Raw genomic sequence first — 55793 nt, forward strand, 5'->3', positions numbered from 1 at the left:
CCCAGCAGAACCAGGTCAACTACATCCGCAACTCGGTGAAGGCGACCGTCGACGCGTACACCGGCGCGGTCAAGCTCTACCAGTGGGACACCAAGGACCCGGTCCTGAAGACCTGGATGAAGGCGTTCCCGGACACGGTGGAGTCGAGGAAGTCGATCTCGCCGGAGCTGATGGCCCATCTGCGGTATCCGCAGGACCTGTTCAAGGTCCAGCGCGAGCTGCTCACCCGCTACCACGTGAAGGACGCCCAGACGTTCCTGAGCGGCAGCGAGGTGTGGCAGGTGCCGGACGACCCGACCAACAAGTCGGGCAGCGCGGTGCCTCCGTACTACCTGAGCATGAAGCTGCCGGGGGACTCGTCGCAGGCGTTCTCGCTGACGACGACGATGACGCCGAACGGCCGTGACAACCTGAGCGCGTTCGTGTCGGTCAACGCCGAGGCGGGGACAGCTGGTTACGGCAAGATCAGCATTCTGAAACTGCCGACCGGCAGAACGGTCGACGGACCCAAGCGGGTGCAGAGCCAGTTCAACTCCGAGCCGTCCATCGCCGAGTCGATCAGGCTCCTCAGAGGCGGCGACTCGGAGGTCGAGTACGGCAACCTGCTGACCGTTCCGCTGGACGGCGGACTGCTCTACGTGGAACCGGTCTACGTCCGCGGTGGCGACCTCAAGTACCCGCTGCTGCGCAAGGTGTTGGTGACCTACGGAGGCAACACCGCCTTCGAGGACACGCTGGGCCAGGCGCTCAACAAGGTCTTCGAGGCGGAGAGTTCGACCGAGCCGCCGGACGAGGGCACCACGAAACCGCCCACGTCGAGCAACCCGACGGTCCAGGCCGCGCTCGCCGACGCGCAGAAGGCCTTCGACCAGGGGCAGGAAGCCCTCAAGAAGGGTGACTGGAAGGCGTACGGCGAGGCCCAGAACGACCTCGAGGACGCGCTGAAGCGGGCCGAGGAGGCGCAGGCCAAGGCGGACAAGGCCGCCGGCGGTTCCGGCGCGGACAAGACGGACGGCAAGGGCACCGACAAGAGCGGCGGTTCCGGCGGCGGTCCCAGTCCGAGCAGCAGCCCCAGCAGCAGTCCGAGCAGCGAGAAGAGCCCCGGAAGCAGCTGATCAGGACCCACCCCGCGCCGTGGTACGGTTGAGGAACAACAGCGCGGGGTGGAGCAGCTCGGTAGCTCGCTGGGCTCATAACCCAGAGGTCGCAGGTTCAAATCCTGTCCCCGCTACTGAAGTCGAAGGCCCGGATCCAGTTCATGGATCCGGGCCTTCGACGTGTGACGCCACGCCGGGGAGCGCCGGTGACCTGGTCACTCGCATGAAGTGCCGCGACATGCGAGGGGAGTTGAGCGTTCTGTGTTTGACTTGTCTCTCTGTGGGCATGTCGACAAAACGCTGAAGTGACCTTACGGGCTGCGGTATACCAGGTGTATCCGGGTTGCAGGTGGTGCGACGATGGACGTTATGGGGGACAAGGCAACTCTGTTGGATACAGGGCGGTTTGCGCAGTCTGCCGACTTTGAGCGGCCTGTGGATCTCACGCAGCCTTCCGACCGGGACGAGACCGGCGAGGCTGCCGAGGAGGCGCGCCGGTGGTCGGCCGCGGAGGCCGGCGACGTCGAGGCGATGAGCGTCCTCGGGGCCATGCTGCTGCGCCGCGGCGATCTCGACGCGGCCGAACCGCAGTTGCGCGCGGCCACCGCCGCGGGCGACCGTGCCGCAGCCAACAATCTGGGTGTCCTCCTCTACCAGCGCGGATATGCCGACGAGGCCGCCGGATGGTGGCGGATCGCCGCCGTGGCCGGCAGCGCCGCCGCGGCGCACGCGCTCGGCCGGCACCACCGCGAGCGCGGTGACGAGCCCGCCGCCGAGTACTGGCTGCGCCAGTCCGCCGAACAGGGCCACGCCCTGGGCGCGTACGCCCTCGCCGATCTGCTGGAGCATCGTAGCGACGTGGGTGCCGAGCAGTGGATGCGGGCCGCCGCGGAGCGCGGGCACCGCGAGGCCGCGTACCGGCTGGCGCGCGCGCTCGACCGCAAAGCCCTGGACTCGGGCGAGGCCGTGGGCGACAACGGTGTCATCGGGGCCGCGGGACAGGCCGCCGAGCAGTGGTACCGGCAGGCCGCCGCGCGCGGGCACCGCAGGGCCGCACTGCATCTCGGGGCGATCCTGGAGAAGCGCGGCGACCTCAAGGAGGCCGGGCGCTGGTATCTGACGTCCGCCAAGGACGGGGAGGCGCGCGCCGCATGCGCCCTCGGATTCCTGCTGCGCGACGCCGGGGACCCCGACAGCGCCGCCGTCTGGTGGCTGCGGGCCGCGCAGGACGGGGACGGGAACGCCGCCAACGCGCTGGGCGCGCTGCACGCCGAGCGGGGTGAGACCCAGACCGCCGAGCGGTGGTACCGGGCCGCGATGGACGCGGGCGACGTGAACGGCGCGTACAACCTCGGGCTGCTCTGCGCCGAGCAGGGGCGGACCGCGCAGGCCGAGCAGTGGTACCGCAGGGCCGCGTACGCCGGTCACCGCGAGGCCGCCAACGCCCTGGCGATCCTGCTGCTCCAGGGTGGCGACGGGGCCGGGGCCGAGCCGTGGTTCTCCAAGGCCGCGGAGGCCGGGAGCGTGGACGCCGCGTTCAACCTCGGCATCCTGCACGCGGGACGCGCCACGGAGGGCGACGACGCCGCGGCGCTGCGGTGGTACGAGCGTGCCGCCGCCGCCGGACACACGGAGGCGGCGCTCCAGGTGGGCATCGCGCGGCTGAGAGAGGGCGACGAGCCGGCTGCCGAGAGGCATCTGCGGTGCGCCGCGGGAGGGGGCAGCGCCGAGGCCGCCTACCGGCTCGCCGCCGTGCTCGACGCCCGGCGGCCCCCGGCGCCCGCGCACGAACTCGGGGAGCCCGCGCAGGAGAAGAGCGAATGCGAGGAGTGGTACGAGCGCGCCGCGTCCCAGGGGCACCGGCGTGCGCAGGTGCGGGTCGGGATGCTGGCCGCCGCGCGGGGCGATGTGGTGGAGGCGGCGCGCTGGTACCGCGAGGCCGCCGAGGCCGGATCGCGCAACGGCGCCTTCAACCTCGGGCTGCTGCTCGCCCGCGAGGGGAGCGAGCCGGAAGCGGCGCTGTGGTGGACTCGCGCGGCCGACGCGGGCCACGGGCGGGCTGCGCTCCGGCTGGCGCTCGTGTACGCGCGGCGCGGGGAGCTCGCCGAGGGGCAGCGCTGGGCCGACCGGGCCGTGTCGCTGGGGCCGGCGGAGGTCTCCGAGCGGGCGGCGCGGCTGCGGGACGCCTTGCGGGAGGAACTGTCCGCGTGAGAGGCGGCCGGGTGTCCGGGCCGACCGGGCACCCCGGCCGGGCCCCGTCGCCCGGGGAACCGCCCCGGGCGCGGGGGCGCCGGGGGCCGGAGGACGGCCTTCGGACCCCCTGGTCAATGGATTTGCGCGGGCCACGCTCTTGACGTACTGTTCAGTTCATCGACGCGGGGTGGAGCAGCTCGGTAGCTCGCTGGGCTCATAACCCAGAGGTCGCAGGTTCAAATCCTGTCCCCGCTACTGAAGGCCGAGGGCCGGAATCCGAAAGGGTTCCGGCCCTCGGTGCGTTTGCGGGCCTGCGCGGAAACGCGACAGCGAACAGCGAACGGGAAGCAGCCGCCACCACGCGGGAACGAAAAGCCCCGGCGCGCGTGGCGTGCCGGGGTTCGTGTGCGTGCGTGGGCGTCCGCGTGCCTCTACGCCGCCATGGCCGCGCAGTCGGGGCAGACGCCGCGGTAGGTCACCTCGACGTTCGAGACGGTGAAGCCGAAGCGCTCCGAGTCGGGGAGGTCGCCGAGCGGGTTGCCGATCGGATGGACGTCGCGGATCGCCCCGCACCGGGCGCACACCAGGTGGTGGTGCGGACGGTGCGCGTTCGGGTCGTAGCGCTTGGCGCGCTTGTCCGTGGCGACTTCCAGCACCTCACCGAGCGAGACCAGCTCGCCCAGCGTGTTGTAGACGGTCGCCCGGGAGATCTCGGGCAGCTTGGCCACGGCGCGGGCGTGCACCTCGTCGGCCGTCAGGTGGACGTGGTCGCCGTCGAGGACCTCGGCCACGACACGTCGCTGCGCGGTCATACGCCATCCACGTCCGCGCAGGCGTTCCAACAGGTCACTCATACCGGTCAGCCTAACAGCAGGTGAACCAGATCCCGAATGAGTGTGGTTTTAGATCTTCACCTGACTTGGACAGGGTCCAGCTCCGGGGTGAGTCCGGTGTGCCGGGTGTGGACGGCGGGCCCGAACCTCCGGGATTCGCCCGGGAGTTCGGGCCCGCCTGGGTGTCGGACGGGATCTGTCGGTCCGTTCGGGCGCGCCGACGTGCTCGCGCCGGACCCGGCGGTCCGCTCAGGCCGGTACCTGCTGCCGGACGGGTGCCCAGCAGCGGATGATGTCGCGGACCGAGACGATGCCCACCGGACCGTTGCCGTCGAGCACGACCAGGTGCCGGAAGCCGCCGTGCGACATCGCGGCCGCGGCCTCCTCCAGGGTCCAGGTGGGCGCCGCGAAGACGACGTCGGTGGTGGTGTGGCTGCCGGCTGTCTCCGAGTCCGGGTTCTGGCCGTGGGCGAGGGAGTTGAGGATGTCGCGCTCGGTGAGGATGCCGAGGCCGGACGAGTCCTCGTCGAGGACCACGGCCGCGCCGACGTGGCGTGCGGACATCAGACGGGCCGACTGGCGGAGGGTGTGTGCCGGGCCGATGGTGAGGACCACCGTGCTCATGGCGTCGCGGACGAGCATGGGCTGGAGCCACCTCCTCGGTGAGCCGCGGGCTCCCCGGCTCCTCGACGGAGCGCAAAGAGAAGCGGTTCACAAGTTCACAAGTGGGGGAGCTCTCAGAGTCGCAGTTAAAGAGAGGGTCAACAAGGGGGCGCGTGCCGCGAGTTCGGGGGCGCCCGGGGTTGCTCAGCGGTCCCGGGGTCAGGCAGGGCCGCGCAGGCGCCCCAGCGGTATCGCCGGTCCCCGGGACGCCGTACGGCGAGGCGGGACCGTCAGGGCGGCGGACCGGACCGCTCGACGAGCGATTCCTCGGGCGTGCCCGCGGCAGGCCGCCCGGCGGCGGCCGTGCGAGCCACCGTCATGTCACGGCCGCCTCCGGCCACTCGGTGGCGCCGGTAGGGAACACCCGGCCGGGCGAGGTGCGCCATCACGTCGCGCCGGACTTGTGCGACACCCTTCAGCCCTCGATGAGGGCTCGCTCCTCATCGGTGAGCCGGCCGAAGCAGGCTTCCTCCGTGGCCATGACCGTCATCCGGTCGAGCGACGGCGCTGCGACATGCCGGGCGTAGAGGTGCCAGCCCTTCTTCGCGTACGAAGCCATGAAGGAGGTGCCGTTGTCCCCGACCGGTTCCTCCTGCGGCGGCGTGCTCTCTTTCCAGCCCCGCGCCACGAGACCGGACAGCACGACTTTCAGTTGCCGCCGCGCGTCAGCCGGTGCGTCAGCCGGTGTGTTTGCCGGATCGGCGGCGTCCGGGGAGTGGTAGGAGACCACGCAGGGAGTCAGCCGGGTGGCGAGAGCGGCGGCTTTGCGTCCCTTACCGGTGTCGGCGCGGGTCTGTGGCCGCTGGGGAACGCCGAGCCCCGCCACCACCTTGCCGCCCGTCAGTCCCGCTGCCGCGACGGCCGCTCGCAGGTCCGTCCGAACGGCCTTCTGGCCGAAGGGCACCGATGCCGAGGAAGAGGAAGAAGAGGAAGAAGAGGAAGAAGCGGCAGAGGCAGTAGCCGCGACCGGGTCTGCGGGTTCGGTGCCCGCGCCGCATCCGGTGGCGAGAATCGCTCCCACGGCGACGGCGGCGGTCCGCCCGGCGTTGATCGTGTCGGTACGCATGCGCTCTTCCTCGGCACGCCGACCGCCGGGCACCATTCGGTCGGCCCGGTCGGCCCGGTCGGTCAGATCTTGACGCCGAATCCTCGCACGACGGTTTCTCGACTCAGCAGCCGCGCCGGATCCGAGATCCTCGCGGGAGGCGGTGAACCGGGCCTTTCCCGAGCGGCCCGGCCACCGATGACGGCCCCACGACGGCCCAGGGAGCCTGAAGCCAGGGGAAACGCGTTGGTCAGGACGCCGGTCGCCTCAGTAGCGCTGGTTCAAATACCCCAGCATCTCGTCGTGGAGGAGGCCGTTCGACGCGGACGCGTTGCCGCTGTGCGGGCCGGGGCGTCCGTCGAGGCCGGTGAAGGCGCCGCCGGCCTCGGTCACGATGATCGCGTTCGCCGCCATGTCCCAGAGCGACAGCTCGGGTTCGGCGCAGATGTCGACCGAGCCCTCGGCGACCATCATGTACGGCCAGAAGTCGCCGTAACCGCGGGTGCGCCAGACCGCCTTCGTGAGATCGAGGAAACCGTCCAGACGGCCCTGGTCCTCCCAGCCGGACAGCGAGGAGTACGCGAAGGACGCGTCGGCCATCCGCGAGACCTCGGACACCCGCAGACGGGACGCGGAGGACAGGCTGCGGCCGGTGAACGCGCCGTGCCCCTTCGCCGCCCACCAGCGACGGCCGAGCGCGGGGGCGGAGACGACGCCGACGACCGGCTGGTAGCCGCCCTCGCCCGCCTCCATCAGGGAGATCAGCGTGGCCCACACGGGCACACCGCGGACGTAGTTCTTGGTGCCGTCGATCGGGTCGATGACCCAGCGGCGGGGGCCCGTGCCCTCGATGCCGTACTCCTCGCCGAGGACCGCGTCGCGCGGCCTGGCCCGCTGGAGATGGCCGCGGATGAGTTCCTCGGCGGCCTTGTCCGCCTCGCTCACCGGTGTCATGTCCGGCTTGGTCTCGACCTTCAGGTCGAGCGCCTTGAAGCGGTCCATCGTCGCGGCGTCGGCGGCGTCCGCCAGGACATGGGCGAGGCGCAGGTCATCGCGGTAGTCGGGCATGGGTGAACCGTATCTGCCCGCGTCGTGACGGGGCTACACAGGACCGGCAGGTGATCCGCGGGCCCGGCCGCGCCGGCGCCCGGTGGGGGAGCGGCCCCGGGGGCTCGTGCCCGGTCCGGGCGCGCACGGCTTCGGTTGCGCGCCCCGCGGGGCCGCCGCGACCCCTTGACAGTGCTTCCGCACGCGTCAAACCTGGCTCCAGAGCCGCTCGCCCCGAGGAGGCGATGATGCCCGCAGCGCGCGAATCGCTCTTGGACGCCGCCTATACGGCACTCGCGCGCCGGCCGTGGTCCGCGGTGCGGATGGTCGATGTGGCCGCGGTGGCCGGAGTGTCACGCCAGACGCTCTACAACGAGTTCGGGAGCAAGGAAGGCCTGGCGCGCGCCCTCGTACGGCGGGAGGCCGACGCCTATCTCGCGGGTGTCGACCGGGCCCTGGCCGCTCACACGGACGCGCGGGACCGGCTGGCCGCGACCGCCGAGTGGACCACCTCGACGGCCCGCAGCAACGCGCTGGTGCGGGCGATGCTCACCGGAAGCTGGAGCGAGCGGCTGCCCTCGCCCGCGCTGTCCGCCGTGCCCTCGTCGTCTCCGGTGCCCGCGCAGCGGCGGGCCGACGGACCGCTGCCCTCGCCCGCCGACTTCGTGGTACTGGTCCGCGACCGCGCGGTCGCGGCGCTCACCCTGTCCCGGGCGGACACCCCCGAGGTCACCCGGACCTGCGAACTGGTCACCCGGCTCGCGCTGTCGTGCGTCGTCGCGCCGCCCGCCCGGGGCGGTGCCGCGGAACTGGTCAGGACCGCGCTGGCGTCCTCCCACCGGCTCGGAGTCTGAGGGCGGGCGCCTCGAGCCCGACTGCCGCCAGGGGGCGCGCACTCACGGCATGCGCGCTCATGGAGTACGCGCTCACGGCACGCGCGCTCAGGGGGTGTGTGCTCAGTGCGCCGACCCCGAGAGCTGGAGCCCGATGACACCGGCGATGACCAGGCTGATCGAGACGATCTTGAGGACCGAGACCAGGTCGTCGAGGAAGATCATGCCGTAGATGGCGGTGCCCGCCGCGCCGATGCCGGTCCACACCGCGTAGGCCGGACCGACGTCGAGCTTCTTCAGGGAGAGGGTCAGCAGCCCGAAGCTGCCGAGGGCGAAGACGCAGAAGGCCACGGTGGGCCAGAGTCTGGTGAAACCGTGGGAAAGCTTCAGGCAGACGGCGAAGCCGGTTTCGAGCAGTCCCGCCACAACGACCAGCAGCCACGCCATGTCTTGTCCTCCCGCATCGCACGTCGACTGCCGGCCCGGACCGGGTCGGTGCGATTATGCATTCACCGACCCGGAGAAGCCCTTACCGACCAGGGGCACGCGCAAACACGGGGACGTCAGTCGCCCTCGCGGCGTTCGCGTGTGGCCAGCAGCCGGCGCAGCGAGTACAGCCGCTGCGGGTCCGCGTGGCCGTCGGCCACCCACTGGTCGAGCGCGCAGTCCGGTTCGTCGTGGCTGCACGCCCGGGGGCAGCCCTCGGTGCCCGGTTCGAGATCGGGGAAGGCGTGGATGACCCGGGACGGGTCGACGTGGTTCAGGCCGAACGAACGGACGCCCGGGGTGTCGACGACCCAGCCTCCGGCGCTGCCCGCCAGCGGCAGGGCCAGTGCCGAGGTGGTGGTGTGCCGGCCGCGGCCCGTGACCGCGTTGACGTGTCCGGTCGTCCGGCGCTGCTCGGGCGGCACCAGCGCGTTCACCAGGGTCGTCTTGCCGACGCCCGAGTGACCGACGAACGCCGTGATCCTGCCGTCCAGCTGCTCGCGCACCCGGTCGGCGGCGGCCTCGCTGCGCAGCTCCTCGCGGCTGGTCACCACGTACGGGATGTCCAGCGCTCCGTACAGCTCCAGGAACTTGTCCGGCGGGGCCAGGTCCGACTTCGTGAGCACGAGGAGCGGGGTCAGGCCGCCGTCGAAGGCCGCCACCAGACAGCGGTCGATCAGGCGGGGGCGCGGCTCGGGGTCCGCGAGGGCGGTGACGATGGCGAGCTGGTCGGCGTTGGCGACGACCACGCGCTCGTACGGATCGTCGTCGTCGGCCGTGCGGCGCAGCACCGAGCCGCGCGGCTCGATGCGGACGATGCGGGCGAGGGTGTCCTTCTCGCCGGACAGGTCGCCGACGATGGCCACCCGGTCGCCGACGACGGCGGCCTTGCGGCCCAGTTCGCGCGCCTTCATGGCCATCACGGCGCGGCCCTCGACCAGACAGGTCAGCCGGCCGCGGTCGACCGTGAGGACCATGCCCTCGACGGCCTCCTCGTGCTTGGGACGGATGTTCGTACGGGGACGGTTGCCCTTGCGGTTCGGGCGCTGACGGATGTCGTCCTCGTCGGTGTTCTTGCCGTATCGGCGCATGATCCAGGTCCGCCCGTCAGTTCCCGAGCATCCCGGTCCACAGGTCGGGGAAGTCGGGCAGGGTCTTCGCCGTCGTCGCCACGTTCTCGATCTGGACGCCCTCCACCGCCAGCCCGATGATCGCGCCGGCCGTCGCCATGCGGTGGTCGTCGTACGTGTGGAAGATGCCGCCGTGCAGTCGGCGCGGTCGGATGTGCAGGCCGTCCGCGGTCTCGGTGACGTCGCCGCCGAGTTCGTTGATCTCCTTGGTGAGCGCGGCCAGCCGGTCCGTCTCGTGCAGCCGCAGATGGGCCACGCCCCGCAGCGTGGAGGGGGAGTCGGCGAGCGCCGCGACCGCGGCGATGCCCGGGGTGAGCTCACCGACCTCGCCCAGGTCCACGTCGATGCCGTGGACGGCACCCGAACCGGTGAACCGGAGCCCCGCCTCGGTCAGTTCGCAGGAACCACCCATCTCGGTGAAGATCTCCCGCAGCCGGTCACCGGGCTGGGTGGTGTGGGCCGGCCAGTCGGGGACGACGACCGTGCCGCCGGTCACCAGGGCCGCCGCCAGGAACGGCTGGGCGTTCGACAGGTCCGGCTCGATGATCAGGTCGCGGCCGAGCAGCGCGCCCGGCGTCACCCGCCACACGTTCGGCTCGCCGCCCGACTCCGGGGTGTCCACCTGGGCGCCGACCGCGCGCAGCATGTCCACGGTCATCCGGATGTGCGGCATGGACGGGAGGGTCGAGCCGGTGTGCCGGACCTCGACGCCCTGGTTGAAGCGCGGGGCGGAGAGCAGCAGGGCGGACACGAACTGGGAGGACGACGACGCGTCGATCTCCACCGGGCCGCCGTCCAGGGCGCCGCCGCCGTGCACCGTCAGCGGAAGTGCGCCGCGGCTGTCGTCGTCGATCCGGGCGCCGAGCAGGCGCAGCGCGTCGATCACGCCGTGCAGCGGACGTTCGTACGACCGCGGGTCGCCGTCGAAGCGGATGGGACCGTCCGCGAGCGCGGCGACGGGGGGAAGGAAGCGCATGACGGTGCCGGCGTTGCCGACGTCGACCGTGGCCGGGCCGCGCAGGCCCGAGGGGATGACCCGCCAGGCCTCGCCGGAGGCGTCCGGGCCCGCCGCGACCGTCGAGCTGGAGGCGACGGTCTCCTCGATGCCCACGCCCATCGCGCGCAGCGCGCCGGCCATCAGCAGGGTGTCGCGGGAACGCAGCGGGCGGCGCAGCCAGCCCGGCTCGGAGGCCAGCGCGGCCAGGACGAGAGCGCGGTTGGTGACCGACTTGGACCCCGGCACGTGAACCGTCGCGTCGACGGCTCCGCTTGCGTGCGGGGCTGGCCAGAGGGCGGTGTGGGCGGGGTTCACGGTCATGCGCCCCACTTTAGTGGCAGGGCGCTGGGCAACCGCCGGTCCGTCACCGCCGGTGACGCCCGCCCGGGGGAGCCGGACAGGGGTGTCCCGGGAGCGCGGCGGACGGCCGCGGCGCGGCTCGGCGCCCTGTGAGCGGTGGTCCGCCGCTCACAGCCCCAGCAGCCAGCGCCCGCCGCCCATCAGCGAGCACAGCGACACGGTGTGGAAGAGGAACAGCCACAGCCCGGCCGGTACGTGCGTCAGCCGTGACAGCTGGTCCGCGTCGGAGTCGCCCGCGCCGCCCCGGGTCCGCTTCGCCTGGAGTTCGAAGGCCGGGCGGACGCCGCCGAGGAGCAGGAACCACACCACGGCGTACGCGAACGCGGCCTGTACCTGGGGTCCGGCGAGCCAGGACACCAGCAGGAAGGTGCCGCCGGTGAGGATCACGGTGAGCGCGCCGTACGCGTTGCGGATCATCACCAGCATGGCTATGAGCAGGGCCGTGGCCACCCACAGCAGCAGGGTGATGTGGCCCGCGCCGAGCAGCGCGGCGCCGCCGAGGCCGAGCAGCGGGGGAGCGGTGTACCCGGCCGCCGCCGTGAGGATCATGCCGAGGCCGGTCGGCTTGCCGCGGCTGACGGTCAGGCCGCTGGTGTCGGAGTGCAGCCGGATGCCGCTGAGGCTGCGCCCGGTCAGCAGGGCGACCAGACCGTGGCCGCCCTCGTGCGCGATGGTGATGGCGTTGCGGGAGACACGCCAGACGCCGTGCGGGACGATCGCCGCGAGGGCCGCGGCCATGGTGGCGATCACCACCCACAGGTCGGGGTCCGGCTGGGTGCCGAAAACCTCGTCCCACAGGGAGCTGAGCGAGGCCAGCGAGGTGGATGCGGTGCTGTCCATTGTCGGCGGTGGCTCCCTTTCGTGGCGCGGAATCTGGCAGTGTTGCACGTATGTGCGGACGGTATGCAGCCAGTCGTGGACCCGAGGATCTCGCAGCAACCTTTGAGGTCGAGAGATGGGACGCGGAGGAGACTCTGGCGCCCGACTACAACGTGGCTCCGACGAAGGAGGTCTACGTCGTCCTCGACCGCCCTGTGAAGGACGCGGACAGCCCGGACCCGGTTCGCCAGCTGCGCAGGCTCAAGTGGGGACTCGTCCCGTCCTGGGCCAAGACGCCCGAGGGCGCCGCCCGGATGATCAACGCGCGCGCGGAGACGGTGCACGAGAAGCCCTCGTACCGCCGTGCCTTCGCCGCCCGGCGCTGTGTCATCCCCGCCGACGGCTACTACGAGTGGGTCACCGGCGACGCCGAGCGCGAGCTGGAGGTCAAGGGCAGGAAGAAGCGGCCGCGCAAGCAGCCGTACTTCGTGACGCCGGCGGACGGTTCGGTCTTCGCGATGGCGGGACTGTACGAGTTCTGGCGCGACCGGACGCTGCCGGACGAGCATCCGCTGGCCTGGTGGGCGACCTGCTCGGTCATCACGACCGAGGCGGAGACGGCACCGCTCGCGGTGGCTCCCGCTGAGGGCCCGCGGGCGCTGGCCGACATCCACCCGCGGATGCCCCTGATGCTCACCCCCGACCGCTGGGACAGCTGGCTCGACCCGTCCCGCACGGACCCGGACGAACTGCGTGACCTGCTCGCGCCGCCGCCCACCGGGCTGATGCGCGCGTACCCCGTCTCCACCGCGGTCAGCAACGTCCGCAACAACGGGGCGGAGCTGCTGACGGAGCTGGAGGGGCCCGAGGAGGGCACACTCTTCTGACGTGACGAGGATCAGCTCTGATGTGACGAGGATCAGCTCTGACGTGACGAGGATCAGCGACGTGAGCGAGACCGTCGGGACGGACGCCGGCGCGGCCCGGATCACCTGGCACCGGGCGGCCGGGGCGCGGCTCGTCCTCGCCGTGAGCCACGGCGCGGGCGGCGGCATCGAGGCCCGGGACCTGCGGGCGCTCGCCGAGGTGCTGCCCGCCCACGGGGTGAGCGTCGCGCTCGTCGAGCAGCCCTGGCGGGTGGCCGGGAAGAAGGTGGCGCCCGCGCCGAGGACGCTGGACGTGGGATGGCGGGGGGTGTGGCCGGCGCTGGCACGGCAGGGCCTGCCCGTGGTGTCCGGAGGCCGCAGCGCGGGCGCCCGGGTGGCGTGCAGGACCGCGGTGGAGCTGGGCGCCGCGGGAGTGCTCGCCCTGAGTTTTCCCCTGCACCCGCCGGGCAGGCCCGAGAAGTCCCGCGAGGAGGAACTGTTCGCGGCGGCCCTCGGCGGTGCGCCCCTGCTGGTCGTCCAGGGCGCCCATGACCCGTTCGGGCGCCCGGAGGAATTCCCCGAGGGATACGGGCCGGACGTCGTCGTGCCCTACGGCGACCACGGTTTCGCCGTCCCGAAGCGGGCCCCGCTCGCCCAGGAGGAGGCGCTGAAGATCATCACGGACGGTGTCGTCGGGTGGGCCGCGTCACTCGGGTGACGGCCGGGAATGCAGAGTGACGGTCTTCTGTTGTGCGGATCAGACAGCACGCAGCGTGCTGCACCGTTCGTACGAGAGGAAGTCCGCCGCATGGGTTCGACCTTCTGCCCGAGCCGCAGCAGCCGCGCTGACCTGGACTGGACGGTGCTGCACGCGGGCAAGAACGCCCCGATTCGGGCGGCGGGCGGGCATGATGTTCGTCTATCCTCCGATTCCAGTGGGACCGGTCTCGGTCTCGCTACGTCGCTGGAGGAGGTGGGTCCGGTCACTGGGACCGACGCAGGGACCGAAAACGGCCAGGCGGAGCAGCCCGAGGGCCAGGGCACGAGCGACGCGCCGGCGGAGACCTCCGCCGAGCGCACCGCGCGCTTCGAGCGGGACGCGCTCGAATTCCTCGACCAGATGTACTCGGCCGCCCTGCGGATGACACGCAATCCGGCCGATGCCGAGGACCTGGTGCAGGAGACGTACGCCAAGGCGTACGCGTCCTTCCACCAGTTCCGTGAGGGCACGAACCTCAAGGCGTGGCTGTACCGCATTCTCACCAACACCTTCATCAACTCGTACCGCAAGAAGCAGCGCGAACCCCAGCGCAGTGCGGCCGAGGAGATCGAGGACTGGCAGCTGGCGCGCGCCGAGTCGCACATGTCGACCGGCCTTCGTTCCGCCGAGTCGCAGGCGCTGGACCACCTGCCCGACTCCGACGTCAAGGAAGCGCTGCAGGCGATCCCCGAGGAATTCCGCATCGCCGTCTATCTCGCGGACGTAGAGGGCTTTGCGTACAAGGAGATCGCGGACATCATGGGGACACCCATCGGTACGGTGATGTCCCGGCTGCACCGGGGTCGTCGCCAACTGCGCGGCATGCTGGAGGACTACGCCCGTGACCGCGGGCTGGTCCCCGCCGGCGCCGGAGAGTCGAACGAAGCGAAAGGCTCGGGCTCATGAGCTGCGGAGAGCCGCACGAGACGGATTGCAGTGAGGTACTCGATCACCTGTACGAGTTCCTCGATCGTGAGATGCCGGACGCGGACTGCACCAAGTTCGAGGTCCACTTCGAAGAGTGCTCCCCGTGCCTGGAGAAGTACGGCCTCGAGCAGGCCGTCAAGAAGCTGGTCAAGCGGTGCTGCGGCCATGACGACGTGCCGACCGATCTGCGGGCCAAGGTCATGGGCCGCATCGATCTGATCCGCTCAGGACAGACCGTGCCCGAGCACGACGTGACCGCGACGGCCCAGGAGTCCTGACCCCGGGCGGCCCTCCTCCGCGAGGGCCCCGGCCGCGACCTCCCGGCCCTCCTTTTATCACCCGAACGTGCTAATCCGCGGGCCTGGAGCCCGCGGATTCGCACATACCCGTCCCCACTCCCTCTCTCCCGCCCTAGGCTCCGAGCCTGAGACCGGGGGAGGTACGGGGGAGGTTCGGGGATGGGTTCGGTTCCGGCGTGGGCCCGTGCGTACGTGGCCGGTGTCGTTCTCCTGGCTCTCGCCTGTCTGGCTCCCCTGCCGCAGCTGCGCGTCCCCTGGGAGATCGTCGCGCTGCTCGCCGTGCTGTACGCGGGCTGCGAGCGCGTCACGCTGCCGCTCCGGCCGCACGGAGCCGGCACACCCGGCGGCGACGCCACCCAGGGGATGGGCGCCTTCCTCCCCGTCCTGCTGGCCGGTGCGTTCCTGCTGCCCGCGCCCGCCGCCGCCCTCGTCGCACTGCCCGGGGCGCTGCTCGCCCGGGTCGAGCAGCGCCCGCGCGGCCCGCGCCGGATCTGGCGCGCGGCCCAGCTCGCCGTCTCCGTCTGGGCGGCCTCCCGGGTGTACGGGGCGCTCGGCGGCCGGGAAGCGCTCGTCGCGCCCGATTTCCCCTACGCGCTCCTGCCCGCCGGGGCCGCGGTGCTCACCTTCAGCGCCGCGCTCACCGTCCTCGACGGCGGGATCCTCGCCCTGGCCGAGCGCGCTCCGGTGCGCGGTGCCTGGCACGGACTCTTCGCGCGCTCACTGGCACCGGTCGCCGTGCACGGCCTCGCCGGACTGATGATGGCGGTGCTCTGGCGCAGCCCGTACGGCCCCGTCGCCGCGCTCCTCGTCCTGCTGCCGATGTACGTCTCCTGCTGGGTCTTCGCCCAGTACCACCGCGAACGGGCCGCCCACCAGGCCACCATCCGCGCCCTCGTCCAGGCCGTCGACATCAAGGACGGCTACACCCGCGGACACAGCGAGCGGGTCGGGCGGGCGTCCGTGCTGATCGCCCGTGAACTGGGCATGCACGACGAGCGCGTCGAGGTGCTCCGGTTCGCCGGCATCCTGCACGACGTCGGCAAACTCGGTGTCCCCACACGGTTGTTGCGCAAGGACGGACCGCTGACCCCCGAGGAGCGGCGGGTCATCGAGCTGCATCCCGAGTACGGGCACGAGATGGTCCGCGGGATCGGGTTCCTCGGCGAGGCCCGCTCGGCGATCCTGCACCACCACGAGCGGCTGGACGGAAGCGGATATCCGTACGGGCTGGCGGGGCCGCAGATCCCGGAGTTCGCCCGGGTGGTGGCCGTCGCCGACGCGTTCGACGCCATGACGTCGACCCGGTCCTACCGCAGGGCCCGCCCGGTGCGGGCGGCCCTGGAGGAACTGGGGCGCTGCGCGGGGACACAGTTCGACCCCCGGATGGTGGCGGCGCTGGTACGGGCGCTCGACCGGCACGGCTGGCATCCCGCGGTGACCGCGGACACCGCCCCGGCCCTCGCACCCGGCATGCCGGCGTATCCGTCCGACACCCTCGGGCGGAGCGCGCCGTGAGCACCACCGCCCCGCGGCGCGAGGCCCCCGCCCGCCCACCCCGTCCCGCGCCGGCCGGGAGGACCCCCGCCCTGCTCGCGGCGGTGCGCGCCCTCGCCCTTCTCCTCGCGCTCCTCGGGCTCGGCGGCACCCTCTGGGAAGGACTCGACCAGCGCGGCACGGCGCTGGCCTTCGGCCTGCTCATAGCCGTCGGCGAGCTCGCCCGGTGGAGCGGGGCCGAGGAACGGGAGTCCGCACCCCTCGGGGCCGCCGGAGCCCTCGCGTACGCGCTGCTCGGCGAGAACGCCGGGCACCGCACCGACCACGGTGTCCTCCAGGTCGTCGCCGTGGTCGTGGCGGCGGCACTGATCGGCTGCGTTCCGCACGTGGCACGGGGACAGGCGCCGACGCTCGACCATCTCTCCCGCCGCGTCCTGACCGTCACCTTCGCCGCCGTCTGCTTCCAACCCCTCTACGACCAGGGCAGGTTGCTGGAATGGAGCGGCTCGGCGCAGGCCCTGCTGCTGGTCGCGCTGCTGGTCCTCACCACCCTGTGGGACGCCGTGCTCGCGGCGGTGACGGCCCACGCGCGGACCCGGTGGCCGTTCGGGCCGCTGCTGCGCGACGAACTGCGGGCCACCCTCGGGATCGGTTCGGCGGTGTGCGCGACCGGGGCCGTGATGGCACTCGCGGTCGCGGTGGCCGGACTGTGGGCCCTGCCCGTCTTCTCGCTGCCGCTGCTGCTCACCCAGCTCTCCTTCCGGCGCTACGCGGCCGTGCGGGTCACCTACCGGCAGACGATCGCGTCCCTCGCGCGCGCGACCGAGATCGCCGGGTACACACCGGCCGGTCACGCCCGGCGGGTGGCCGCCCTCAGCCGGGCCGTGGGCCGCGAGCTGGGCCTGTCCGAGCCCGGCCTCACCGTCCTGGAGTACGCGGCGCTGATGCACGACATCGGGCAGCTCAGCCTGGTCGACCCGGTGCCGGCCGGCGCCACCGCCGCGCTTCCGGCGGCCGAGCAGCGGCGGATCGCGCTGCTCGGCGGCGCCGTCGTACGGCAGACCGGGGTGGAGGCCGAGGTCGCCGTCGTGGTGGAGCGGCAGGCGGACCCGTACCGGGAGCAGCCGGTCACCGCGCGCATCGTGCGGACCGTGAACGCATACGAGGAGATGGCCCGGGCAGCAGGGCCCACAGGGGCGCTGACCGCGCTGGAGAAGCTGCGGCTGGCCACCGCCCGCGACTACCAGCCGGAGGTCGTGGAGGCACTGGCCCGGGTCCTGTCCCGGGCCGGTCTGACCTTGCCCCGGGCTGGGTAACCCATGGGTAATGAGCGGCCGTCCGAAGGTACGTGGTTGGATGCGAGGGAGAGGGTGTCAGGGGGCGTGGGCCGGCCCGGGGCTGCACTGCCTCCCAGGGACTCTTCGAAGGACCGGCAGGCGGGTAACACCAGGAACTGGCAGGCGGGAATCGTGAGGATCTTCGGCAAGGGACGACACCGGCCCTCCGCCTCATGGCGGCAGGCCACCGACCGTGCGTTCACGCTGATCGGCGACGGCCGGTACGAGGACGCGGGAGCGCTGCTGACGCGTGCCGCTGACCTGGAGCCCTGGCTGTCCGAGTCCTGGTTCAACCTGGCTCTGCTGCACAAGTTCCGGCACGACTGGGAGCAGGCGCGGGCAGCGGGCCTGCGGGCCGTCGCCCTGCTCGACCGCGAGACCGGCGCACCCGACTGGTGGAACGTGGGGATCGCGGCCACCGCGCTGCAGGACTGGCCGCTGGCGCGGCGTTCCTGGCAGGCGTACGGGCTGCGGGTGCCCGGCGGTGCCGCCGTCTCGGGCGAGCCCGTGGGCATGGACCTCGGCAGCGCGGCCGTGAGGCTGTCGCCGGAGGGCGAGGCCGAGGTGGTGTGGGGGCGTCGGCTGGACCCCGCCCGCGTCGAGGTGCTGTCGATCCCGCTGCCGTCCTCCGGGCGCCGCTGGGGCGAGGTCGTGCTGCACGACGGCGTTCCGCACGGCGAGCGGACCACGGCCGCCGGGCACGCCTACCCGGTCTTCGACGAGATCGAGCTGTGGGCGCCCTCGCCGGTGCCCACCTGGGTCGTCCTGCTCGAGGCGGCCACCGAGGACGACCGGGACGCGCTGGAGCGGCTCGCCGCCGACGCCGGCTTCGCCGCGGAGGACTGGTCCTCGTCCGTGCGGCTGCTGTGCCGGATGTGCTCCGAGTCCCGGATGCCGTCCGACGAGGGCGACGAGGAACACCTCGACCCGCACGACCACAGCGAGCCGGGGCACCCGGGTCCGCTCGGCCACCGCACCGACGGGCAGCTGTGGGTGCCCGAGCGGGAGTGCGGGCTCGCGGCGCCGGCCTCGCTGGTGCGCGGCCTGCTCGACGGCTGGGTCGCCGACAGTCCGGACTCCCGTGACTGGCGGGATCTGGAAGAGGTCTGCTGAGCGCACCTTTAGGCTGTAGTCGCATAAATCAAAGGTCTGAGGAAGGCGTACGTCGTCATGGCGCAGCAGGAAACCGATCAGCAGCACGTGGGCGTGCTCCCCGTGGACGACGACGGCTTCGTCATCGACACCGAGGACGCCGAGGAGCGCGAGACGGGCTACCGCGAGCGCGGCACCTCGCGCCCGATCACGGTGGTCGGGAACCCGGTGCTGCACAAGGAGTGCAAGGACGTCACCGAGTTCGGCGACGAGCTCGACCAGCTGGTCGCCGACATGTTCGCGAGCCAGCGCACCGCCGAGGGCGTGGGCCTGGCGGCCAATCAGATCGGCGTCGACCTGAAGGTCTTCGTCTACGACTGCCAGGACGACCAGGGCGTCCGGCACGTCGGCGTGGTCTGCAACCCGAAGCTGGTCGACCTGCCCGCCGACCGGCGTCAGCTGGACGAGAGCAACGAGGGCTGCCTGTCGGTGCCGACCGCCTACGCGCCGCTCGCCCGCCCCGACTACGCCGAGGTCACCGGGCAGGACGAGAAGGGCAACCCGGTCCGGGTGCGCGGTACGGGCTACTTCGCGCGCTGCCTCCAGCACGAGACGGACCATCTGTACGGGTACCTGTACATCGACCGGCTCTCCAAGCGCGACCGCAAGGACGCGCTGCGGCAGATGGCCGAGAACGAGCCTCGCTACGCGACCGTGGCGAACGGCTGAGCCTCCCTTCGCAGGGCGCCCGGCGCCGCTGTGACATAAATTGACCGGCGTGACGCACGGTCTCTTGTGGGTCCACCCGAACGGTGCCTGGACAGGTGATCCGCCTGACCAGGCACCGTTCGCATGTACGTCATGCGTTCGATCCTTTGTGCTCCTTCGGTGATCCAGATTCAGTCACACAAGGGGAGATTCTCGGCATGGTCGCGTAGTCGGTGGGCCAAATCCGTTCCCAGAACGGTCAGTTGTGGTGCTGAATGGGAAGTGCGGGGATACGCAACGGCGCACGCCCGGCACAGCCGGAGGGGCGTGACGTCAACAGGCGGCTGAGAGGGGTTTGTTCGTGCGTGCTTTCTCATACGGCTCTTCATCGACAGTGCTTGCGGTACCACCGGCGCTCTCTCTCCCGGTGATCGAGTCCGAGTTTCCCCGTCGACTGCATCCGTATTGGCCGAGGCTTCAGGAGAACACCAGGACCTGGCTCCTCGAAAAGCGTCTGATGCCCGCGGACAAGGTCGAGGAGTATGCGGACGGCTTGTGCTACACGGACCTCATGGCGGGCTACTACATAGGCGCCCCCGACGGCGTCCTCCAGGCGATTGCGGACTACAGCGCGTGGTTCTTCGTCTGGGACGACCGGCACGACCGCGATGTCGTCCACGGCCGGGCGGGCGCCTGGCGGAAGCTCAGGCTCCGGCTTCATGCGGCCCTCGACACCCCCAGGGACCACCTGCACCACCAGGACCCCCTGGTCGCGGGGTTCGCGGACAGCATGGTGCGGTTGTACTCGTTCCTCGGCGAGGACTGGAACAAACGGTTCGCGCTCCACTTCCACGCGGTGATCGACGCGTACGACCGGGAGTTCCGGAACCGGGCCTCCGGCACCATTCCCACGGTCGCGGAATACCTGGAACTCCGTCGGCTCACTTTCGCGCACCAGATCTGGACCGACCTTCTGGAACCGAGCGCCGGCCGTGAACTCCCCGCCGGGGTGCGGCTGCATCCGGCATTCCAGCGGGCGGCATTGCTCAGTCAGGAATTCGCCGCCTGGTACAACGACCTCTGTTCGCTCCCCAAAGAAATAGCGGGCGACGAGGTCCACAATCTCGGAATCAGTCTCATTCACCACAAGGGACTGACACTCGAAGAAGCCGTCACCGAAGTGAGGCGGCGGGTCGAGGAATGCGTGGAACAATTCCTCGTCGCCGAGAAGGACGTCTCACGGCTCGCCGAATTACTCGCCGACGGCACGGTCCGGGGAAAAGAGACGAGCATCGCCGTCAGGGCGTGCCTCGGAAACATGCGGAACTGGTTCAGCTCCGTGTACTGGTTCCACCACGAGTCGGGCCGGTACATGGTCGACAGCTGGGACGACCGCTCCACACCCCCGTACGTCAACAATGAAGCGGCAGGTGAGAAATGACCGTCGATGCGGTACGACCCGAGATGCCCGACGTGCGGGAGCTGTCCGTCCCGCCCCTCGCCGGAGGAGGGCTGCCCGTCCTCGGCCACGGCTGGAAACTGGTCCGCGACCCACTGGGCTTCCTCGCCCGGCTGCGCGACCACGGCGATGTCGTCCGGCTCAGGATGGGACCCAAGACGGTGTACGCCGTCACCACCCCCGCGCTCACCGGCGCGCTGGCGCTCAGCCCCGACTACGAGATCGGCGGCCCCCTGTGGGAGTCGCTCGAAGGCCTGCTGGGCAAGCAGGGTGTCGCCACGGCCAACGGAGCGCTGCACCGGCGCCAGCGCCGGACCATCCAGCCCGCGTTCCGGGCCGACATCATCCCCGAGTACGGCCCGATCATGGAGGAGGAGTCGAAGGCGTTCGCGGAGCGCTGGGAGAGCGGCGCGGCGGTCGACTGCACCTCCGAGTCGTTCCGCGTCGCGGTCCGTGTCGCCGCCCGCTGTCTGCTGCGCGGCCGGTTCATGGACGAGCGCGCCGAGCGGCTGAGCCTCGCGCTCGCCACGGTGTTCCGGGGCATGTACCGCCGTATGGTCATACCCGCGGGACCGCTCTACCGGCTCCCGCTTCCCTCGATACGCGCATTCGACCGCGCATTGGCCGATTTGCACGCGCTCGTCGACGAGATCATCGACGAGCGGCGGGCATCTGGTCAAAAGCCGAACGATTTGCTGACGGCATTGCTGGAAGCGAAGAACGACGACGGCGACCCGATAGACGAACAGGAGATCCATGACCAAGTCGTCGCGATCCTCACTCCCGGCAGTGAAACCATCGCTTCCACGATCATGTGGTTGCTTCAAGTCTTGACGGAACATCCGGAACAGGCGGACAAAGTGGCCGCAGAGGTCCGGTCCGTCACGGGAGACCGGCCCGTCGGATTCGGTGACGTCCGGAAGCTGTCGCACACGAACAATGTCGTCGTCGAGGCGATGCGTTTACGCCCGGCCGTATGGATATTGACGCGGCGCGTGGTGGCCGAAACCGAGCTGGGCGGCTATCGCATTCCGGCCGGTGCCGACATCGTCTACAGCCCGTACGCGATCCAGCGCGACCCCCGTTCGTACGAGGAGCATCTGGATTTCGATCCCGACCGCTGGCTTCCGGAACGCTCCAAGGACATCCCGAAGTACGCGATGCGCCCCTTCAGCGTGGGCAACCGCAAGTGCCCGAGCGACCACTTCTCGATGGCGCTGCTCTCCCTGATCACCGCCACCGTGGCGTCCCGGTGGCGCTTCGAGCCGGTGTCCGGGTCCAGCGACGCGACCCGGGTCGGCATCACCCTGCGGCCCCACGACCTGCGGCTGAAGGCCCGGCCGCGCTAGGGCTTTTTGGCCCCGTACCTCCATCGGCGCACGTCCGGGCCGCCCTCGGGCCCCGGACGTGCGCCGCTGTCCTCACGCCTCCGGCACGACCACGGTGACCGTCCACTCCTGAAGGCCGTCGCAGGAGACCCGGGCCGGATCGCTCGGGCACAGCGGGCGGGACGAGGTCAGCCGGACCGTTCCCGCCGAGACCGCCCGGTAGGCGGCGGACGCGTCACCCGGCTGGAGGACGATCCCGCTGTTGGTGGCCTCCAGCCCGCTTCCGTCGCTCTTCACGGGAGCCCAGGGCCGGCTGGTGGTGCCGTCCAGGGAGACACGGATCGTCTCGCCGGGCGCCAGACAGTACGTGTGGCCGGTGTCGGCGGCGCCGAGCTCGGCCTCGGCCTTCGCGCAGTCCGGATGGGACGGGGCCGGGGACGGAGCCGAGGCCGAGGACGGGGGCGGAGACACGGTGTCGCTCCCGTCCGCGCCGCCTCCGCTCTGTGTGCCGCAGCCCGCGAGAAGCAGGGCCAGGGTGGCGAGGGCGATGGTCCGGGTGTGAGTCGTTCGGCGCATGGGGTGGCCTCCTCGGGGGTTGGACGTGCCACCGGGGGATCAGGATCCGTCCCCGCGCACGACAGGGCCCCGGCCACCTCGGCGGCCGGGGCCCCGCGCGGTTCGGCCGGTCGTCGGGGCGGTGCCGTCCACGACGAAGCCGGTCCGGAGCGAGGAGTCCCGACGCCGCTGGACTTCAGCGTGACGGCCGAGCCGGCCAAGGAGGCACGGGGCACGGGGGCAGGACGTGACGAGAGCCGGGCCGCACAGGGCGGCCCGGCTCTCATCGGTGACGAACGGTCAGGACGACCGGAACGGTCAGAAGTCCTCGTCGAAGTCGACGGTGCCCTCCACCGCGACCTGGTACGCGGACGGCCGGCGCTCGAAGAAGTTCGTCAGCTCCTGGACACCCTGGAGCTCCATGAAGGAGAACGGGTTCTCCGAGCCGTACACCGGCGCGAAGCCCAGCCGCTGGAGGCGCTGGTCCGCCACGCACTCCAGGTACTGCCGCATCGAGTCGGTGTTCATGCCCGGCAGACCCTCGCCGCACAGGTCGCGGCCGAACTGCAGCTCCGCCTCGACGGCCTCGCGCAGCATGTCGGTCACCTGCTCCTGGAGCAGGTCGTCGAAGAGCTCCGGCTCCTCCTTGCGGACGGTGTCGACGACCTCGAAGGCGAAGCTCATGTGCATCGTCTCGTCGCGGAACACCCAGTTGGTGCCGGTCGCCAGGCCGTGCAGCAGACCCCGGCTGCGGAACCAGTAGACGTACGCGAAGGCCCCGTAGAAGAAGAGTCCCTCGATGCACGCGGCGAAGCAGATCAGGTTCAGCAGGAAGCGGCGGCGGTCGGCCTTGCTCTCCAGCCGGTCCAGCTTCTCCACCGAGTCCATCCACTTGAAGCAGAACTGCGCCTTCTCGCGGATGGAGGGGATGTTCTCGACCGCGTCGAAGGCCGCCGCGCGGTCCTCCGGGTCGGGCAGATAGGTGTCGAGCAGCGTCAGATAGAACTGGACGTGCACGGCCTCCTCGAAGAGCTGACGGCTCAGGTAGAGCCGCGCCTCGGGGGAGTTGATGTGCTTGTACAGCGTCAGCACGAGGTTGTTCGACACGATCGAGTCGCCCGTCGCGAAGAACGCGACCAGCCGGCCGATCATGTGCTGCTCACCCGGCGTCAGCTTCGCGAGGTCGGCGACGTCCGAGTGGAGGTCGACCTCCTCGACGGTCCAGGTGTTCTTGATCGCGTCCCGGTAGCGCTCGTAGAAGTCCGGGTAGCGCATGGGGCGGAGAGTCAGTTCGAAGCCCGGGTCGAGCAGGTTCTTCTCGGACGCGGCCTTCTCGGACACGGCCTTCTCGATGGTGGTGTCGCTCATTACTGGCAGGCCTCGCAGGACTCGGGGTTTTCCAGAGAGCAGGCGACGGCGTCGGGGTCGGCGGCCTGCTGGACGGGGATGGTCTTCTCGGGCTGCGCCTGTGCCTGGGCCGCGCGGGCGATGCGCGTCGCCGGGCGGGAACGCAGGTAGTACGTCGTCTTCAGGCCCGACTTCCAGGCGTAGGAGTACATCGAGGAGAGCTTGCCGATGGTCGGCGTCTCCAGGAACAGGTTCAGCGACTGGGCCTGGTCCAGGAACGGGGTCCGGGCGGCGGCCATGTCGATCAGGCCGCGCTGCGGGATCTCCCACGCCGTGCGGTACAGGTCGCGGACGTCCTGCGGGACCCAGGTGAAGCCCTGCACCGAGCCGCTGGACTCGCGCAGCGCCTCACGGGTCTGCGCGTCCCACACGCCGAGCTTCTTCAGCTCGGCCACCAGGTAGGAGTTGACCTGGAGGAACTCGCCGGAGAGCGTCTCGCGCTTGAACAGGTTCGACACCTGCGGCTCGATGCACTCGTACACGCCCGCGATGGACGCGATGGTCGCGGTCGGCGCGATGGCCAGGAGCAGCGAGTTGCGCATGCCGACCTCGGCGATCCGCTGCCGCAGGGCCGCCCAGCGCTCCGGCCAGTTCAGCTCGACGTCGAAGTGGTCCGGGTGCAGGACGCCACGGGCGGTACGGGTCTTCTCCCAGGCCGGGAGGGGCCCGTTGCGCTCGGCGAGGTCCGCGGACGCCTCGTAGGAGGCGAGCATGATGCGCTCGGCGATCCGAGTGGACAGCGCGCGGGCCTCGGGAGAGTCGAAGGGCAGCCGCAGCTTGAAGAAGACGTCCTGGAGACCCATCGCGCCGAGGCCCACCGGACGCCACTTGGCGTTGGAGCGGCCCGCCTGCTCGGTCGGGTAGAAGTTGATGTCCACGACACGGTCGAGGAAGGTGACCGCGGTGCGCACGGTCTCGTCGAGGCGCTCCCAGTCGATGCCGTCACCGACGACGAACGCGCCCAGGTTGACCGAGCCCAGGTTGCAGACCGCCGTCTCCCCGTCGTCCGTGACCTCCAGGATCTCGGTGCACAGGTTCGAGGAGTGGACGGTGTGACCCGGCTCCGCCGTCTGGTTGGCGGTGCGGTTGGCGGCGTCCTTGAAGGTCATCCAGCCGTTGCCGGTCTGCGCGAGGGTGCGCATCATGCGGCCGTACAGGTCGCGGGCCGGGATGGTCTTCTTCGCGAGGCCCGCCTCCTCGGCCTTGCGGTACGCGGCGTCGAACTCGTCGCCCCACAGGTCGACCAGCTCCGGCACGTCGGCGGGGGAGAACAGCGACCAGACGCCGTCCTCGTTCACCCGGCGCATGAACTCGTCCGGGATCCAGTGCGCGAGGTTCAGGTTGTGCGTACGCCGGGCGTCCTCACCGGTGTTGTCGCGCAGCTCCAGGAACTCCTCGATGTCGGAGTGCCAGGTCTCCAGGTACACCGCGGCCGCGCCCTTGCGCCGGCCGCCCTGGTTCACCGCGGCGACCGAGGCGTCGAGCGTCTTGAGGAACGGGACGATGCCGTTGGAGTGCCCGTTGGTGCCGCGGATCAGCGAACCGCGCGAACGGATGCGGGAGTACGAAAGGCCGATGCCGCCCGCGTGCTTCGACAGGCGTGCCACCTGGTGATAGCGGTCGTAGATGGAGTCCAGCTCGTCCAGCGGGGAGTCGAGGAGGTAGCAGGACGACATCTGCGGGTGCCGCGTACCGGAGTTGAAGAGCGTGGGGGAGGAGGGGAGGTAGTCGAGGCGGCTCATCAGCCGGTAGAGCGCGGCGACCTCGTCCACCGAGCGGGCGGTGTCGTCCTCGGCGAGGCCGGACGCCACCCGGAGCATGAAGTGCTGGGGCGTCTCGACGACCTTGCGGGTGATCGGGTGCCGGAGCAGGTAGCGGCTGTGCAGCGTGCGCAGCCCGAAGTAGCCGAAGCGGTCGTCGCCCTCGGAGTCGACCAGCGCGTCGAGACGGGCCGTGTGCAGCCGGACGAACTCGGCCGTGCGGTCGGCGATCAGGCCCTCGCGGTGGCCGACGGCCACCGACTCGGAGAAGGTCGTGACGCCCTGGGAGGCGGCCTCCTCGGTGATGGTGATCGCCAGCAGGCGGGCGGCGAGCCGGGAGTAGACGGGGTCCTCGGAGATGAGACCCGCGGCCGCCTCGGTGGCCAGTTCGCGCAGCTCGGCCTCGTCGGCGCGGGCGGACCGGCCGCGCAGCGCCGCGGCGGCGACCCGGCCGGGGTCGGCGTCGGGGAGGTCGGCGGTGAGACCGGTCAGGGTCCGCAGCAGCGCGGTTCCGGGACCGTCGGTCTCCACCCGGGCCTGCTGCGCGGTCACTGAAGCCGGATCGGCTGGCGCGATGGTCACGTGGGGATCTCCCTCGCTCGGCACGGGGCCTTGCGGGCAGGAGCGGGGCACACGGGAGCGCTTCAGGGCAGCAGCGCACCACGCGTCCACCAGCCCATTCCGCGAGGCCCGGACGTCGTCGGCACCCGGGCCGGACGGCCGGGGCGCGCTGTCGGCAGGTCCTCGGACTGACACGAGAGCGGGCACGCGAACACGCGAACACGCACAAGTACACCGTTGCGGGACAGTTCCGGATTCGCACCGGATTCCCCTGCGGCGACAGCGACCTTGAGCATACATCTTGTGCCGGGCTTCGGGACTGCCCCCACATCTTGTGTCCGCTTGGTGCCGAAGAGCGCTACGGAGTGTGCCGGAGCGTCAACTCGTAAGTGAGCAGCCGGATGTCGTCGAGCTCCGGAAGCGGGTTCCAGTCGCGGTCGGGCGTGCGGGTGAAGCCCACGCGCTCGTAGACGCGGTGGGCGCTGCGCATGCTGCCCTGGGTGGACAGCACCACGCGCGTGCAGCCGCCCTCCAGAGCCCGTGCCCGCCCGACACAGGCGCGCACGAGGGCCTCACCGGCCCCCCGGCCGCGTGCCTCCCGGGCGACCGCGAGCATCCGGATCTCGGCCTCCCCGGCGCGCGCGAAGTCGGCCATGGGGCTGCCGTCCGTCACGAAGGTCACACTGCCGAGCACCCGCTCCCCGTCCACGGCGACCAGCACTTCGGAGACGGCCGCGCGCCCCGCGACGTCCCGCAGCTTTCCGAGGTACCGGTCGCTCTCCCCGAAGTCGAGCAGTCCGTCGCCGAGATAGGCCTCGGCCGTGATCTCGGCCACCGTGGGGTACTCCTCGGGCCGCGCGGGCCGGATGACGATGTCCATGCGGGTGAGTGTGCCCGACCGGCACGGCGACGGGCCGCCGGGTTTCCACCGGCGGCCCGTCGTTCCCGGCTGTCGCCGGGACCTGCCCCGTGGCCTCGCGGCCGGACAGGTGTCGCTCTCCTAGTGGCTCGCGTCCGCCGTGGCCGGCGGGAGCTCCGTCTCGACGCCCGGGTCGCCCGCGTCGGCCGTGTAGTCGCCGGGCGAGGTCTCGTCCACGCCCTCCGGGGCCTTGAACGCCCTGAGGGCGAAGGTCAGGACGACGGCCACGGCCACGTTCAGGACGAACGCCGTCAGGCCGATGTAGCCGATCTCCCCGATCCCCGGGATCTCCTTCGAGCTGCCGCCGAAGTGCTTCTGGGTCGGCGAGGCCACACCGTAGGCGGCGATCGTGCCGTAGAGCATGCCGACCGCCCAGCCGCCCAGCAGCGCCCAGCGGTGGAACCAGCGGGTGAACAGCCCGCCGACCAGGGAGGGGAAGGTCTGCAGGATCCAGATGCCGCCCAGCAGCTGGAAGTTGATCGCGACGGTCTTGTCCATGGTCAGGACGAAGACCAGCGCGCCCACCTTCACCAGGAGCGAGACCAGCTTGGAGACCTTGGTCTCCTGTCGCGGGGTCGCGGCCGGGTTGATGAAGTCCTTGTAGATGTTGCGGGTGAAGAGGTTCGCGGCCGCGATCGACATGATGGCCGCCGGGACGAGCGCGCCGATACCGATGGCGGCGAAGGCGACGCCCGCGAACCAGTCGGGGAACATGTTCTCGAAGAGCTGGGGGATGGCGAGCTGGCCGTTGGTGACCTTGACGCCGGCCGCGATCGCCATGAACCCGAGCAGGGCGAGCAGGCCCAGCATCAGCGAGTACAGCGGCAGGATCGTCGTGTTGCGGCGGATCACCTCCCGGCTGCGGCTGGACAGCGTCGCCGTGACCGAGTGCGGATACATGAACAGCGCCAGCGCCGAGCCGAGCGCGAGGGTGGCGTACGTCCACTGGCCCGCCTGGGCGGGGACGAGCCCCCCGGCGCCCGCGGCCGTGTACTTGTCGCTCGCCGCCTTGAAGATCTCGTCGAAGCCGCCCAGCTTGATCGGGATGTAGATGACGGCCACCGCGATCACGATGTAGATCAGGGCGTCCTTCACGAACGCGATCAGAGCGGGGGCCCGCAGGCCCGAGGAGTAGGTGTACGCGGCCAGCACGCCGAAGGCGATGAGGAGCGGCAGGTCCTTGACGAGCCAGTTGGTGCTGTCGCCTCCGCCCACGCCCATCACGTCCAGGACGGCCTGGATGCCGACGAGCTGGAGCGCGATGTACGGCATGGTGGCCAGGATGCCGGTGACGGCCACGGCGAGGGACAGGCCCTTGGAGCCGAAGCGGCCGCGCACGAAGTCCGAGGTCGTCACGTAGCCGTGCCGGTGGGAGACCGACCACAGGCGGGGCAGGAAGGTGAAGATCAGCGGATAGACCAGGATCGTGTACGGCACGGCGAAGAAGCCGGCCGCGCCCGCCGCGTAGATCGCCGCGGGCACCGCGACGAAGGTGTACGCCGTGTAGAGGTCGCCGCCGAGCAGGAACCAGGTCACCCAGGTGCCGAAGGACCGTCCGCCCAGGCCCCACTCGTCGAGGGTGTGCTCGTCGGCGGCTCTGCGCCACCGCGCGGCCAGGAAGCCCATGACCGTGACGGCCAGGAAGAAGAAGACGAAGACGCCGAGGGCGACGCCGTTCACACCGTCCTTCATGCCTCCGCACCTTCCTTCGCCGAGGTGCGGGCCCGCTGGTCACGTCGCCAGAGCTGGTACGCGACCACCGTCAGCAGCGTGGAAAGGGGTACCCACAGCAGTTGGTACCAGTAGAAGAACGGGATGCCGATGAACGCCGGGTCGGTCTTCGTGTAGGAGCCGACCCACAGCATCGCCCCGAAGGGCGCGAGCAGACAGAGGGCGATCACCACACGTACCGGTGTCACCACTGGTGGTTTCACTTCGGGCAGGTCTGACATAGGGCGGCTCCGTCCCCTCATCGATCACCTGAGCAACGCGCAGGCAATCTAGGGGACGGTTCGGCTTTAGGGAACCACCCCGCCCGGACGGCTGATGTGAAGGGTCGGTGTCGGGGCGCACACGCCCTCAGCAGCGGCGGAACCCCTCGGGCGGGTACGGCGCCTGACGGTGTGTCCGGATCCGTTCGTCGGCGCCGTCCGGTCCGGTCCGCGTGGGCGCCGTCCGGATCGGTACGGTCCGGTCCGCGGCGGCGCCGTCCGGATCAGTCCTGCGGGCGCTTGAGGCGGGCGACGAACTTGTACCGGTCGCCCCGGTACACCGACCGCACCCATTCCACCGGCTCGCCCTGCCGGTCGATCGAGTGGCGGGAGAGCATCAGCATGGGCAGGCCCACATCGGTGCCCAGCAGCCCGGCCTCGCGCGGGGTCGCCAGCGAGGTCTCGATGGTCTCCTCGGCCTCGGCGAGGTGGACGTCGTACACCTCGGCCAGCGCGGTGTAGAGGGAGGTGTACTTGACCAGCGACCTGCGCAGGGCGGGGAAACGCTTGGCGGAGAGATGGGTGGTCTCGATGGCCATGGGCTCGCCGCTCGCGAGGCGCAGCCGCTCGATGCGCAGCACCCGGCCCCCGGCGGTGATGTCGAGCAGGCCGGCGAGGGCGTCGTCCGCGGTGATGTAGCCGATGTCCAGCAGCTGTGAGGTCGGTTCGAGGCCCTGGGCCCGCATGTCCTCGGTGTACGAGGTCAGTTGGAGCGCCTGGGAGACCTTCGGCTTGGCGACGAAGGTGCCCTTGCCCTGGATGCGTTCGAGACGCCCCTCGACGACCAGCTCCTGAAGGGCCTGCCGCACCGTGGTGCGCGAGGTGTCGAACTCGGCGGCGAGGGTCCGCTCCGGCGGTACCGGCGTACCGGGCGGCAGCGTCTCCGTCATGTCGAGCAGATGCTTCTTGAGGCGGTAGTACTTGGGCACGCGCGCGGTACGGATGGGCGCCCCACCCTCGTTCTCCGCACTGCTGACGTCGGTGCTCATGCTCTGCCTTCCCGGCTCCGGATGCCGAAGCGGCCGCCATGTCGTCGGCCACGCCCCACATCGTGGCACGGCTTGTTGCGCGCGTGTTCCCCGCACGCTCCGTGATCCCCTCTATATACCGTCGGCGTACCCGTTGGTCTAGTCCATCGCGCGCAGACGGTGCCGTCGAACTCGGCGCGGGCGGACCGGGGATGGTTCCTCCGCAGGCCGCGGACGGGTCCGTAATTTGTGCCGCTTGGCTACTTAAAGGTCCTTGCATATGTAGGTCCCATAACGGCCGACTGGACGGGCTTACACACCCTTGACACCCCCCTAGGTCTAGGCCAAGCTCCCGGTACTGGTCTACACCATTGGTCCAGTCCCGGCCCCACGGGCGGTACACGGCGTATGTCACCGCGGGGAGCAGGGGGGTTTGTGGCATCCCTGAGGAGGGTGGCGTGAAGCGCAAGCTGATAGCCGCGATCGGTATCGCGGGCATGATGTTCTCCGTCGCGGCGTGCGGCAACGACGACAAGTCCGGGGGGTCGGACAAGGGCGCGGACGCCAAGGAGCTGACGGTCTGGCTCACGGTCGACGCGCAGAACAACTGGCCCGACCTGGTCAAGCAGGCCGACACGGCGATCGAGGCGAAGCACCCCGGCATCAAGATCAAGCACGAGTACTACGGCTGGCCGGACAAGAACACCAAGCTCGACGCGGTCCTCGCCACCGACAAGGCGCCGGACGTGGTCGAGATGGGCAACACCGAGATGCTCGGCTACATGGTCAAGGGCGCCTTCGCTCCCCTCGACGCCTCGAAGTTCGAGAACTCGGACGCCTGGCTGGACGGCCTCAAGGAGTCCGTGACCTACGACGGCAAGACCTACGGCGTGCCGTACTACGCCGGTGGCCGCGTCGGCAACTGGCGCAAGGACATCGCCGCCTCGGCCGGCGTGAAGTCCGCGCCGAAGACGTACGCGGAGCTCACCTCCGACCTGGACAAGATCCAGAAGAAGCAGGGCGCCAAGTTCAGCGCCTGGTACCAGCCCACCCGCGACTGGTACGCGGCCATGTCCTTCGTCTACGACGCCGGCGGCTCCATCGCGAAGGAGGAGGGCGGCACGTGGAAGGCCAACCTCTCCTCGCCCGAGTCGGTCAAGGGGCTCAACGAGTTCAAGACCATCGTCGACAAGTACATGCACGGCGACAAGACCAAGGACGAGTCCGACCGTTACATCGTCTACGGCCAGGGCAAGTCCGGCATGATCTTCGGTGCCGCCTGGGAGGGCGCGACCGCCGAGGACCCGAAGAGCGACAAGACCGGCAAGCTCAAGGGCAACCTCGAGAACTTCGTGATGCCCGGCCCGTCCGGCAAGAACCTCCCGGTCTTCCTGGGCGGCTCCGACCTCGCCGTCCCGGTGAAGTCGAAGGCGCAGGCCGTCGCCGCCGAGTGGATCAACGCGTTCACCGGCGCCAAGGGCCAGAAGTACCTCATGGGCAAGGGCAACCTGCCCAACAACAAGACCGACCTGGTCAGCCTGCAGAGCGACCCGGCGACGGCCGTTCCGGCCACCGCGGCCGAGTCCAGCTGGTTCGTCCCGATGGCGCCGGGCTGGGGTCAGGTCGAGAAGGCCCAGGTCCTGCAGACCATGCTGCAGAACATCGGCACCGGCAAGAAGTCGGTCGCGGACGCCGCGAAGGAAGCGGACGCCGCGATCGACAAGGTCATCAACACCAAGTGACCTGAGAGCAGGGCCCCGTCGGTCCTCCTTCGCGGAGGGACGGGGCCCTGCCTCCCGTACGGCCCGGCCAGGGACTCACCCCCTGACGCCCGGCCGTGCGGGCCTTCGCTTTCGAGCCTTCGCTTTCGTACGACCTGAGGGACCGCTGAGGAGCGCGCGATGAGTGCCGCAGACACGACCACCCCTGCCAAGAAGGTGCCGCCACCGCGGCAGGCACCACCACCGGCCGTCGCGAAGGCGCCACGCGCCAGGCGTACCTCGGGTGCGGCGGCGGCCCCCTGGGCCCTGCTCGCCCCGTGCCTGCTGATCCTCGCGCTCGTCCTCGGCTATCCGCTGGTGCGCCTGGTCACGCTCTCCTTCCAGAAGTTCGGGCAGTCCCAGCTCTGGGGCTTCCAGCCGGCCGAGTCGGTCGGCTTCGACAACTTCAAGGGCGTGCTCTCGGACAGCGAGTTCTGGGCGGTGGTCGTCCGGACCGTCCTGTTCGCCGGCGGGGCCGTCGTCTTCACCATGGTCATCGGCATGCTGATCGCGCTGCTCCTCCAGCGGGTGTCCGGCTGGGTGAAGACGCTGATCAACATCGTGCTGGTGGCGAGCTGGGGCATGCCCATCATCGTGGCCACCACCGTCTTCAAGTGGCTCTTCGACTCCGACTACGGCGTCTTCAACGCGCTGCTCAGCAAGCTGCCCGGCGTCGACATGGTCGGCCACAACTGGTTCGCCAGCGGGACGCAGGGCCTGAGCGTGATCATGCTCCTGGTCGTCTGGGGCGCGGTGCCCTTCGTGGTCATCACGCTCAGCGCCGGACTCACCCAGGTCCCCGCCGAGCTGGAGGAGGCCGCACGGCTCGACGGCGCGGGTGCCTGGGGCGTCTTCCGCCATGTCACGCTGCCGATCCTCAAGCCGATCATCGTCATGCTGACGACCCTCTCCGTCATCTGGGACATGGGCGTCTTCCCGCAGGTCTTCGTCATGCGGGGCGGCCACCCGGAGGCGGAGTTCCAGTTGCTCACCACGTACTCGTACGACCGCGCCTTCGTCGTCAACGACTACGCGCAGGGATCGGCGATCGCGGTGCTGACCGTGCTGCTGCTCCTGGGCGTGGTCGCCGTGTACATGCGCCAGATGCTGCAGATCGGAGAGGTCGAATGAGTGCCGTCGCCACGTCCGGGCGTACGTCCGCCACGGGGCGGAAGTCCTCCCGGCCCCGCAAGTCCAAGCTCGGCTGGAACCTGCTCGGCCTGGTCGTCTTCCTCACCGCGGGCTTCCCCGTCTACTGGATGCTCAACACGGCGGTCAAGCCGGCCAAGGACGCCATCGACCCCGATCCGAGCCTGTTCCCCACCGGGTTCACGCTCGACAACTTCCGCCGCGCGCTGGACATCGCCGACTTCTGGGGCCCTGTGGGCCGCAGCCTGATCGTGTCCGTCGCGGTGGTCGTGATCGGCGTCGTCGTCGGGATGCTGGCCGCGCTGGCCATCTCCCGCTTCGCCTTCCGCGGCCGCAAGGTCGTGATCGTGGGCATCCTCGCGGTCCAGATGATCCCGCTCGTGGCCATGATCATCCCGGTCTTCCTGCTGCTGAACGACCTGCACCAGTACGACAAGCTCTCCGGTCTGATCCTCACGTACCTGACCTTCATCCTCCCCTTCACGGTGTGGACGCTGCGCGGTTTCATCGTCAACATCCCGAAGGAGCTGGAGGAGGCGGCGATGGTCGACGGATGCAGCCGCACCGGCGCCTTCATCCGCGTGGTCTTCCCGCTGCTGGCCCCCGGCATGGTCGCGACGTCCGTCTACGCCTTCATCCAGGCCTGGAACGAGTACCTCTACGCCCTCATGCTGCTGAGCCAGCAGAACCAGACCGCCACGGTCTGGCTCGGCAACTTCACCACCAAGCACGGCACCGAGTACGCCCCGATGATGGCCGGAGCCACCATGATGGCCGTGCCGATCGTCGTCCTGTTCCTCCTCGTCCAGCGCAAGATGGCCGCGGGTCTGACCGCTGGCGCCGTGAAGGGATAACGCCCCCGATGACGACATTCGCCAGCGGTACAGACACCCTGACGCGCGACGCCCTGACCGTGCTCCAGCCCGGTTTCACCGGGACCACGGCTCCGGACTGGCTGCTGCGCCGCCTCGGTGAAGGTCTCGCCTCCGTCGGCCTGTTCGGCCGCAACATCGCCTCGCCGGAGCAACTGGCCGCCCTGACGGCCCAGCTGCGCGTCGAACGTGACGACGTCCTGGTCGCCATCGACGAGGAGGGCGGTGACGTCACCCGCCTGGAGGTGCGCACCGGCTCGTCCTTCCCGGGCAACCACGCGCTGGGCGCCGTCGACGACGTGGCGCTCACCGAACAGGTCGCCCTCGAACTCGGCCGCAGACTGGCCGCGTGCGGGGTGAACCTCAACTGGGCGCCGTCCGCCGACGTGAACTCCAACCCGGCCAACCCGGTCATCGGCGTACGGTCCTTCGGCGCCGACACGGGCCTGGTGGCCCGGCACACGGCCGCCTACGTCAGGGGCCTCCAGGCCGCGGGCGTGGCCGCCTGCACCAAGCACTTCCCGGGCCACGGGGACACCGCGGTGGACTCCCACCACGCCCTGCCGCGCATCGACGCGGACCTGTCGGTCCTCCAGTCCCGCGAACTCGTTCCCTTCCGGGCCGCCATCGCCGCGGGCAGCCGTGCCGTGATGAGCGCGCACATCCTCGTTCCGGCGCTGGACCCGGACCGCCCGGCCACCCTCTCCCGCCGCATCCTCACGGGACTGCTGCGCGAGGAGCTCGGCTACGAGGGCCTCATCGTCACCGACGGCATGGAGATGCAGGCCATCGCGGCGACGTACGGCATCGAGCGGGGCAGCGTGCTGGCCATCGCGGCCGGTGCGGACGCCATCTGCGTCGGCGGCGGGCTGGCGGACGACGACACCGTGCGCCGGCTGCGCGACGCCCTGGTCTCCGCCGTCCGGTCCGGCGAGCTCCCCGAGGAACGCCTCGCGGACGCGGCGAACCGGGTGCGGGCGCTGGCCGAGTGGACGGCCGCGGCCGCCGCCCGGAAGGCCTCCCCGGCCGCCTCCGGCCCGGCGGCCGGCTCTCCCACGAATGGCTTGAACAGCTCGAACGGATCGAACAGCTCGGGCGGTACGGGTGGTGCGAGCGGTACGGATGGCGTGAACGGTACCGGTGGTACGGATGTCACCAGCCGTGCGAACGGTACAGCGGGTGCAGGCGGTACGGGCAGCCCGGACGGAACCGGCGGGTCGGACGGAGCGGGCGGCGGTACGGCCCGGACCGCCGATGTGGGCCTGGTCGCCGCGCGGCGCGCGCTGACCGTGACCCGCTCGGCGTCGTACACCCCGCTCACCGAGGCACCCTTCGTCGCCGCGCTCACCCCGGTCGCGAACATCGCCGTGGGCGACGAGACCCCCTGGGGCGTGGCGGCGGAACTGGCCCGGCTGCTTCCCGGCACCGAGACCGGCAGCTTCACCGGTGAGGACGCGGGCTCCTCGGCGCTCGCGGCCGCCGCCGGGCGGCCCCTCGTCGCGGTGGTCCGCGACGAACACCGTCACCCCTGGATGGCGGCGGCCCTCGACACCCTGCTCGCCGCCCGCCCCGACACCGTCGTGGTCGAGATGGGCGTCCCCCAGTCGGCTCCCCGGGGCGCCCTGCACATCGCCACCCACGGCGCGGCACGGGTGTGCGGCCGCGCGGCGGCGGAGGTCATCGCGGGCCCGTAGCGGCCCGGGCCCAGGGCCTGGCCTCCGGGCTTCGGCCTCCGGGCTTCGGCCTCCGGGCTTCGGCCTCCGGGCCTGGCCCCTCCGGGCCTGGCCCCTCCGGGCCTGGCCCCTCCGGGCCTGGCCCCTCCGGGCCTGGCCCGGGTCTCAGCCCCGGGCCTGGCCCGGGTCTCGCCCCTGGGCTTCCGGGCCCTGGTCCGGGCCACCACGCACCGGTGCCGGGCACTCCCTCGGGAGTGCCCGGCACCGTTCTGTCTCCGCGGCGCGGCGCGCCGGCCCGCCTCTAGATGCCCTGCCAGTCCGGCTTGGCGGCGAACGTCTGGCGGAAGTAGTCCCCGAGCTTCAGCTTGGACGCGGCGGCGTCGTCGACGACCACCGTCGCGTGCGGGTGCAGCTGAAGCGCCGACGCGGGGCAGACCGCCGCGACCGGCCCCTCGACCGTCGCCGCCACGGCGTCCGCCTTGCCCTCGCCGGTCGCGAGCAGCACCAGGTGCCGTGCCTCCAGGATCGTGCCGATGCCCTGGGTGATGACGTGGTGCGGCACCTGCTCGATGTCGCCGTCGAAGAAGCGGGCGTTGTCCACCCGGGTCTGCTCGGTCAGCGTCTTGATGCGGGTCCGGGAGGCGAGCGAGGAGCACGGTTCGTTGAACCCGATGTGCCCGTCCGTCCCGATCCCCAGCAGTTGGAGGTCGACCCCGCCGGCCGCCGCCAGCGCCCTGTCGTACGCCTCGCACGCGGCCTGGACGTCCGCCGCCGTTCCGTCGGGCCCCATGAACGCGTCCATGCCGATGCCCAGCGGCTCCAGCACCTCGCGCCGCAGTACGGAGCGGTAGGACTCGGGGTGCTCGGCCGGCAGCCCCACGTACTCGTCGAGCTGCGCGATGCGCGCACCCGAGGTGTCCACGGCACCGGAACCCGCTCGGGCCGCCAGCGCCGCGTAGATGGGCAGCGGTGTCGAGCCGGTGGCCACGCCGAGGAGCGCGTCGGGCTTGCGCCTGAGCAGTTCCGCCATGGCCTCGGCGATCAGCTCGCCGCCCGCCTTGGCGTCCGGGACGATGACAACTTCCACGCTGGGCCTGCCGATCTGGAGAGGGGACTCAGGAACGCATCCGAATCCGAAGGGGGACACATGTGGTATAGACCAATCTAGCAGAGCGTCACCCTTTCGTCGCCCCGTCGCGGGGCGCGTCGCGGGGTGTACCGCAGCCCCGCGGGGCTCCGCCCCGGCCCGCCTCGGCCCGCTCCGCCCGTCCGGGGACTCCGCCCCTGCGGTGACGCCTCCCGTTCGCGAACCGAAGCGGGATAGTCTGACGGGCGCTCCTGGTGTTGGATGAGCGGGCGACGGCCAACACGACCGGAGCGCAAGGGCCGTGGACGCGGCCGCGGGTGCGGACGCATGGACGCGGAACCATGGTCTAGTCCACAATGCTCTGAGAAACTGAACAAGCCTCCGTCTTCCCCGCACAGGAAGACGGACCGAGGAACCGGCGCTCTCTGCCCTGACTGCACCGGCTCCTCTCTTCGGCCGACCGGGACCGCACACCCCACGGCCGTTGTTGCTCCGGGCTGCGGTGCCGGGAGGGTTGAGGGTCCCTCTCAGGCGCCGCGGCCCGCGGGTGTTTCCGGGGCCGGGCGAGGCCCTCGGGAGCCCCCGGGCGCGCGGCCCATTTCGGGACCTGTCGGATCCTCCGGGTACGCTCGCACACGTGCCCTCCATGAACGACCTCGTACGCCAGCACACAGCCCTCGACGACTCCGATCTCGAGTGGCTTCATCTGCTGGTCTCGGAGTGGCAGCTGCTCTCCGACCTCTCCTTCGCCGACCTCGTCCTGTGGGTCCCCACGCGCGACGGCACCCGCTACGTCTCGGTCGCCCAGATGCGCCCCAACACCGGGCCCACCTCGTACCAGGACGACATGGTCGGCCATCTGGTCCCGCGCGGCCGCCGCCCCCTGCTGGACGCCGCGCTCGACGAGGGCCGGATCGTGCGCGAGGGCGATCCCGAGTGGCGCGAGGAGGTGCCGGTCCGGGTCGAGTCCATTCCCGTACGGCGTGAGGGCCGGGTCCTCGGCGTCATCGCGCGCAACACCAACCTGCTCACCGTGCGCACCCCGAGCCGCCTCGAGCTGACGTATCTCCAGAGCGCCTCCGACCTCGCGCAGATGATCGCGGCGGGGACCTTCCCGTTCCCCGACCAGCAGGTCGACATGGACGCCTCGCCCAGGGTCGGCGACGGACTGATCCGCCTCGACGCGGACGGCATCGTCCAGTACGCCTCGCCGAACGCGCTCTCGGCGTACCACCGCATCGGCCTGGCCTCCGACCTGGTGGGTCACAACCTCGGCTCCACGACCGCCGAACTCGCCCCGTCCCGGGGTCCGGTGGACGAGGCGCTGTCGAAGGTGGCCAGCGGCTGGGCGCCCCGCGAGTTCGAGATCGAGAGCGCCGACGGGGTGATCCAGCTCCGGGCGATCCCGCTCAAGCCCAAGGGCACCCGCGTCGGTTCCCTGGTCCTGCTCCGCGACGTCACCGAACTGCGCCGCCGCGAGCGCGAATTGATCACCAAGGACGCCACCATCCGGGAGATCCACCACCGGGTGAAGAACAACCTCCAGACGGTGGCGGCCCTGCTGCGGCTCCAGGCCCGTCGCATCGAGTCGGACCGGGGCCGGGAAGCCCTGGAGGAGGCCGTGCGCCGGGTCGGCTCGATCGCGATCGTGCACGAGACGCTCTCCCAGAACCTGGACGAGCGGGTGGAGTTCGACGAGATCGCCGACCGGGTGCTCGCCATGGTCGCCGAGATCTCGCCGGGCAAGGTCACCGGCCGGCGCACCGGACGCTTCGGCATCCTGGACGCCGAGGTCGCGACCCCGCTCTCCATGGTCCTCACCGAGATCCTCCAGAACGCGCTGGAGCACGGCTTCCGCGAGGGCGACCGGGGCACCGTCGAGGTCTCCGCGGTGCGCGGCGGCACCTCCAAGGACGCCCGGCTGCTGGTCACCGTCCAGGACGACGGGGTCGGACTGCCCGAGGGCTTCGACCCGCACCGCTCGGGCAACCTCGGCCTGCAGATCGTACGGACGCTGGTGGAGGGCGAGTTGGGCGGCACCTTCGACATGGTGGCCGCTCCGGAGCGTGGCACCCAGGTGCTCCTGGACATCCCGGTGGTCGTGCCGAAGTAGCGGGCCCGGACGAACAGCCGGACAAACACCCGCACAAGTGGCCTATGGGCAGGGGCATTCGACGCCCACGGATGCCCGTCACTCACTGTGACCGACGCTGGACGCCGGGAGCGCCGGGCACCGGACGCGAACAGCAATGAGCCCCGGACCACCAGGTGGTCCGGGGCTGAAAGCTCGTTGCATCAAGCGCATCGGGGTACTGCGCGCTGCGGCTCGGGGGCGGGAGTTGCGTACTCGCTGTACGCGCCGCCAAGCTCAGGCTCGTGCGGGGTGGAACGTCAGGCGGTGGCCTGACGAGCTCGGTTGCGGGCGGCACGGCGCTTCATTGCGCGGCGCTCGTCCTCGCTGAGGCCACCCCAGACGCCGGAGTCCTGGCCGGACTCGAGCGCCCACTGCAGGCACTGCTCCATGACGGGGCAGCGGCGGCAGACGGCCTTGGCTTCCTCGATCTGCAGCAGCGCAGGACCGGTGTTGCCGATGGGGAAGAAGAGCTCGGGGTCTTCCTCGCGGCAAACGGCGTTGTGACGCCAGTCCATGGCTGCTACCTCTCCTTGGTATTACATGCACGTTGCTTGTGAATGTGAACGCTTTCACGAATCCCTCAACAAGTGAAGGGCCGACAGCCAGACGGACTGGTGTGGTCCTGTGATTTGAGGAGGGGTTCCGGTGCTCTGGGGGCCGATGGTGCGGGCCGTCCCGAGCGCCACGTAGAGACTCGCAAACCTCAGCGGCGGATACAACCCCTTCCGGAAAGTTTTTTTTGATTCCTCGGTGTCGGCTGAGTCACAGCCGTACTTCCATGGGGTGGACCCTGGCCTAAACGTTCGAGTGAAAGGAGTTTGGCCCCTTCCGCTCACACAATCACACGCAGTGCACGGCGTACGCCTGTGAACGTCACGCTCGTACGCAGTCCCAGATGGTCGCCGTCCATCTGAAGGGGGAGTGGCACCTTCGAATGCAAGGTGAAGTCCGCCAGGTCATGCAGAGTGACGGCGTGCTTGCCGTGGGGTCCACGCTCGGGGGACGAAGTGAGCAACTGGGTGGCATACCGGGCGACCGCGGGCGTCGACATGCGGCTGAGCGCCAGTACGTCGAGTCCGGTATCGAACGAGGCCTTAGGCGCCGCGTACACCGGACGATTGCCGAGAAACGTCCACGGCGAGGTGTTGCAGATGATGGACAGGACCAGATCGGTGACCGGGTCGGCGCCGGGGCGCTCCAGGGTGATCGCTCCGTGCCGGCGGTGAGGATCGTCCAGAAACTGACGCAGCACTTGGCGGAGATAGAGCGCATGTGTGGAGCGCCGGCCGAGCTCGCGCTGCTGTTCGACCCGGCCCACCACCCCGGCGTCGAAGCCGAGGCCGGCGCAGAAGGTGAACCAGCGGGAGGGGACGGACTCGTCCTCGGTGCCGGGTGTGCCCGCGGCCAGACCGAGGCCGACCGTGCGCTCGCGCTCCTCGCGCAGCGCGTCCAGCAGGGCGCCCGTCGCCTCCACGGCGTCGTTCGGCAGGCCCAGGGCGCGGGCGAAGACGTTGGTGGAGCCGCCGGGGACCACGGCGAGGCCGGGGAGGCGGGAGTCGGGGCCCCGGTGCAGCAGACCGTTCACGACCTCGTTGACCGTGCCGTCCCCGCCGAGGGCCACGACCAGATCTATGTCGTCGCTGTCCGCGGCCTGGCGCCCGACGTCCCGGGCGTGCCCGCGGTACTCGGTCATGACCACTTCGAGTTTCATCTCACTGGCCAACGCGTGGATCAAGACGTCACGCGTACGCGCACTGGTGGTGGTTGCCGCCGGATTGACCACAAGAAGTGCACGCATGCGATGCAGCGTACCTACTGGGTGGTACTCGTCCCAGACCGAGGTAGGGATCCAGTAAGAGTCCGCGGGTGCGGCAGGGGTGCGAAACCGGATCGCCGCACCACCCGTGACCGTGCGGTTCCCGGCCCCGGGGCACTCGGGCGTCCGGAGCCGACGGCTACTCTTCGGGGGTGAGCCGTGAGCAGAATCCCACCCCCGACGCCCCCCGGACCGACCCCCGCCCCGGACGGCTGACCGCCGCCGCGGCGCTGGCCGCACTGGAGGGGACCGCCCTCGTGGCGGGCGGCGTCTGCGTCCTCGTCCTCGGTCTCACCGGCGATCCCGACAACCGGCGGCAGGCCGTCACCGGCGGCGTCACGCTGATCGCGCTCGCGCTGCTGCCGCTGCTCGCCGCGCGCGGACTGCTGCTGCGCCGCGCCTGGAGCCGGGGCCCGGCCCTCGTCACCCAGATCCTGGCGCTGCCCGTCGCCTACACCCTGCTCCAGGCCGACAGCGTCGCGATCCCCGCCGGTATCGCCCTCGCCGTCGTCGCCGTGGTGGCCCTGGTGCTGCTGGCGAACCCGGCGACGACACGGGCCCTCGGCATCCGAGGGCCCGGCGGCGACGCACACGACGAGAAGTAGCGGGACGCGCTTCCCGGCGCGCACCACGGGAACCGGCGCGGCTCACTCCTCGACGAGGAGCTTCTCCCGGAGCTGGGCCAGGGTGCGGGCCAGCAGCCGCGAGACGTGCATCTGCGAGATGCCGACCTCCTGCGCGATCTGCGACTGCGTCATGTTGCCGAAGAAGCGAAGGAGCAGGATCCGCTTCTCCCGCGGGGGCAGGTCCTCCAGCAGCGGCTTGAGCGACTCGCGGTACTCGACGCCCTCCAGCGCCTCGTCCTCGGCGCCCAGGGTGTCCGCGACCGCCGGGGACTCGTCGTCCGTGTCGGGGACGTCCAGGGACAGCGTGGAGTACGCGTTGGCGGACTCCAGGCCCTCCAGGACCTCCTCCTCCGAGATGGCCAGCTTCTCGGCCAGCTCGTGCACCGTCGGGGAGCGCCCGTGCAGCTGGGAGAGCTCCGCGGTCGCCGTGGTCAGCGCGAGGCGCAGCTCCTGAAGACGGCGCGGGACGCGCACCGCCCAGCCCTTGTCGCGGAAGTGCCGCTTGATCTCGCCGACCACCGTCGGGGTCGCGTACGTCGAGAACTCGACACCGCGCTCCGGGTCGAACCGGTCGACCGACTTGATCAGCCCGATCGTCGCGACCTGGGTCAGGTCGTCCAGCGGCTCACCGCGGTTGCGGAAGCGGCGGGCCAGGTGCTCGACGAGCGGCAGGTGCATGCGGACGAGCTGGTTGCGCAGCTCCGCGTACTCGGCGCTGCCGTCCTGGAGTTTGCGCAGCTCGATGAACATCGCCCGCGCCCCGCTGCGGTCCTGCGGGTCGTGCCGGACGTGCCGCTCGCTCGGCCCGCGCAGGATCTGCTGGGCCTCCTGCACATGGGCCTCCTGCACACCCTGCGCGCCCTGCTCGGGCTCTCGCTCGTGCTGCGCGCCCTGCACGTTCTGCTCCGCGTTTCGCTCGTGCTCGCTCATAGTCCCGCCCGTCACCATTTCCCGAGCTCGAGGCTCTTCCCCCGTGTCCTCGGCCGCGCTCGAACCGGGGGGACCTCCCCGGCCGGGGAAGGCTCCCGGCTGCGCCGCTGCCGCCGAGGAGACGCCGATCTCCGGATGCGGCCGGGCCTGCTCGGGGATGCCGTCGACGCCGTCCGCCGTGTGCCGCGGCCCGCCCGGACCGTCGGCGCGCCCCGCGGGAGGCTCCCGTGTGCCGCGCTCTTCGTCCCGCACCGGCCCGTCCCCGTTCCTCACGCCGGCCCGGGTCCCGCGCCGCGTTGTTTGTAGAGGCTGATCGAAACGGTCTTGTCCTCGGAGACGGTGGAGTCGACCTTGCCCGCGAGAGCGGACAGGACGGTCCACGCGAAGGTGTCACGTGACGGAGCGTGACCATCGGTGGTCGGCGCCGAGACCGTGACCTCGAGTGAGTCGTCGATCAGCCGGAAGACACAACTGAGCACCGAGCCGGGGACGGCCTGCTGCAGCAGGATCGCGCAGGCCTCGTCCACGGCGATGCGCAGATCCTCGATCTCGTCGAGGGTGAAGTCCAAACGGGCCGCCAGCCCGGCCGTGGCCGTGCGCAGTACCGACAGGTAGGCACCCGCGGCCGGCAGCCGGACTTCCACGAAGTCCTTCGTCGCGGGCTCGCCTGCGATCTGGGACACCCTCACCTCCATGGTGGTACAAGCTCATTCGAGCTCTTTCGGGGGCCGAGGGTCGCCCCCCGGGGTAACGCGCTACGTCGTTCAGCGGTGACGCTACCGCGCTCCCGACTTTCCTGTCCTGGGGACCCCGTCCCTTGCTGTCACTCATAGTAAGCCTATGAGTACGGACAGTGGCTAGAGGTCTGCGGCCCCAAATAGGAAGAGCGCGCGCCGGGTTGACGTACCCAGACGTCAGACGGTCGAACCGTCCGGATCGGGAGTCACGCGCGTACGTGATCCACGGCTCAGACGAGGACGTGGTCCACGAAACACCAACGCCAGTTCTCCCCCTGCTCGAACGTGCGCATGATCGGATGTCCGGTGGTGTTGTGATGCTCCGAGGCGTGCCGCAGCGGGGAGGAGTCGCAACAGGCGAGATGCCCGCACTCCAGACACAGCCGAAGCTGCACCGGGTGGGTGCCGGCGGCCTCGCACTCCAGGCAGGTCTCGCTCCCGGGGTCGGGTTCGGGCTGCGGCAGCGCGTCGGCGTGCGTGCACTGTTTCATGATTGCCAGGTTACGTCGGGCGTGCGGGACACCGCGCGGAAATGTCGGGCGCGCGGGACACCGCGCGGAAAACGAGGGCGGGCGGAAGACGATGGACGTGTTGCCACTGCTGTTGCTGGTCGCGGGGAGCGCGGCGGTCGCCGGGGCCGCCCGCCGCACCCCGGTCCCGGCACCCCTGCTGATCGTCGCCGTGGCCCTGCTGGTCTCGTACATCCCCGGAGTGCCGACGTACGAACTCGACCCCGACGTCGTGCTCCCGCTGGTGCTGCCCCCGCTGCTGTACACGGCGGCCACCGACAGCTCCTACCTCGACCTGAGGGCCCAGTTGAGGCCCGTCGCGCTGTTGTCGGTCGGCTACGTCCTGTTCGCGACCCTCGCCGTCGGCTGGGCCGCCTACCTGCTCGTACCGGGCCTGCCGCTGCCCGCGGCGCTCGTCCTCGGCGCCGTGGTCGCGCCGCCGGACGCGGTGGCCGCGACGGCCGTGGCCCGCCGTGTGGGACTGCCCTCACGGATCACCACGATCCTCCAGGGCGAGTCCCTGGTGAACGACGCGACCGCGATCACCGCCTACAAGGTGGCGCTCGCGGCGGCGGTCGGCGAGGGCGCGACCTGGGCGGGCGGCATCGGCGAGTTCCTGCTCGCGGCGGTCGGCGGGGTCGCCGTCGGACTCGTGCTGATGATCCCCATCCACTGGCTGCGCACCCACATGAACGAGGCGCTCCTGCAGAACACCCTCTCCCTGCTGATCCCCTTCGTCGCCTACGGCATCGCCGAGCAGTTCCACGCCTCCGGTGTGCTCGCGGTGGTCGTCGTCGCGCTCTACCTCGGACACCGCTCCTGGGAGGTGGACTTCGCGACCCGGCTCCAGGAGGAGGCGGTGTGGAAGATGGTCGCCTTCGTCCTGGAGTCCGCGGTGTTCGCGCTGATCGGACTCCAGCTCCCGGTCGTCCTCAAGGGCCTCGGCGCCTACGAGGGGACGACCGCCGCCTGGTACGCCCTCGCCCTCTTCCTCGTCGTCGTCGTGACCCGCTTCGTGTGGGTGTACCCCGCCACCTTCCTGCCCCGCCTCCTGTCGGCGCGCATCCGCGAGCGCGAGGCCAACCCCACCTGGAAGGGGCCGTTCGTCATCGGCTGGGCCGGCATGCGCGGCGTCGTCTCGCTCGCCATCGCCTTCTCCGTCCCGCTCACCGTGGACGGCGGTGACGCCTTCCCCGAACGCAACCTGATCCTCTTCCTGACCTTCACCACCGTCATCGGCACCCTGGTCGTGCAGGGCCTGACCCTGCCCCCGCTCATCCGGCTGCTGAAACTGCCGGGACGCGACACGCAGGCCGAGACCCTCGCCGAGGCCAACGCCCAGGCACAGGCCTCCCGCGCCGCCGAGGAGCGCCTCGACGAACTCCTCGCCGACGAGCGCAACGCCCTGCCGCCGCCGCTCGCCGAGCGCCTGCGCACGGTCATGGAGCGGCGCCGCAACGCCGTCTGGGAGCGGCTCGGCGCGGTCAACCCGGTCACCGGCGAGACCGCGGACGACACCTACCGCCGGCTCTCCCGCGAGATGATCGGCACCGAGCGCGACGTCTTCGTCAAGCTGCGCGACCACCGGTACATCGACGACGAGATGCTGCGCACGCTGCTGCGCCGGCTGGACCTGGAGGAGGCGGCGGCCTACCGGGAGGCGGCCTGAGGTCCGGTCCCCGGGGCGGGGAACGGCGCTCCTGTGATCACCGCCGCCACCGTCGTGCCGCGCGGGAACGCCCCTTCCTCGACGAGGGCGACAAGTCCGTAGAGCATCTTGGCGACATAGAGACGTTCGACGGGCAGCCCGTGCCGCTGCTCGAAGTCCTCGGCGAAGGCGTCGAGTTCGGGTGTGATGCGGGCGTAGCCGCCGAAGTGGAACCGGTCGTCGAGGGACCAGGTTCCGCGCCGGGCGCCGAACGCGTCCCGCTGGAGCGCCTCCGTGTCGGCGTCGAGGAAGCCGCCGCGCAGGACCGGGACGCCCAGCGCCCGCCGGCCGGCGCCGAGGCCCGCGGCCATCCCGGCGAGGGTGCCGCCGGTGCCGCAGGCGAGGGCGGCCACGTCGATGCCGTCCTCGTCGCGCAGTTCCTCGCCGAGTGTCCGGCAGCCGCGCACGGCGAGGGCGTTGCTGCCGCCCTCGGGCACGACGTACGCGTCCTCGGCGCCCGCCGCCCGCAGGATCCCGGCCAGCGTCCGGGGTTCCGTCTTGTGCCGGTACGTCGATCTGTCGACGAAGTGAAGGCGCATGCCGTCGGCGGCGCAGCGGGCCAGTGAGGGGTTCAGGGGGCGGTCGGCCAGTTCCTGGCCGCGGACCACGCCCACGGTGGGCCGCCCGAGGAGACGGCCCGCGGCGGCGGTGGCGCGCAGATGGTTCGAGTAGGCCCCGCCGAAGGTGACCAGCGTGCGGCCGGCCGCCGCTTCGAGGTTCGGCGTCAGCTTGCGCCACTTGTTGCCGATCAGCTCCGGGTGGATCAGGTCGTCCCGCTTCAGCGCCAACCGCACGCCGCGCCGCGCGAACCGCTCGTCCCCGGCCTCCACCAGCGGCGACGGGAGCCGCGGCGGGGGGCCGACGGGAGCGGGAGTCCCGCGCGGGGTGCGCGGGCCCACGGGAGGGGCCGTGACGGCCGGGTGCGGCACGACACGCGCGGTGCGGGAGTCCGGGGGACCGGCCGTGACCACCGGGTCCGCCGGGTGGGCGGCGCGGCGCGTGGCGGCCGGATCGGGGGCTTCCGGGCCGCCGGGGGCGGGCCCGGGGCGGTCCGGGCCGTCGTCCGGGGTGTCGGGGCTGGTCACGGGTCCATTGTCGGACACCTGTCCGGGTGCGGCCGGACGCGGGAGCCCGCGGCGCCGGCCGCCCGCGCCGGCCCTCGGCGCCTCAGCTCACTTCAGCAGCTCGCGGACGCGTCCCCGCAGCGAGCTCATCGTGAAGCCCCGCGGGTCCACCTTCCCCGGCTGCCACTCCAGGTGGCCGATGACCGAGCGCTCCGTCCAGCCGTGGAACCGGCAGATCGCGGCGGAGACCTTGGCGATGGCGTCGAGCTGCGCCTCGGGCCACGGGTCCTTGCCGTCGCCGAGGTTCTCGCACTCGAAGCCGTAGAAGTGGCGGTTGCCGTCGGTGTTCGCCTCGTTGTCGTGCGGCAGCGCCTTCTCGGCGATCACCGCGCGCAGCACGTCGTCGTCGCCGAGGCCCGCGTGGTTGGCGCGGCCGTAGCCGATCAGGTGCACGACGCCGTCCTTGGTGATGACCCCGTGGCACAGCGGTCCGGGCAGGTCCTCGCGGCCCTCGCGGCACAGCCCGACCGTGAGCGCGCCGCCCGAGGTCACCGTGTGGTGGATCATCACCCCGTGCACCGGCCCCCACGGGCCCTTGTGATTGCGGTTGTGGTGCTCCCAGTCGCCGACCTCGACGACATGGACTCCTTCGTCCCTGATCCGGTCGAGGAACCTGCCCGCGGACATGGGCGATGCCATGGCCGACTCCTTCGCGCTGTTCGTCGGCCGCCCTGCCGCGGCCGTCTGGTACCGCAGCTTCTATAACCGGCCGGGTGGCCGGAACCAGCCGTTCGCACAGCGTGCGAGCCGATCCGGTCAGCCCGGGAGAAGCGGAATCGGCCCTCCCTGCCCACGCCCGGAGTGATCCATTCCCCCTCATTCGTGTAATGGCATCAGCACACACAGTGATGAAAGGCTTGGCCGCGAAGATCAGTGCACGACCGGGAGGGCAATTTTCATGTCGGTAGGCGAAGAGGTCCGCGCGGAGCAGAACCGTCCGCAGCAGAGTCTCGGCACATCAGCCGCGCGGAACCTGGCCACCACCACCAAGTCCGCGCCACAGATGCAGGAGATCAGCTCACGGTGGCTGCTGCGCATGCTTCCGTGGGTGAACGTGCAAGGTGGCACGTACCGCGTGAACCGGCGGCTCAGCTACTCCGTGGGCGACGGGCGCGTGACGTTCGTCAAGACGGGCGACCGCGTCCAGGTCATCCCCGCGGAGCTCGGAGAACTGTCCGTGCTGCGGGCGTACGAGGACCACGACGTGCTGGGCGAGCTCGCCCAGCGGTGCCAGCAGCGGGAGTTCGCACCGGGGGAGGTGCTGACCTCGTTCGGCAGCCGGGCCGAGGAGGTGTTCCTCCTGGCGCACGGCAAGGTCGAGAAGATCGGTACCGGCCCCTACGGGGGCGACACGGTGCTCGGTGTCCTCGCCGACGGCGCGTACTTCGGCGAACAGGCGCTCATCGACCCGGAGGCCATCTGGGAGTACACGGCCCGCGCGGTGACGGCGGTGACCGTGCTCGTACTGCCCCGCCAGGACCTCGAACAGGTGGCGGAACGTTCCGAGTCCCTGAGCGGACACCTTCGGGAACTGCGCGCGATTCCGTCGCAGCGCACCAACAAGTACGGCGAGAAGGAGATCGACCTCGCGGCCGGCCACACCGGTGAGCAGGACATCCCGGGCACCTTCGTGGACTACGAGGCGGCCCCGCGCGAGTACGAACTGAGCATCGCCCAGACCGTCCTGCGCCTGCACACGCGCGTGGCGGATCTCTACAACCAGCCGATGAACCAGACCGAGCAGCAGTTGCGGCTCACCGTGGAGGCGTTGAAGGAGCGCCAGGAGCACGAGCTCATCAACAACCGCGAGTTCGGCATGCTCAACAACTGCGAGTACGACCAGCGGCTCCAGCCGCACGACGGCGTACCGAGCCCGGACGACATGGACGAGCTGCTCAGCCGCCGCCGCGGCACCAAGCTGTTCCTCGCCCATCCGCGCGCGATCTCCGCGTTCGGCCGGGAGCTGAACAAGCGCGGGCTCGTCCCCGAGAGCATCGAGGTGGCCGGCAACCGCATCCCGACCTGGCGCGGGGTGCCGATCTTCCCGTGCAACAAGATCCCCGTCAGCGACGCCCGTACGACCTCGATCATCGCCATGCGTACCGGCGAGGCCGAACAGGGAGTGGTCGGGCTCCAGCAGGCGGGCATCCCGGACGAGATCGAGCCGAGCCTGTCGGTGCGCTTCATGGGCATCAACGAACAGGCGATCATCTCCTACCTGGTGACGGCGTACTACTCGGCCGCGGTACTCGTGCCGGACGCGCTCGGCATCCTGGAGAACGTCGAGATCGGGCGCTGGCGGTGACGTTCCGCGAAGCGGAGCCCGGTGCGGTCCCGCCTCCCGGGGCGGGACCGCACCGGGGACGAGCGCCCTCGCACGGCGGCCTCCTCGGCGCCACCGTCAGCAGGTGTTCCGGAGCGATCGAGAGGGTGAGGGCATGACGACCCGGACACGGCAGGGACCGGCCGGAATCCCCGGCGGACGGCGCCCGACGAGGCCTTCGGACCGACGGGGTCCCGGCCCGAGCCCCATGGAGAGACCGGGGAGACCGGGCTCGCCGGGCCCGCTCGACGCGCAGGAGGCCGCGGTCGTCCTGGAGCGGGCGCGGGCGTGCGTCGACCCCGAGCTGCGCCGGGCCGTCGACTCGCTGCCGGGCTCCATGCGCCGGATCGCGCTGTACCACTTCGGCTGGGAGCAGGCGGACGGCACCCCGGCGGCCGGGAACGCCGGCAAGGCCATCCGGCCGGCGCTGGTGCTGACCGCGGTCCAGGCGCTCGGCGGACAGCGCGCGGCGGCCGTACGGGCGGCCGCCGCGGTGGAGCTGATCCACAACTTCACCCTGCTGCACGACGACGTGATGGACCGGGACACCACCCGCAGACACCGTCCCACCGCGTGGACCGTGTTCGGCGACGCCGACGCGATCCTCGCCGGGGACGCCCTCCAGGCCCTGGCCCTGGGGATGCTCGCCGAGGACCCGCACCCCGCGTCCTCGGCCGCCGCCGCGCGGCTCGCGGGCTGCGTCGTCGAACTGTGCGCGGGACAGCACACGGACACGGCCATGGAGAAGCTCGGCCCGCACGAGGTCACCCTCGACGAGTGCCTCGCCATGGCCGAGGCGAAGACGGGCGCCCTGCTCGGCAGCGCCTGCGCCATCGGCGGGCTGTACGCGGGGGCGCGCGCCGAGGACGTCGAGGCTCTCGACGCGTTCGGCCGGGAGGCGGGACTCGCGTTCCAGCTCATCGACGACGTGATCGGGATCTGGGGAGACCCGGGCCGCACCGGCAAACCGGCCGGGGCGGACCTCGCCGTCCGCAAGAAGTCGCTGCCCGTGGTCGCCGCGCTCGCCTCGGGCACCCCGGCGGCCGCCGAACTCGCCGAGCTGTACGCGGCGCCCTACCGGGAAGGGGAGCTGGAGCGCACGGCGCTGGCGGTCGAGCGGGCGGGCGGGCGTGACTGGGCGCAGGCCCAGGCGGCCGACCGGATGTCCCGGGCGATGCACGAACTGTCCCGCGCGGTGCCCGACCCCGAGGCGGCGGGCGGCCTTCTCGCACTCGCCGAGTTCGTCACGCGGCGCAGCACCTGACCGGTTCCGGTGCCGCTGGTCGACGGCCCCGGAACCCCGGGCGCCGTACGGAACCTGACATCCGTGCGGTGCCCGGCTCCGTGTGCGGGCACGGGGGCGTAATAGGCTCAACCGCCGTACGGTCGAGGCTGGTTGGGGCGAAGGGCGGGGCTGGTCATGGGTGTGGCGATCCGGGTGGCGGACGAGGCGGACCGGGGGCTGGTCGTCCGGCTGCTGGACGAGGCCTTCCAGGACGATCCGGTGAGCAGCTGGGTCTTCCCCGACCCGGCGCAGCGCCGCGCGAAGCACCCCGGGCTGATGGCGGCCTTCACCGACGTGGTGCTCGCCGAGGGGCGTGTCGATCTGACCGAGGACGGTTCGGCGTGCGCCCTGTGGCTGTCCGTCCCCGCCGCCGGGAACCACGACGGCGAGGGCGGGAACCAGGGGGACGGCGAAGCCGACGGGGCGGACGAGGACGGTCCCGCGCAGCTCCGCGAGGCCGTCGACCCGGACAACGAGCGCGTCGAGCTGATCGGCCGGCTGACGGCCGCCGTCCACCCCGAGGGGCGGGCCCACGCCTACCTGTGGATGATCGGGGTGACGCCGGAGCGCCAGGGCGAGGGCCTCGGCCGCGCGCTGATCGAGTCGGTCCTCGACCGCTGCGACCGCGAGGGACTGGCCGCCTACCTGGAGGCGAGCAACGCCCGCAGCCGCGCACTGTACGAACGGCTCGGCTTCGCGCTCTCGGGCCGCCCCCTCGACCTGCCGGACGGCCCGCGGATGTGGCCGATGTGGCGCGAGCCGCGTCCCGGGGGACCGGCGCGGGCCTAGGCAGGGGACAGGGGGCCGGGGCTGGGGCCGGGGCTTGTTCCGGACGTACGACAGGAAGCGGTGGGTCCGCCGTCCTACCCTGAAGGCATGGGCACGGATGAGCATGTATGTCCAGAATGCGGGCAGCCGGTCGCCACGGTCGTGCACCGGTACAAGACGCTGGGCGCCTGGGTGCCCAGATGGGGCCCCGGACCCTGCCGCAACCCGGACTGCTCGGCCTACGCGGACGAGCCAGGACACGGACACGGACACGGCCACCACGAGGGCGAGGGCCAAGAGCAAGGCGAGGGGCAAGAGCAAGGCCAAGGCGGGGGCGAGGGGCGGGATCTGCCGGAGGAGGCCGCGGCGGAGCCGTCCTGACGCACGCCGGACACCGCCGCGCGAGGTCGTGAAAAGTCGTGCGGGGAACGTGTAGAGAAACGCGGGCCGGCTCCGACGTCCCCTGTGAGAGCCGCCCACGACGGGCGGTCCGAGCCGAGGAAGCCGAAGGAGCGGACTCATGAAGTACCTGGTGATGGTGCAGGGCACACAGGCCGACTACGAGGGCATGCGGGGCAACGCCTCCGCGCAGGCGCCGGTCTGGAGCGAGCAGGAACTGCAGGCCATGTACGCCTACATGGGCGCGATCGGCGACGACCTCTCCGAGTCCGGCGAACTCGTCGACGCCCAGGGACTGACCGAACCCGCGCGGGCCCGCCAGGTGTCCCTGGACGCGGACGGCAAGGCCGTGATCACCGACGGCCCGTACAGCGAGACCAAGGAGCTGATGGCCGGCTACTGGGTGGTCGACTGCGCGAGCCTGGAGCGGGTCACCGAGATCGCCGAGCGGGTCACCCGTTGCCCCGGCCCCGAGGGCCAGACCGGCCACCCGGTGGTCATCCGGCCCGTCCAGGAGGGGGCCGGGGACATCTGAGCGGGATGAGGGACACGACCGAGGTCGAGGACCTGCTGCGCCACCACGCGCCGCAGGTCCTCGGCGCGCTCGTCCGCCGCTACGGGCATTTCGACTCGGCCGAGGACGCGGTGCAGGAGGCGCTGCTCGCGGCCGCCGGACAATGGCCCGGGAAGGGTGTGCCGGACAACCCGCGCGGATGGCTGATCAAGGTCGCCTCGCGCCGGCTCGTCGACGCCCTGCGCGCGGAGGAGGCACGGCGGCTGCGGGAGGAGAAGGCCGCGGCGCTGACACCGCGGGACGCCTTCACGGCGCCGCCGCCGGGCTCGGACCGTGCCCCGTCGCCGGACGACACCCTCTCCCTGCTCTTCCTGTGCTGCCATCCCGCGCTGCCCCCGGCCGCGCGGATCGCCCTCACCCTGCGCGCGGTCGGCGGCCTGACCACGGCGGAGATCGCGCGGGCGTACCTGGTGCCCGAGGCGACCATGGCACAGCGGATCAGCCGGGCCAAGCAGCGGATCCGGGGGGTGGGTCTCGGCCGCCCCGACCACTGGGAGGAACGGCTCCCCGCCGTCCTGCACACGCTCTACCTGATCTTCAACGAGGGATACACGGCGACCTCCGGCTCGGCCCTCCAGCGTGCCGAACTCGCCCATGAGGCGATCCGGCTGACCCGCACGGTCCGGCAACTGCTGCCGGAGGACGGCGAGGTGACCGGACTGCTCGCCCTGATGCTGCTCACCGACGCCCGGCGCGCGGCGCGGACCGGGCCGCACGGAGAACTCGTCCCCCTCGACGAACAGGACCGCGCCCGCTGGGACAGGGCGGCGATCGAGGAGGGGGTGACCCTGGTGACCGAGGCGCTGGCGCTGGGACCGGCGGGCCCGTACGCGCTCCGCGCCGCGATCGCCGCGGTCCACGACGAGGCGCCGTCGGCGGAGGCGACGGACTGGACCGAGATCCTCGGCCTGTACGACCTCCTCGTCCGCCGGGTCCCGGGTCCCGTCGAACACCTCAACCGCGCGGTCGCCGTGGCCATGGTGCACGGGCCGCGTGCCGCCCTCGCCGAACTCGACCGGCTGGAGGGGGAGCCGGCGGCCGGGCACCGGCTGGACGCGGTCCGGGCCCACCTGCTGGAGCGCGCGGGCGAACCGGACGCGGCGCGGGAGGCCTACGCGTCGGCGGCGGCCAAGACCCTCAGCCTGCCCGAGCGCCGCTATTTGGAGGTGCGGGCGGCCCGGCTGCGTACGTAGCGTGGTCCGCATGTCCGAACCTCTGCTGCATCTGACCGAGCGTTCCCTGTGGGAAGCGGCCCGCGCGTCGGGCACCTTCGAGATCTCCACCCGCGGCCGGACCCTCCATGAGGAGGGCTTCATCCACTGCTCGCTGCGCCGCCAACTCCCCGCCGTGGCCGCCATGGTGTACGGCTCCTACACCGGACCCGACGAACTCGTGGTCCTCGTGATCGACTCCGAACGGCTCACGGCGCCGGTCCGCTTCGAGGCGATGGACCCCGGCGGGGAGGAATTCCCCCACGTCTACGGGCCCATCGAGGTAGACGCGGTCGTGGACGTGGAGGCCTGGGACCAGGGCGGGGTGGCCCCGGCGTGAGCGCGGCGGGGGAGCGGCGCCGGGTGCGGCGCCGGCTCCTGGTGCTGTGGGCGGTCGCCGTGGCCGGCGGCGGCATCCTCACGCTCTGGCTCCAGGCCTCGGCGCAGCCGCCACCGCCCACCGGCTGGTACACCTCCGAGCAGGACGGCCGTGACGGGCCCTAGTGCCCCGGCAGGCTGCCCGTCGCGGGATCGCGGCCGGTCAGGCAGTAGGTGCCGCCGGCGGGGTCCCGCATCACCGTCCACCGCGCGCCCCGGCCGACCGCCGTCGCGCCCAGGGATTCGTGGTGGGCCCGGACCGCCTCGACGTCCGAGCAGGCGAGGTCCAGGTGGGCCGAGGCGGGACGTCCGGTGCCCAGGCGTTGCAGCAGGATGCGCAGCGGCAGTCCGGAGGGCGGCCTGACCAGATGGAACTCGGGCAGCGCTCCGGGGAGGGACTCCCACCCCGTGAGCTCGCTCCAGAAGACGGTCTCGGCGTCGTACACGCCCGGCGCCAGGTCGATGCTCACCTGGTCCAGCCGGCTCGTCGCCCCGTCCGGTCCCTCGACCACAGGCGGCCGCGCCGATTCACCGTTCCACGGCACCGCGCAGAACAACTGCCCGCCGGGGGAGCGCAGTACGGCCCACCCGTCGTGGTCCGCGACGACCGCGGCACCCAGCCGCAGCGCCCACTCCACCAGTGCCGGTACGTCCTCCACGGACAGGTCGAGATGCGCGCCCCCGACGCCGTCCCCGACACCCTGGGCCTTCACGCACGCGTCCCCCTCGCCGGGCAGCAGCGTCACGAACTCGCCCTGGCCGCCACGGGGTTCGGACAGCTTCGTGCCGGTGACCGCCGTCCAGAAGCCGAGGGCCCGTCCGAGCTCCGCCGCGGGCCGGTCGACGAAGGCGTGGGTCCACCGGACGACCGGCCCCGTGGTCTTCGAGGGCTTCCCCGCCTCACCGTCCGTACGGCTCATACCGCCTCCTCGGCGATCAGGCCACGCAGCGACGCCTTCATCCGTGCGACGAAGGCGTCGCGGGTCTCGGGGGAGAGGACGTCCAGGGAGAGATACGGGTTGAGGTCCTCCAGCTCGACGAGGAGCAGCTCGCCGCCGGGTGCCCGGCAGGCGTCCACGCGCTGGATGCCGTACGCGATGTCGTTCCACTCGACGAACCGCTGCGCGAACTCCCGGTCCTCGTCGGTCGGTTCGTACGGCTCCAGGGCCCAGCGCCGCTCCGGGTCGGGCGCGTACAGGGCGTACTGGAGGGTGTGGTCGACGAAGTAGAACGACACCTCGTAGCGGAAGTCGACGCGCGGCTGGACGAGGAGGTCGCCGAACGGCAGGGAGGCGAGTTCCTCGCGCGGAACGAACTCCAGGCCGATGGAGTCCGCGCCCTGCCTCGGTTTCACCACGTACATGGCGGCCTCGGGCAGCAGGCCCAGATCCTGTGCGCGGTCGACGGTCGGGATGACGGGGAACCCGGCGGCGGTCAGCTCCAGCAGGTAGTCCTTGCCGGCCATGTCCCCCTTGCCGGAGAGCTGGTTGTAGACGCGGACCCCCTCCGCGAGCGCCCGTTCGCGGAACGCGTCGTACGCGGCCTGGTAGTGCAGGACGGGCCCGCTGTTGCGTACGACCACGGCGTCGAAGCCGGTCATCAGCGCGGCCGCGTCCAGCGGGTGGCACACGGCGATGTCGAAGTCCTCGCGCAGCCGGGAGGTCAGGGCGATGTCCTCGTCGCAGTACCGCCGCCCCTTGGCCGGATAGGCCAGGTCGCTGACGAACAGGACGCGGGGGCGTGCGGACGGCACGGATGGCTCCTCGAAGCGTTCGGACGGTTCGTCCCGCGGGCCGATCATGCCCGCGGAACACGGACGTAGTGTCCCTCCCCCGCGATCCCGGCCTCCTGCCGCCCCCGCCGGATGCCCGTCGGCACCCGGGAACGACGGCCGGTCCCGGGGCCCGGAGGAGTGCGGGGCCGGCCGCGGGCCGTTCCGGTCAGCGGGCGGCGCGCTTCTCCGCGAAGCGCAGGAGGTTGCCCGCCGGGTCGCGGAAGGCGCAGTCCCGCAGGCCGTACGGCTGGTCCTCGGGCTCCTGGACGACGTCGGCGCCCGAGGCGCGGACCCGCTCGAAGAGCTCGTCGCAGTCGGTCGTCGAGAAGATCACTCCGCGCAGCATCCCCTTGGCCAGCAGCTCGGCCATGGCCTGCTTGTCCGCGGGAGAGGCGTCCGGGTCCGCCCCCGGGGGTTCCAGGACGATCTCCACATCCGGCTGGAGCGGCGAGCCGACGGTGACCCAGCGCATTCCCTCGAACCCGACGTCACCGCGGACCTCCAGGCCCAGCACGTCACGGTAGAAGGCGAGCGCCTTGTCGTGGTCGTCGACGGAGATGAAGCACTGGGACAGTTTCAGATCCATGCGTCCAACCTAGTGCCGCGGCAGGCAACGTTCGCCCGTCGCGGCACCCGGCACGCTCCCCCAAGCTCTCCGAGCAGGGGGCACCCCCACTCGCCGCACCGGCCGAAAGCCCAAGTACGTCCAGTACGAGGACTTCCGGCCGGCACGCCGAGAGCACGCTCCCCCAAGCGCTCGGCTTCGCTCGAGCAGGGGAGACCCCCATGGCGCCGCTCCTTGAAGGGCAAACGTTGCCTGCCGCGGCACTAGAGCCTGCCGTTCGCGTCACGCGGGCGGACGAGGAGAGGACGGCGGGCCCTAGAGAAGCGTCCCCGGTTCCGCCTCCGGGTTGCGGTGGCGGGCCGGGCGGGTGAGCCGGCGGGCCACGCAGGAGGGGATGGGGGCGCCGTGGTCGTGCGGGCGGGCCCGGTACGCGCTCGGGGTCTCGCCCACCAGCTCC

At 71.3% G+C, this 55793-nt stretch carries 54 protein-coding genes, 2 tRNA genes and 1 riboswitch (2 of these 57 cut by a window edge); of the genes, 29 read left to right on the plus strand and 27 right to left on the minus strand.

What is annotated here, in order from left to right; translation table 11 throughout:
- The 4 genes from ACFYW9_RS01185 to ACFYW9_RS01200 all read left to right on the plus strand — a co-directional run.
- Positions 1 to 1115: the end of a UPF0182 family protein gene (locus tag ACFYW9_RS01185; RefSeq protein WP_389143564.1), read on the plus strand. 1873 nt of this gene lie to the left of the window's left edge; 1115 of the gene's 2988 nt are visible here — the last part of the coding sequence; the start codon falls outside the window, past its left edge; its stop codon occupies positions 1113 to 1115.
- Between the two features lie 42 nt (positions 1116 to 1157).
- Positions 1158 to 1231, plus strand: a tRNA-Met gene (locus tag ACFYW9_RS01190).
- A 226-nt stretch (positions 1232 to 1457) separates the two neighbouring features.
- The gene (locus ACFYW9_RS01195) at positions 1458 to 3308 is read left to right on the plus strand and encodes a sel1 repeat family protein (protein ID WP_351859186.1); all 1851 of its coding nucleotides are present in this window, start codon (positions 1458 to 1460) and stop codon (positions 3306 to 3308) included.
- A 163-nt stretch (positions 3309 to 3471) separates the two neighbouring features.
- Positions 3472 to 3545: transfer RNA gene (locus ACFYW9_RS01200), tRNA-Met, on the plus strand.
- Between the two features lie 176 nt (positions 3546 to 3721).
- Here ACFYW9_RS01200 and ACFYW9_RS01205 read toward each other — a convergent pair.
- The 4 genes from ACFYW9_RS01205 to hisN form a co-directional block, all read right to left on the minus strand.
- Entirely contained in the window at positions 3722 to 4144 is a 423-nt protein-coding gene (locus ACFYW9_RS01205) for a Fur family transcriptional regulator (protein ID WP_326785619.1), read from the minus strand.
- Between the two features lie 228 nt (positions 4145 to 4372).
- Complete coding sequence (locus ACFYW9_RS01210; RefSeq protein ID WP_351859188.1) at positions 4373 to 4765, minus strand: CBS domain-containing protein; 393 nt, start codon at positions 4763 to 4765, stop codon at positions 4373 to 4375.
- Positions 4766 to 5201: 436 nt separating this feature from the next.
- Positions 5202 to 5888, minus strand: a complete 687-nt coding sequence (locus ACFYW9_RS01215) for a hypothetical protein (RefSeq protein WP_389143045.1) — start codon at positions 5886 to 5888, stop codon at positions 5202 to 5204.
- 210 nt (positions 5889 to 6098) lie between these two features.
- Positions 6099 to 6899: a histidinol-phosphatase gene (hisN, locus tag ACFYW9_RS01220; RefSeq protein ID WP_326785616.1), complete on the minus strand. Its 801-nt coding sequence runs from the start codon at positions 6897 to 6899 to the stop codon at positions 6099 to 6101.
- 224 nt (positions 6900 to 7123) lie between these two features.
- Between hisN and ACFYW9_RS01225 the strand changes: the two genes are divergently transcribed.
- Entirely contained in the window at positions 7124 to 7732 is a 609-nt protein-coding gene (locus ACFYW9_RS01225; protein WP_351859192.1) for a TetR/AcrR family transcriptional regulator, read from the plus strand.
- A gap of 102 nt (positions 7733 to 7834) precedes the next feature.
- On the opposite strand, the gene ACFYW9_RS01230 is transcribed toward ACFYW9_RS01225, so the two are convergent.
- The 4 genes from ACFYW9_RS01230 to ACFYW9_RS01245 form a co-directional block, all read right to left on the minus strand.
- Positions 7835 to 8158 (minus strand): multidrug efflux SMR transporter, encoded by a 324-nt coding sequence (locus ACFYW9_RS01230; RefSeq protein WP_329301577.1) that lies wholly within the window; start codon positions 8156 to 8158, stop codon positions 7835 to 7837.
- Positions 8159 to 8274: 116 nt separating this feature from the next.
- Entirely contained in the window at positions 8275 to 9288 is a 1014-nt protein-coding gene (gene rsgA, locus ACFYW9_RS01235) for a ribosome small subunit-dependent GTPase A (RefSeq protein ID WP_351859195.1), read from the minus strand.
- A 16-nt stretch (positions 9289 to 9304) separates the two neighbouring features.
- Positions 9305 to 10645, minus strand: coding sequence for a 3-phosphoshikimate 1-carboxyvinyltransferase (aroA, locus tag ACFYW9_RS01240; RefSeq protein ID WP_351859197.1), 1341 nt, complete (start codon positions 10643 to 10645; stop codon positions 9305 to 9307).
- Between the two features lie 147 nt (positions 10646 to 10792).
- Positions 10793 to 11524, minus strand: coding sequence for a M50 family metallopeptidase (locus ACFYW9_RS01245; protein WP_389143052.1), 732 nt, complete (start codon positions 11522 to 11524; stop codon positions 10793 to 10795).
- A 50-nt stretch (positions 11525 to 11574) separates the two neighbouring features.
- Here ACFYW9_RS01245 and ACFYW9_RS01250 point away from each other — a divergent pair, with 50 nt between their 5' ends.
- The 10 genes from ACFYW9_RS01250 (at position 11575) to ACFYW9_RS01295 (ending at position 21794) form a co-directional block, all read left to right on the plus strand.
- A complete protein-coding gene (locus tag ACFYW9_RS01250) occupies positions 11575 to 12390 on the plus strand; it encodes an SOS response-associated peptidase (protein WP_389143055.1) in 816 nt (271 codons plus the stop codon).
- Between the two features lie 61 nt (positions 12391 to 12451).
- Positions 12452 to 13087 carry an alpha/beta family hydrolase gene (locus tag ACFYW9_RS01255; RefSeq protein ID WP_351859203.1) on the plus strand — a complete coding sequence of 212 codons (636 nt, stop codon included), beginning with the start codon at positions 12452 to 12454 and terminating at the stop codon, positions 13085 to 13087.
- A 255-nt stretch (positions 13088 to 13342) separates the two neighbouring features.
- Entirely contained in the window at positions 13343 to 14035 is a 693-nt protein-coding gene (gene sigR, locus ACFYW9_RS01260) for an RNA polymerase sigma factor SigR (protein WP_351859206.1), read from the plus strand.
- Positions 14032 to 14334 (plus strand): mycothiol system anti-sigma-R factor, encoded by a 303-nt coding sequence (gene rsrA / locus ACFYW9_RS01265; protein WP_351859208.1) that lies wholly within the window; start codon positions 14032 to 14034, stop codon positions 14332 to 14334. Before sigR ends, rsrA begins: the two co-directional genes overlap by 4 nt.
- Positions 14335 to 14514: 180 nt before the next feature.
- On the plus strand, positions 14515 to 15870 hold the full coding sequence (locus tag ACFYW9_RS01270) for an HD-GYP domain-containing protein (protein WP_389143060.1): 1356 nt from the start codon (positions 14515 to 14517) through the stop codon (positions 15868 to 15870).
- A 71-nt stretch (positions 15871 to 15941) separates the two neighbouring features.
- A complete protein-coding gene (locus tag ACFYW9_RS01275; protein ID WP_389143567.1) occupies positions 15942 to 17165 on the plus strand; it encodes a metal-dependent phosphohydrolase in 1224 nt (407 codons plus the stop codon).
- Between the two features lie 153 nt (positions 17166 to 17318).
- Entirely contained in the window at positions 17319 to 18299 is a 981-nt protein-coding gene (locus ACFYW9_RS01280) for a hypothetical protein (RefSeq protein WP_326785606.1), read from the plus strand.
- 57 nt (positions 18300 to 18356) lie between these two features.
- Complete coding sequence (gene def, locus ACFYW9_RS01285) at positions 18357 to 19007, plus strand: peptide deformylase (RefSeq protein WP_351859212.1); 651 nt, start codon at positions 18357 to 18359, stop codon at positions 19005 to 19007.
- 340 nt (positions 19008 to 19347) lie between these two features.
- Complete coding sequence (gene cyc1, locus ACFYW9_RS01290; protein WP_389143065.1) at positions 19348 to 20427, plus strand: epi-isozizaene synthase; 1080 nt, start codon at positions 19348 to 19350, stop codon at positions 20425 to 20427.
- Positions 20424 to 21794, plus strand: coding sequence for a cytochrome P450 (locus ACFYW9_RS01295; protein WP_389143068.1), 1371 nt, complete (start codon positions 20424 to 20426; stop codon positions 21792 to 21794). The genes cyc1 and ACFYW9_RS01295 overlap by 4 nt, the downstream gene beginning before the upstream one ends.
- Positions 21795 to 21866: 72 nt before the next feature.
- Here the strand turns inward: ACFYW9_RS01295 and ACFYW9_RS01300 are convergent, their stop codons facing one another.
- From ACFYW9_RS01300 to ACFYW9_RS01330, 7 genes are all read right to left on the minus strand, one after another.
- Entirely contained in the window at positions 21867 to 22349 is a 483-nt protein-coding gene (locus ACFYW9_RS01300; protein WP_389143071.1) for a hypothetical protein, read from the minus strand.
- 297 nt (positions 22350 to 22646) lie between these two features.
- Positions 22647 to 23696 carry a ribonucleotide-diphosphate reductase subunit beta gene (locus ACFYW9_RS01305; RefSeq protein WP_389143074.1) on the minus strand — a complete coding sequence of 350 codons (1050 nt, stop codon included), beginning with the start codon at positions 23694 to 23696 and terminating at the stop codon, positions 22647 to 22649.
- Positions 23696 to 26077, minus strand: coding sequence for a ribonucleoside-diphosphate reductase subunit alpha (locus tag ACFYW9_RS01310; RefSeq protein WP_389143077.1), 2382 nt, complete (start codon positions 26075 to 26077; stop codon positions 23696 to 23698). Before ACFYW9_RS01310 ends, ACFYW9_RS01305 begins: the two co-directional genes overlap by 1 nt.
- 135 nt (positions 26078 to 26212) lie before the next feature.
- A riboswitch (cobalamin riboswitch) is annotated at positions 26213 to 26362 on the minus strand.
- Between the two features lie 52 nt (positions 26363 to 26414).
- The gene (locus ACFYW9_RS01315; protein ID WP_351859224.1) at positions 26415 to 26936 is read right to left on the minus strand and encodes a GNAT family N-acetyltransferase; all 522 of its coding nucleotides are present in this window, start codon (positions 26934 to 26936) and stop codon (positions 26415 to 26417) included.
- Between the two features lie 120 nt (positions 26937 to 27056).
- Positions 27057 to 28667 (minus strand): monocarboxylate uptake permease MctP, encoded by a 1611-nt coding sequence (gene mctP, locus ACFYW9_RS01320; protein WP_389143080.1) that lies wholly within the window; start codon positions 28665 to 28667, stop codon positions 27057 to 27059.
- Positions 28664 to 28927, minus strand: a complete 264-nt coding sequence (locus tag ACFYW9_RS01325) for a DUF3311 domain-containing protein (RefSeq protein ID WP_328448405.1) — start codon at positions 28925 to 28927, stop codon at positions 28664 to 28666. Before ACFYW9_RS01325 ends, mctP begins: the two co-directional genes overlap by 4 nt.
- A 263-nt stretch (positions 28928 to 29190) precedes the next feature.
- Positions 29191 to 29955 carry a GntR family transcriptional regulator gene (locus ACFYW9_RS01330; protein ID WP_326785595.1) on the minus strand — a complete coding sequence of 255 codons (765 nt, stop codon included), beginning with the start codon at positions 29953 to 29955 and terminating at the stop codon, positions 29191 to 29193.
- A gap of 437 nt (positions 29956 to 30392) precedes the next feature.
- Between ACFYW9_RS01330 and ACFYW9_RS01335 the strand changes: the two genes are divergently transcribed.
- From ACFYW9_RS01335 to ACFYW9_RS01350, 4 genes are all read left to right on the plus strand, one after another.
- Positions 30393 to 31676 (plus strand): extracellular solute-binding protein, encoded by a 1284-nt coding sequence (locus ACFYW9_RS01335; RefSeq protein ID WP_351859229.1) that lies wholly within the window; start codon positions 30393 to 30395, stop codon positions 31674 to 31676.
- Between the two features lie 159 nt (positions 31677 to 31835).
- Complete coding sequence (locus tag ACFYW9_RS01340) at positions 31836 to 32825, plus strand: sugar ABC transporter permease (protein ID WP_351859231.1); 990 nt, start codon at positions 31836 to 31838, stop codon at positions 32823 to 32825.
- A complete protein-coding gene (locus tag ACFYW9_RS01345) occupies positions 32822 to 33697 on the plus strand; it encodes a carbohydrate ABC transporter permease (RefSeq protein WP_389143087.1) in 876 nt (291 codons plus the stop codon). Before ACFYW9_RS01340 ends, ACFYW9_RS01345 begins: the two co-directional genes overlap by 4 nt.
- 8 nt (positions 33698 to 33705) lie before the next feature.
- On the plus strand, positions 33706 to 35409 hold the full coding sequence (locus tag ACFYW9_RS01350) for a glycoside hydrolase family 3 protein (protein WP_389143090.1): 1704 nt from the start codon (positions 33706 to 33708) through the stop codon (positions 35407 to 35409).
- A gap of 280 nt (positions 35410 to 35689) precedes the next feature.
- Here ACFYW9_RS01350 and nagB read toward each other — a convergent pair whose 3' ends face one another.
- Positions 35690 to 36475, minus strand: a complete 786-nt coding sequence (gene nagB, locus ACFYW9_RS01355) for a glucosamine-6-phosphate deaminase (RefSeq protein WP_389143093.1) — start codon at positions 36473 to 36475, stop codon at positions 35690 to 35692.
- 646 nt (positions 36476 to 37121) lie between these two features.
- On the opposite strand from nagB, the gene ACFYW9_RS01360 reads away from it, so the two are divergent.
- Positions 37122 to 38588 (plus strand): PAS domain-containing sensor histidine kinase, encoded by a 1467-nt coding sequence (locus ACFYW9_RS01360; protein WP_326790802.1) that lies wholly within the window; start codon positions 37122 to 37124, stop codon positions 38586 to 38588.
- 278 nt (positions 38589 to 38866) lie between these two features.
- Here the strand turns inward: ACFYW9_RS01360 and ACFYW9_RS01365 are convergent, their stop codons facing one another.
- Both ACFYW9_RS01365 and ACFYW9_RS01370 read right to left on the minus strand, forming a co-directional pair.
- Positions 38867 to 39124: a WhiB family transcriptional regulator gene (locus ACFYW9_RS01365; RefSeq protein ID WP_006380970.1), complete on the minus strand. Its 258-nt coding sequence runs from the start codon at positions 39122 to 39124 to the stop codon at positions 38867 to 38869.
- Positions 39125 to 39441: 317 nt separating this feature from the next.
- Entirely contained in the window at positions 39442 to 40407 is a 966-nt protein-coding gene (locus ACFYW9_RS01370) for a diacylglycerol kinase family protein (RefSeq protein ID WP_351859239.1), read from the minus strand.
- Between the two features lie 170 nt (positions 40408 to 40577).
- On the opposite strand from ACFYW9_RS01370, the gene ACFYW9_RS01375 reads away from it, so the two are divergent.
- Positions 40578 to 41030 (plus strand): hypothetical protein, encoded by a 453-nt coding sequence (locus ACFYW9_RS01375; protein WP_389143098.1) that lies wholly within the window; start codon positions 40578 to 40580, stop codon positions 41028 to 41030.
- A 42-nt stretch (positions 41031 to 41072) separates the two neighbouring features.
- Here the strand turns inward: ACFYW9_RS01375 and ACFYW9_RS01380 are convergent, their stop codons facing one another.
- The 3 genes from ACFYW9_RS01380 to ACFYW9_RS01390 form a co-directional block, all read right to left on the minus strand.
- A complete protein-coding gene (locus ACFYW9_RS01380) occupies positions 41073 to 42254 on the minus strand; it encodes a SigB/SigF/SigG family RNA polymerase sigma factor (RefSeq protein ID WP_389143101.1) in 1182 nt (393 codons plus the stop codon).
- Positions 42251 to 42664 carry an anti-sigma regulatory factor gene (locus ACFYW9_RS01385; protein WP_328448386.1) on the minus strand — a complete coding sequence of 138 codons (414 nt, stop codon included), beginning with the start codon at positions 42662 to 42664 and terminating at the stop codon, positions 42251 to 42253. The genes ACFYW9_RS01380 and ACFYW9_RS01385 overlap by 4 nt, the downstream gene beginning before the upstream one ends.
- Positions 42665 to 42948: 284 nt before the next feature.
- Entirely contained in the window at positions 42949 to 43209 is a 261-nt protein-coding gene (locus ACFYW9_RS01390) for a UBP-type zinc finger domain-containing protein (protein WP_351859245.1), read from the minus strand.
- 91 nt (positions 43210 to 43300) lie between these two features.
- Here ACFYW9_RS01390 and ACFYW9_RS01395 point away from each other — a divergent pair, with 91 nt between their 5' ends.
- The gene (locus ACFYW9_RS01395; protein ID WP_351859247.1) at positions 43301 to 44896 is read left to right on the plus strand and encodes a Na+/H+ antiporter; all 1596 of its coding nucleotides are present in this window, start codon (positions 43301 to 43303) and stop codon (positions 44894 to 44896) included.
- Here ACFYW9_RS01395 and ACFYW9_RS01400 read toward each other — a convergent pair.
- Both ACFYW9_RS01400 and ACFYW9_RS01405 read right to left on the minus strand, forming a co-directional pair.
- Positions 44878 to 45834 (minus strand): 1-aminocyclopropane-1-carboxylate deaminase/D-cysteine desulfhydrase, encoded by a 957-nt coding sequence (locus ACFYW9_RS01400; RefSeq protein ID WP_389143571.1) that lies wholly within the window; start codon positions 45832 to 45834, stop codon positions 44878 to 44880. The genes ACFYW9_RS01395 and ACFYW9_RS01400 overlap by 19 nt on opposite strands.
- A 273-nt stretch (positions 45835 to 46107) precedes the next feature.
- Positions 46108 to 46698, minus strand: coding sequence for an N-acetylmuramoyl-L-alanine amidase (locus tag ACFYW9_RS01405; RefSeq protein ID WP_351859249.1), 591 nt, complete (start codon positions 46696 to 46698; stop codon positions 46108 to 46110).
- A 259-nt stretch (positions 46699 to 46957) separates the two neighbouring features.
- On the opposite strand from ACFYW9_RS01405, the gene ACFYW9_RS01410 reads away from it, so the two are divergent.
- The 7 genes from ACFYW9_RS01410 (at position 46958) to ACFYW9_RS01440 (ending at position 53123) form a co-directional block, all read left to right on the plus strand.
- The gene (locus ACFYW9_RS01410) at positions 46958 to 48364 is read left to right on the plus strand and encodes a family 2B encapsulin nanocompartment shell protein (protein WP_389143107.1); all 1407 of its coding nucleotides are present in this window, start codon (positions 46958 to 46960) and stop codon (positions 48362 to 48364) included.
- A 133-nt stretch (positions 48365 to 48497) separates the two neighbouring features.
- Positions 48498 to 49646 carry a family 2 encapsulin nanocompartment cargo protein polyprenyl transferase gene (locus ACFYW9_RS01415; RefSeq protein WP_389143110.1) on the plus strand — a complete coding sequence of 383 codons (1149 nt, stop codon included), beginning with the start codon at positions 48498 to 48500 and terminating at the stop codon, positions 49644 to 49646.
- 156 nt (positions 49647 to 49802) lie between these two features.
- Positions 49803 to 50456, plus strand: a complete 654-nt coding sequence (locus ACFYW9_RS01420; protein ID WP_389143113.1) for a GNAT family N-acetyltransferase — start codon at positions 49803 to 49805, stop codon at positions 50454 to 50456.
- 499 nt (positions 50457 to 50955) lie between these two features.
- The gene (locus ACFYW9_RS01425; protein ID WP_389143116.1) at positions 50956 to 51369 is read left to right on the plus strand and encodes a YciI family protein; all 414 of its coding nucleotides are present in this window, start codon (positions 50956 to 50958) and stop codon (positions 51367 to 51369) included.
- A 5-nt stretch (positions 51370 to 51374) separates the two neighbouring features.
- A complete protein-coding gene (locus ACFYW9_RS01430; protein ID WP_389143119.1) occupies positions 51375 to 52601 on the plus strand; it encodes an RNA polymerase sigma factor in 1227 nt (408 codons plus the stop codon).
- Positions 52602 to 52611: 10 nt separating this feature from the next.
- Positions 52612 to 52959, plus strand: coding sequence for a DUF952 domain-containing protein (locus ACFYW9_RS01435; RefSeq protein WP_351859264.1), 348 nt, complete (start codon positions 52612 to 52614; stop codon positions 52957 to 52959).
- Complete coding sequence (locus ACFYW9_RS01440) at positions 52956 to 53123, plus strand: hypothetical protein (RefSeq protein ID WP_389143123.1); 168 nt, start codon at positions 52956 to 52958, stop codon at positions 53121 to 53123. Before ACFYW9_RS01435 ends, ACFYW9_RS01440 begins: the two co-directional genes overlap by 4 nt.
- Here ACFYW9_RS01440 and ACFYW9_RS01445 read toward each other — a convergent pair.
- The 4 genes from ACFYW9_RS01445 to ACFYW9_RS01460 all read right to left on the minus strand — a co-directional run.
- Positions 53120 to 53917, minus strand: coding sequence for a VOC family protein (locus ACFYW9_RS01445; protein WP_389143126.1), 798 nt, complete (start codon positions 53915 to 53917; stop codon positions 53120 to 53122). The genes ACFYW9_RS01440 and ACFYW9_RS01445 overlap by 4 nt on opposite strands.
- Positions 53914 to 54750: a hypothetical protein gene (locus tag ACFYW9_RS01450; protein WP_389143129.1), complete on the minus strand. Its 837-nt coding sequence runs from the start codon at positions 54748 to 54750 to the stop codon at positions 53914 to 53916. Before ACFYW9_RS01450 ends, ACFYW9_RS01445 begins: the two co-directional genes overlap by 4 nt.
- A gap of 187 nt (positions 54751 to 54937) precedes the next feature.
- On the minus strand, positions 54938 to 55357 hold the full coding sequence (locus tag ACFYW9_RS01455) for a VOC family protein (RefSeq protein WP_329301610.1): 420 nt from the start codon (positions 55355 to 55357) through the stop codon (positions 54938 to 54940).
- A 294-nt stretch (positions 55358 to 55651) separates the two neighbouring features.
- Positions 55652 to 55793, minus strand: the 3' end of a protein-coding gene (locus ACFYW9_RS01460) for a helix-turn-helix transcriptional regulator (RefSeq protein WP_389143574.1). Its footprint extends 239 nt past the window's final position; 142 of the gene's 381 nt are visible here — the last part of the coding sequence; its start codon lies off the right edge, out of view — the gene reads right to left on this strand; its stop codon occupies positions 55652 to 55654.

This window comes from Streptomyces sp. NPDC002698 (genome assembly GCF_042888945.1).
Taxonomy (GTDB): Bacteria; Actinomycetota; Actinomycetes; order Streptomycetales; family Streptomycetaceae; genus Streptomyces.

Coding starts and splice junctions, on each gene's coding strand:
- rsrA (WP_351859208.1), top strand. CDS start 14,032: ATGAGCTGCGGAGAGCCGCACGAGACGGATTGCAGTGAGGTACTCGAT.
- ACFYW9_RS01245 (WP_389143052.1), bottom strand. CDS start 11,524: ATGGACAGCACCGCATCCACCTCGCTGGCCTCGCTCAGCTCCCTGTGG.
- ACFYW9_RS01330 (WP_326785595.1), bottom strand. CDS start 29,955: ATGAGCACCGACGTCAGCAGTGCGGAGAACGAGGGTGGGGCGCCCATC.
- rsgA (WP_351859195.1), bottom strand. CDS start 9,288: ATGCGCCGATACGGCAAGAACACCGACGAGGACGACATCCGTCAGCGC.
- ACFYW9_RS01420 (WP_389143113.1), top strand. CDS start 49,803: ATGGGTGTGGCGATCCGGGTGGCGGACGAGGCGGACCGGGGGCTGGTC.
- ACFYW9_RS01370 (WP_351859239.1), bottom strand. CDS start 40,407: ATGCGTGCACTTCTTGTGGTCAATCCGGCGGCAACCACCACCAGTGCG.
- ACFYW9_RS01250 (WP_389143055.1), top strand. CDS start 11,575: ATGTGCGGACGGTATGCAGCCAGTCGTGGACCCGAGGATCTCGCAGCA.
- ACFYW9_RS01455 (WP_329301610.1), bottom strand. CDS start 55,357: ATGGATCTGAAACTGTCCCAGTGCTTCATCTCCGTCGACGACCACGAC.
- ACFYW9_RS01215 (WP_389143045.1), bottom strand. CDS start 5,888: ATGGTGCCCGGCGGTCGGCGTGCCGAGGAAGAGCGCATGCGTACCGAC.
- ACFYW9_RS01225 (WP_351859192.1), top strand. CDS start 7,124: ATGATGCCCGCAGCGCGCGAATCGCTCTTGGACGCCGCCTATACGGCA.
- ACFYW9_RS01430 (WP_389143119.1), top strand. CDS start 51,375: ATGAGGGACACGACCGAGGTCGAGGACCTGCTGCGCCACCACGCGCCG.
- ACFYW9_RS01410 (WP_389143107.1), top strand. CDS start 46,958: ATGTCGGTAGGCGAAGAGGTCCGCGCGGAGCAGAACCGTCCGCAGCAG.
- mctP (WP_389143080.1), bottom strand. CDS start 28,667: ATGAAGGACGGTGTGAACGGCGTCGCCCTCGGCGTCTTCGTCTTCTTC.
- def (WP_351859212.1), top strand. CDS start 18,357: ATGGCGCAGCAGGAAACCGATCAGCAGCACGTGGGCGTGCTCCCCGTG.
- ACFYW9_RS01390 (WP_351859245.1), bottom strand. CDS start 43,209: ATGAAACAGTGCACGCACGCCGACGCGCTGCCGCAGCCCGAACCCGAC.
- ACFYW9_RS01425 (WP_389143116.1), top strand. CDS start 50,956: ATGAAGTACCTGGTGATGGTGCAGGGCACACAGGCCGACTACGAGGGC.
- ACFYW9_RS01435 (WP_351859264.1), top strand. CDS start 52,612: ATGTCCGAACCTCTGCTGCATCTGACCGAGCGTTCCCTGTGGGAAGCG.
- ACFYW9_RS01300 (WP_389143071.1), bottom strand. CDS start 22,349: ATGCGCCGAACGACTCACACCCGGACCATCGCCCTCGCCACCCTGGCC.
- ACFYW9_RS01365 (WP_006380970.1), bottom strand. CDS start 39,124: ATGGACTGGCGTCACAACGCCGTTTGCCGCGAGGAAGACCCCGAGCTC.
- ACFYW9_RS01210 (WP_351859188.1), bottom strand. CDS start 4,765: ATGCTCGTCCGCGACGCCATGAGCACGGTGGTCCTCACCATCGGCCCG.
- aroA (WP_351859197.1), bottom strand. CDS start 10,645: ATGACCGTGAACCCCGCCCACACCGCCCTCTGGCCAGCCCCGCACGCA.
- ACFYW9_RS01315 (WP_351859224.1), bottom strand. CDS start 26,936: ATGGACATCGTCATCCGGCCCGCGCGGCCCGAGGAGTACCCCACGGTG.
- hisN (WP_326785616.1), bottom strand. CDS start 6,899: ATGCCCGACTACCGCGATGACCTGCGCCTCGCCCATGTCCTGGCGGAC.
- ACFYW9_RS01305 (WP_389143074.1), bottom strand. CDS start 23,696: ATGAGCGACACCACCATCGAGAAGGCCGTGTCCGAGAAGGCCGCGTCC.
- ACFYW9_RS01340 (WP_351859231.1), top strand. CDS start 31,836: ATGAGTGCCGCAGACACGACCACCCCTGCCAAGAAGGTGCCGCCACCG.
- ACFYW9_RS01445 (WP_389143126.1), bottom strand. CDS start 53,917: ATGAGCCGTACGGACGGTGAGGCGGGGAAGCCCTCGAAGACCACGGGG.
- ACFYW9_RS01345 (WP_389143087.1), top strand. CDS start 32,822: ATGAGTGCCGTCGCCACGTCCGGGCGTACGTCCGCCACGGGGCGGAAG.
- ACFYW9_RS01350 (WP_389143090.1), top strand. CDS start 33,706: ATGACGACATTCGCCAGCGGTACAGACACCCTGACGCGCGACGCCCTG.
- ACFYW9_RS01205 (WP_326785619.1), bottom strand. CDS start 4,144: ATGAGTGACCTGTTGGAACGCCTGCGCGGACGTGGATGGCGTATGACC.
- ACFYW9_RS01360 (WP_326790802.1), top strand. CDS start 37,122: ATGAACGACCTCGTACGCCAGCACACAGCCCTCGACGACTCCGATCTC.
- ACFYW9_RS01195 (WP_351859186.1), top strand. CDS start 1,458: ATGGACGTTATGGGGGACAAGGCAACTCTGTTGGATACAGGGCGGTTT.
- ACFYW9_RS01405 (WP_351859249.1), bottom strand. CDS start 46,698: ATGGCATCGCCCATGTCCGCGGGCAGGTTCCTCGACCGGATCAGGGAC.
- ACFYW9_RS01415 (WP_389143110.1), top strand. CDS start 48,498: ATGACGACCCGGACACGGCAGGGACCGGCCGGAATCCCCGGCGGACGG.
- ACFYW9_RS01230 (WP_329301577.1), bottom strand. CDS start 8,158: ATGGCGTGGCTGCTGGTCGTTGTGGCGGGACTGCTCGAAACCGGCTTC.
- ACFYW9_RS01270 (WP_389143060.1), top strand. CDS start 14,515: ATGGGTTCGGTTCCGGCGTGGGCCCGTGCGTACGTGGCCGGTGTCGTT.
- ACFYW9_RS01395 (WP_351859247.1), top strand. CDS start 43,301: ATGGACGTGTTGCCACTGCTGTTGCTGGTCGCGGGGAGCGCGGCGGTC.
- ACFYW9_RS01325 (WP_328448405.1), bottom strand. CDS start 28,927: ATGTCAGACCTGCCCGAAGTGAAACCACCAGTGGTGACACCGGTACGT.
- ACFYW9_RS01295 (WP_389143068.1), top strand. CDS start 20,424: ATGACCGTCGATGCGGTACGACCCGAGATGCCCGACGTGCGGGAGCTG.